Annotated in this window: 34 protein-coding genes and 1 pseudogene (1 of these 35 running past the window's edge); 13 read left to right on the top strand and 22 right to left on the bottom strand. The window is 65.6% G+C overall.

Annotated features, from left to right (window positions below; all coding sequences use genetic code 11):
* The 4 genes from ABZ453_RS07965 to ABZ453_RS07950 form a co-directional block, all read left to right on the top strand.
* Positions 1-261: the final stretch of a serine/threonine-protein kinase gene (locus tag ABZ453_RS07965; protein ID WP_359012699.1), read on the top strand. The gene continues 1,428 nt to the left of window position 1, outside the view; only the last 261 of its 1,689 coding nucleotides appear in the window; its start codon lies beyond the left edge, outside the window; it ends in the stop codon at positions 259-261.
* A gap of 120 nt (positions 262-381) precedes the next feature.
* Positions 382-1,677 (top strand): hypothetical protein, encoded by a 1,296-nt coding sequence (locus ABZ453_RS07960; protein WP_359012697.1) that lies wholly within the window; start codon positions 382-384, stop codon positions 1,675-1,677.
* Positions 1,674-2,846 carry a hypothetical protein gene (locus ABZ453_RS07955; RefSeq protein WP_359012695.1) on the top strand — a complete coding sequence of 391 codons (1,173 nt, stop codon included), beginning with the start codon at positions 1,674-1,676 and terminating at the stop codon, positions 2,844-2,846. Before ABZ453_RS07960 ends, ABZ453_RS07955 begins: the two co-directional genes overlap by 4 nt.
* On the top strand, positions 2,834-3,775 hold the full coding sequence (locus ABZ453_RS07950; protein ID WP_359012693.1) for a hypothetical protein: 942 nt from the start codon (positions 2,834-2,836) through the stop codon (positions 3,773-3,775). Before ABZ453_RS07955 ends, ABZ453_RS07950 begins: the two co-directional genes overlap by 13 nt.
* A gap of 258 nt (positions 3,776-4,033) precedes the next feature.
* Here the strand turns inward: ABZ453_RS07950 and ABZ453_RS07945 are convergent.
* From ABZ453_RS07945 to ABZ453_RS07925, 5 genes and pseudogenes are all read right to left on the bottom strand, one after another.
* A pseudogene (locus ABZ453_RS07945) lies at positions 4,034-4,803 on the bottom strand (transposase family protein).
* Positions 4,804-4,913: 110 nt separating this feature from the next.
* Positions 4,914-6,197 carry a condensation domain-containing protein gene (locus ABZ453_RS07940; protein ID WP_359012995.1) on the bottom strand — a complete coding sequence of 428 codons (1,284 nt, stop codon included), beginning with the start codon at positions 6,195-6,197 and terminating at the stop codon, positions 4,914-4,916.
* 74 nt (positions 6,198-6,271) lie between these two features.
* Positions 6,272-10,171, bottom strand: coding sequence for a MupA/Atu3671 family FMN-dependent luciferase-like monooxygenase (locus ABZ453_RS07935; RefSeq protein ID WP_359012691.1), 3,900 nt, complete (start codon positions 10,169-10,171; stop codon positions 6,272-6,274).
* Positions 10,161-11,984, bottom strand: a complete 1,824-nt coding sequence (locus ABZ453_RS07930) for an amino acid adenylation domain-containing protein (protein WP_359012689.1) — start codon at positions 11,982-11,984, stop codon at positions 10,161-10,163. Before ABZ453_RS07930 ends, ABZ453_RS07935 begins: the two co-directional genes overlap by 11 nt.
* 30 nt (positions 11,985-12,014) lie before the next feature.
* Entirely contained in the window at positions 12,015-12,860 is an 846-nt protein-coding gene (locus ABZ453_RS07925; protein WP_359012687.1) for a hypothetical protein, read from the bottom strand.
* 422 nt (positions 12,861-13,282) lie between these two features.
* Here ABZ453_RS07925 and ABZ453_RS07920 point away from each other — a divergent pair, with 422 nt between their 5' ends.
* From ABZ453_RS07920 to ABZ453_RS07895, 6 genes are all read left to right on the top strand, one after another.
* Entirely contained in the window at positions 13,283-14,917 is a 1,635-nt protein-coding gene (locus tag ABZ453_RS07920; protein WP_359012685.1) for a hypothetical protein, read from the top strand.
* The gene (locus tag ABZ453_RS07915; RefSeq protein ID WP_359012683.1) at positions 14,917-18,396 is read left to right on the top strand and encodes a DUF6603 domain-containing protein; all 3,480 of its coding nucleotides are present in this window, start codon (positions 14,917-14,919) and stop codon (positions 18,394-18,396) included. The genes ABZ453_RS07920 and ABZ453_RS07915 overlap by 1 nt, the downstream gene beginning before the upstream one ends.
* Positions 18,393-21,710: a hypothetical protein gene (locus ABZ453_RS07910; RefSeq protein WP_359012682.1), complete on the top strand. Its 3,318-nt coding sequence runs from the start codon at positions 18,393-18,395 to the stop codon at positions 21,708-21,710. The genes ABZ453_RS07915 and ABZ453_RS07910 overlap by 4 nt, the downstream gene beginning before the upstream one ends.
* Positions 21,707-27,286, top strand: a complete 5,580-nt coding sequence (locus tag ABZ453_RS07905) for a hypothetical protein (protein ID WP_359012680.1) — start codon at positions 21,707-21,709, stop codon at positions 27,284-27,286. The genes ABZ453_RS07910 and ABZ453_RS07905 overlap by 4 nt, the downstream gene beginning before the upstream one ends.
* 1 nt (position 27,287) lies before the next feature.
* Positions 27,288-29,174, top strand: coding sequence for a hypothetical protein (locus ABZ453_RS07900; RefSeq protein WP_359012678.1), 1,887 nt, complete (start codon positions 27,288-27,290; stop codon positions 29,172-29,174).
* Positions 29,175-29,328: 154 nt separating this feature from the next.
* Complete coding sequence (locus ABZ453_RS07895) at positions 29,329-29,616, top strand: IS3 family transposase (protein ID WP_359012676.1); 288 nt, start codon at positions 29,329-29,331, stop codon at positions 29,614-29,616.
* Positions 29,617-29,698: 82 nt separating this feature from the next.
* On the opposite strand, the gene ABZ453_RS07890 is transcribed toward ABZ453_RS07895, so the two are convergent.
* The 14 genes from ABZ453_RS07890 to ABZ453_RS07825 all read right to left on the bottom strand — a co-directional run bounded on the left by ABZ453_RS07890 (position 29,699) and on the right by ABZ453_RS07825 (position 50,571).
* Entirely contained in the window at positions 29,699-32,548 is a 2,850-nt protein-coding gene (locus ABZ453_RS07890) for a hypothetical protein (RefSeq protein ID WP_359012674.1), read from the bottom strand.
* A 697-nt stretch (positions 32,549-33,245) separates the two neighbouring features.
* On the bottom strand, positions 33,246-33,743 hold the full coding sequence (locus tag ABZ453_RS07885) for a hypothetical protein (protein ID WP_359012672.1): 498 nt from the start codon (positions 33,741-33,743) through the stop codon (positions 33,246-33,248).
* 582 nt (positions 33,744-34,325) lie between these two features.
* Positions 34,326-35,693, bottom strand: a complete 1,368-nt coding sequence (locus tag ABZ453_RS07880) for a CHAT domain-containing protein (RefSeq protein WP_359012670.1) — start codon at positions 35,691-35,693, stop codon at positions 34,326-34,328.
* Between the two features lie 198 nt (positions 35,694-35,891).
* Positions 35,892-36,251, bottom strand: a complete 360-nt coding sequence (locus ABZ453_RS07875; protein WP_359012668.1) for a hypothetical protein — start codon at positions 36,249-36,251, stop codon at positions 35,892-35,894.
* Positions 36,252-36,321: 70 nt separating this feature from the next.
* Complete coding sequence (locus ABZ453_RS07870) at positions 36,322-39,060, bottom strand: hypothetical protein (RefSeq protein WP_359012666.1); 2,739 nt, start codon at positions 39,058-39,060, stop codon at positions 36,322-36,324.
* 179 nt (positions 39,061-39,239) lie between these two features.
* Complete coding sequence (locus ABZ453_RS07865) at positions 39,240-40,877, bottom strand: ATP-dependent helicase (RefSeq protein ID WP_359012664.1); 1,638 nt, start codon at positions 40,875-40,877, stop codon at positions 39,240-39,242.
* On the bottom strand, positions 40,865-42,868 hold the full coding sequence (locus tag ABZ453_RS07860) for an AAA family ATPase (protein ID WP_359012662.1): 2,004 nt from the start codon (positions 42,866-42,868) through the stop codon (positions 40,865-40,867). The genes ABZ453_RS07865 and ABZ453_RS07860 overlap by 13 nt, the downstream gene beginning before the upstream one ends.
* A 452-nt stretch (positions 42,869-43,320) precedes the next feature.
* Positions 43,321-44,760, bottom strand: a complete 1,440-nt coding sequence (locus tag ABZ453_RS07855) for a hypothetical protein (RefSeq protein ID WP_359012660.1) — start codon at positions 44,758-44,760, stop codon at positions 43,321-43,323.
* Between the two features lie 8 nt (positions 44,761-44,768).
* On the bottom strand, positions 44,769-46,082 hold the full coding sequence (locus ABZ453_RS07850; protein ID WP_359012993.1) for a DUF4365 domain-containing protein: 1,314 nt from the start codon (positions 46,080-46,082) through the stop codon (positions 44,769-44,771).
* A gap of 254 nt (positions 46,083-46,336) precedes the next feature.
* Positions 46,337-46,648 (bottom strand): hypothetical protein, encoded by a 312-nt coding sequence (locus ABZ453_RS07845; protein WP_359012658.1) that lies wholly within the window; start codon positions 46,646-46,648, stop codon positions 46,337-46,339.
* A 125-nt stretch (positions 46,649-46,773) separates the two neighbouring features.
* Complete coding sequence (locus tag ABZ453_RS07840; RefSeq protein ID WP_359012656.1) at positions 46,774-47,649, bottom strand: hypothetical protein; 876 nt, start codon at positions 47,647-47,649, stop codon at positions 46,774-46,776.
* Positions 47,646-48,362 (bottom strand): ParA family protein, encoded by a 717-nt coding sequence (locus ABZ453_RS07835; RefSeq protein WP_359012654.1) that lies wholly within the window; start codon positions 48,360-48,362, stop codon positions 47,646-47,648. The genes ABZ453_RS07840 and ABZ453_RS07835 overlap by 4 nt, the downstream gene beginning before the upstream one ends.
* A gap of 164 nt (positions 48,363-48,526) precedes the next feature.
* Positions 48,527-49,099 (bottom strand): helix-turn-helix domain containing protein, encoded by a 573-nt coding sequence (locus tag ABZ453_RS07830; RefSeq protein ID WP_359012652.1) that lies wholly within the window; start codon positions 49,097-49,099, stop codon positions 48,527-48,529.
* Positions 49,096-50,571: a MarR family winged helix-turn-helix transcriptional regulator gene (locus tag ABZ453_RS07825; protein WP_359012650.1), complete on the bottom strand. Its 1,476-nt coding sequence runs from the start codon at positions 50,569-50,571 to the stop codon at positions 49,096-49,098. Before ABZ453_RS07825 ends, ABZ453_RS07830 begins: the two co-directional genes overlap by 4 nt.
* A 753-nt stretch (positions 50,572-51,324) precedes the next feature.
* On the opposite strand from ABZ453_RS07825, the gene ABZ453_RS07820 reads away from it, so the two are divergent.
* Complete coding sequence (locus tag ABZ453_RS07820; protein ID WP_359012648.1) at positions 51,325-52,200, top strand: alpha/beta hydrolase; 876 nt, start codon at positions 51,325-51,327, stop codon at positions 52,198-52,200.
* Positions 52,201-52,701: 501 nt separating this feature from the next.
* Here the strand turns inward: ABZ453_RS07820 and ABZ453_RS07815 are convergent.
* The 3 genes from ABZ453_RS07815 to ABZ453_RS07805 form a co-directional block, all read right to left on the bottom strand.
* Complete coding sequence (locus ABZ453_RS07815; RefSeq protein ID WP_359012646.1) at positions 52,702-53,445, bottom strand: LacI family DNA-binding transcriptional regulator; 744 nt, start codon at positions 53,443-53,445, stop codon at positions 52,702-52,704.
* Between the two features lie 147 nt (positions 53,446-53,592).
* Complete coding sequence (locus ABZ453_RS07810; protein WP_359012644.1) at positions 53,593-54,549, bottom strand: hypothetical protein; 957 nt, start codon at positions 54,547-54,549, stop codon at positions 53,593-53,595.
* A 190-nt stretch (positions 54,550-54,739) separates the two neighbouring features.
* A complete protein-coding gene (locus ABZ453_RS07805) occupies positions 54,740-56,194 on the bottom strand; it encodes an amino acid permease (RefSeq protein WP_359012642.1) in 1,455 nt (484 codons plus the stop codon).
* Between the two features lie 161 nt (positions 56,195-56,355).
* On the opposite strand from ABZ453_RS07805, the gene ABZ453_RS07800 reads away from it, so the two are divergent.
* Positions 56,356-56,514 (top strand): hypothetical protein, encoded by a 159-nt coding sequence (locus ABZ453_RS07800; RefSeq protein ID WP_359012640.1) that lies wholly within the window; start codon positions 56,356-56,358, stop codon positions 56,512-56,514.
* A gap of 322 nt (positions 56,515-56,836) precedes the next feature.
* Positions 56,837-57,671: IS110 family transposase (locus tag ABZ453_RS07795; protein ID WP_359012638.1), on the top strand; the 835-nt coding region annotated here is incomplete at its 3' end.

The raw sequence follows: 57,671 nt of genomic DNA, 5'->3' as shown, positions 1-57,671 counted from the left end.
GGCTTTCCCGGCAACAACAACCACATGCCAGGCGGACCCGACATCGAACCGATCACCCTCGTCCTGACCAACGGTGCCCGCTGCTCGTTCGCCGGTGGCGGTACCGCGACGCTGGCGGGACAGCGCCTGAACTACGGCTGCGACAACGGCGGCTACCTGTACGGTTACCCGAACAAGACCGCCCCCGTGTGGACCATCTCCTACGCCGCCCCCGGCAGGGGAGCCAGCGTCTCCACGCCGATCACCACCGTCTACCAGTAGCGCGCGTGCCTAGCCGGGCAGCGGTCACGGTCATGGAAGAGCGACTGCGGCTTCGGGTTGCAGTGGTCGAGTGGGCGCGATACTTTTCGCGGCTGGCTTGATCTGGAGAGGGGGTAGACGATGCCGGACAGGAACGTGGCGGCGGCTGACGTACGGTCCGTGCTTCGAGCTGCGGGCTACACGCTTCTGCAGGTGCAGCCGCGCCTTGAGAAGCTGTCGAGCTTGCGGCCCGATGTGCTGGCCTGGGCCGCTAACGCCGATGGGGACTTGGTGCCGTGGGCAGTTGTCGAGGTAAAGAGCGGACGGCTGAAGCGGCCCGAGCTGGCTCTGCCCGGCCTTGCCCGTAGCCGGGACGTCATGGGCACGGTCGACCACTACGCAGTCGTCAACGGCGAGTGGTTCAAGGCCGACCGTGGTGTCCGGTCCCTGGAACCTGTCGATGGTCCGACGCCTCCCGAGTACGGTGCACGGGGTCTGCTCACCGATGAAGAACTCGCGACGTCCCTGCTGGTGCAGCGCCTTTGGTTCGAGGCCGATCGTCTTCGCGATTCCGGGGCGCGTGCCAGCGACGCTTTTCCGTCCCGGACGGTCCTGGCCGAGACTGAGCAGCCCGGTATCGAGTTGCCGGACGGCGGGCTTCTTCCCGTGCGACCGGATGTGCTGTGGCGTGCCAAACGTTCGGCACTGATCGAGTTTGCCTCCCGCGGCAGTTCTGAATCCAGTTCCCACCCGGTGATCGCTTCCGCGGTCGCCGCGCTGGTCGAACAGCGTGTGACGGGGACCGTCCTGGACCCGTTCTGCGGGACCGGCTCGTTCCTGTGGGCCGTTCTCGACCGTGCCATCCGTGTGGATGTCCCGGCCCGGTTCGTCGGCTACGAGATCAATCCGCGACTCGCAGGCCTCGCCGCCAGTATCGGCAGCGGCGCCCCGCTACCCGTGACGATCGATGAGGCCGATGCTTTCAGCACGGAATTCGTGGGGGCTGACGTCATCGTCACCGCGCCGCCTCTTCGTGTCCGCTCATCTGATCACCAGACGCTGATGGACGGATCGAGGACCACCGACGGTGACGTCGCAGCAGTCGACAAGAGCCTGCGGGCGCTGAACGCGGGCGGGCGCGCCGTGTTCCATGTGGCGAGCTGGTTCACATGGTCGGAGCGATATGCGTCGTATCGGACGTTTCTGGCCAATGAGTTTCACGTGGCGGCCTTGATCGGTCTGCCCAGGGGAGCCATGGTCGGCGCGGCAGGCACTTCCGTACTGATGGCGATTGACAAGAAGGAACCGGCGGCGACATTCGTCGCGCAGCTCGGTGACGACTGGGAAAACCAATTGGAGCCGGAGGGCGCGGCTCTGAGCGCGGCACTCGCGTTCATCAATCCTGCAGCCACTCCGCGCGGCCTGGGGCAGTCATGAGTAGGTCCCTGGTCGTTGACCTGCGCAGGGCCGGACCTGGATGGGATCCGGTCAGGCTGGCTTCTTCCGCATTCCAGTGGCCGACGCGGGCACCGCTGGCTTCCCTGCGCGAGCTTGCTTCGAGTCTGCCGCCGGGCACGGTGACACGGGCTGGTTCGCCCGTCATCACGCCCGCCAATGTGGCGGCGTCAACGGGCGTCATCCGGCGGCGCAGCACCAAGTACCAGGGGAGCGTCTTCGCCGTCGGCCTGCGCGGGCTGCGAAGCGGTGACGTCCTGGTGCCGCCCTCGGCATCCGGTCCGGCACTCCTTATCGACGACCGGCTGAACGGGGCGCTGTTTTCTTCCCGGTTCACGGCATTGCGCCCCCTCGCCTCGGTCGATTCCCTGTGGATCTGGGCCGTACTCAACAGCCGGAGTGGGTGTGCCCGGCGAGCGCTCCTGGCGGCAGGGTCGACCACGGGAGTCGTCAAGACAACGGATCTGCTCGACATGACGCTGCCGGTGCCGCCTCTGGCGCACGCGGAGGAGCTGCGCCAAGCACTCGCCCGGATCGAGGAGCGAACCCATCAGGCGGAGGCGCCTGCGGAGTCGACCTGGTGGACCACGGCGGATCTTCGTGTCCGGAACGACTGGGCGATCACGCTCGCCACACCCCGCCCTGGTCTCCTGGACGACGGCGAGCCTCTCAGCTCCTTCATCCGGGAGCTCGCGCGGTCTCGATCGACTCGGAATGCCGAAGTGCCTGAGGAGGTGCCGGGAACCCTGCCGGTGGTGGACGTCAGTTCCCTCGCTGGAAAGCCGCCCCGCCGATGGGTTGAACCGGAGACGTCTGGGGCGCCCGTCATTGCTCCCGGAGATCTCCTCATCGCGGGCCTGGGCGACTATTCCTATGCGACCGTTGCCCAGCGCCCGGGCGTGGCAGATCAGCATGTCTTCGTCCTGCGCCTGCTCGACCACGCGCAGGCGCCGGCCCTGGCGCACTACCTCAACGGGCGCGAAGGGCAGGCCACCAGGCGGATCCTCCTTCGTGGATCGACCGTGCCGTCCCTGAAACGCGCGGACATCGAACGCTTCCCGATCCCCAGAGAAGCCCTCGACTACGACGGCGACACCGAGCCGGAGGTACCGCTGGCCGAACAGCTGGAACAGGTCCTATGGACGAGCTGAGGTGCGAGCTTTCACCGCTTGTGTACGCCGAGCTGTACCGGCTGCTCGCCGCCGATGAGGCACGCCGCGACGTTCTGGAGGAGCGTCTTGCCGTGATCGGCTACGACCACGTGTGGCTCGGCACTGCGGCCGATGCGTACAACGAGTACTGGGCAGCGCTGCTGGAGTCGACCGATGCCGACAGCGTCAGCAGCCTCGCGTTGCCGAGGAACGAGCATGCTCTGCTGGCCACCTGGATCCTGGCTGGGCTGCGCATCACAGGAGAAGACCGAGAGCTGGGTGCCGCGCTGGCAGAGAACGTACTGCAGCGTGCGCTCGCCGAAGTGCCGGGTCTCACCACACCGCTGCCCCCGGACCTGAGCCCAGTCATCGTCGGATGGACGCTTGCCAGCATCATCGGCACCTCCTCCTACGAGTGGCCCGTCGCTCCAGCACTGTTGCCGGACGACGCGAACATCAGATCGGCCTTCATCGGGCTCGCGCATCATGTCCTTGTACTGGAGGCCATGGCAGAGCCGTGGCCCGAGATGATGCAGACGTCCACGTACTGGCGCGGCTACGGGATAGCCGAGGCACTCAAGCCGGCCATGGGGGAAGGCAGCCCGGCCATAAACGAGTTGCTCAAGGAAGCACGTCCTCTGCTCCCGCAGTACCTCAGCACCCAGATCAACAGTCATTTCAGCCGGTTCGGCCAACGGCGTAACGCGCTGTCGCACGTTACGGACGACCCGCGTCGGGAACGGTTCGTGGACGTTGTGACCATCACCCGCGGCTGGGAGCATCTACGCCTGACGGTGCTGGGTCTGACACAGTTCGTCTGCCAGGAGGCTTCCCGGTGCCTCTACGACGCGGAGGAGCTGCCAGCAGCCCTGCGCAACGACCCGTGGGGGTATCTCGAACGGGAAATCTCGACGGAGTGGCTGACATAGACCCGAATACACCTCCGTCCCCGGGCGCCTGCCAGCGCTTCGAGCGGGGATGAGATGGTGTTTCGAACCGGCGCAGCTCCGGTCCACCGGCGAGCAGCCAGTCCCGTTCCCCCCTTTTTTTGGGCCCTGACACGGGAGGATGCGCTCATCACGGCTTCTGAACAGGGTGTCGTCGCCTTGCAGATGATGGTGTCCCGCTAAAGCGTGTTGCAGAAGGCCGTGATCACGCAGCCTGAACTGGGCGGTTGGCGTGTCTGGTCATGCGGCGAGTGTGAGTTTGTGCATGCGGGCGACGGCCTGGACGGCGTGGTGGAGGCCGTCGCCGCGCTGCCGGCAGTCACGGAGGATCTTGTAGTTCTTCATCCGGGCGAAGACATGTTCCACGCGGGCACGGACCTTGCGGTGTGCGGCGTTGTCGTCTTCCTCGCCCTTCAACAGGGGCTGTCCGGGCCGTTTACGGTGCGGGACGATCAGGCCGGTGTTGATGTAGCCGCCGTCACCGAGCACGGTCACCCCCAGGCAATGCTCTGCCAGGCCGGAATCTCGCCACGCTCTGGCGTCCGCGGTGGTACCCGGCACCGGCCGGGCCGTCGCCACCACGAGACGGGTCTCCGTGTCCATGATGACCTGCACGTTCGCCGAGAACCGGTAGTTGCGGGAGGAGGCGCCCACGGTGCGCTCGCGGACCGGGAGGAGGGTGCCGTCCACGATCCATAAGCGCTCGACCGCGTTCTGCGGGGCCTGGGCCGGCTCGATGGTCAGCAGCGGGCCGAGCCTTTGGATCACTCGGCATACCGTCGCAGGCAAGATACCGAACAGTGGGGCGAGCTGCCGCATCGTGAGATTCGTGCGGTAGTAGACGGCCACCAGCAGCACCCGCTCGGCCAGCGGAAGCCGCCACGGCCGCCCCCACCCGCACCCGTCACCACCACTTCGCGGACCGCCTTCAGCAACCGCCCGAACTGCTCGACCCGCAGCCCGGTAAACGTCTCAACCCAGACCTGCTCTGCCCTCAACACCCCGGCCATACAAGGAAGATGCCCTGATCACGGCCTTCTGCAACACGCTTTAGGAATCAGTGATCGGATGCCGAAGCCCAGCGTTCAGGCCCTTGTACTCACATTCGTCGGCAAATGAATTAGTAACCAATCCGGAAGAGCTCGACAACTGACATATCAGGAATTTTCGCAACCCTGGCGAGCAAGGTTGGCAGGATCTCTGTGTACCGCTCGACCGTCGGCCGACAGTAATGGTCCGAGTTGTACTTCAACTCTCCAATGAGCCCTCGGGACGATCTGGCCAGCCATAGAGATAAATCGAATGCTCCATGTTGTTGCCCCAGTCCTACCGGCTCAAACGTGAGCCCCTTACGCTCAAAACCCCGCTCACCCGACGAGGCCAAGAAGAACTGTGGCATCTCAGGTATCGGTGCACGCTGTAATGCAAAGCTGACCTGAACCACCGGTGAGCGCCCAGCGCCCCGGGGGAACGCAAGATTCTCAATTAAAGCTGCGAAGGGATAATCTTGATTGACCAAAGCAGACCGAACAATAGCATCAGTCCGGTGAACGAGATCACGGAAGCTTGGCTCGCCGCGCAAGTCTCCACGCAACGCAAGGAGGTTGGCGAAATGACCGATGGTATCCGCGAAGCCCGGCTGACTCCGTCCAGCCACCGGCGCACCGATCAGGACCTGATCGGAGGCAGCAAGACAGCCAATCGTCGCGTGACACACCGAGAGAAGCACACGGAAGAGGCTCGAATTGGATTCCCGTGCAAGGTGTACTAGTCGGCTAGTCGTGTCTCGCTCAACCGAGAACGTCACAGAATCGCCCCGCAGCGCCTGCAAAGATGGTCGCGGTCTGTCGACGGGCAGGTCAAGTACCGATGGAACGCCATCAAGCTCGGACTCCCAGTAACCGAGCTGGCGGCGAGCTTCGCTGCTCCGCATAAATCGTTCTTGCCAGCGGACGAAGTCGAGGTATTCGGCAACTGGTCGATCGGGTACCTCACCTGCGTATGCACAGCATATACGATCAACAAGTAGGCTCAGTCCCCAGCCATCTATGAACGCATGATGTACTGTGAGTAGAAGTACGTGGTCATCAGATCCTCGACAATAAACACTCGCCCGAAACCCGGGATGAGCGGCAAGATCGAATGGTTGCTCATAATCGTCTCGAACCCGCTCCAGAAGTTCCTCTTCAGACAGTGTGCTTGAATCGTAGATCATCAGGCTTGGACGCCAGCTCGCATGGACTGTCTGAAGCGGAACCCCCGTCTCGCAATTGATGGTGGTTCGCAGCATCGGTGACTGTGCGACCACGGTCGCCAAAGCCCTTTCCAGTCGATCCAAGCTAAGCACGGATGTAATCCGTGAGCAGAATTGTAGATGATATGCAGGGCTCTCCGGGGCGAGCATGTACACGTACCACACCGCGAGTTGATTGAGGGACAACCCGAATGTTGATGACGCGTTCTCATCCTCACTCGTATTCAATTGGAACTCGTCATCGCTCGAAGCACCGCCTGCACTCGCAACAAGTTCGGCAAATGCTCAAGAATGGTGCGCCGCTCAAGACCAAAATCGAGCAGACAGGCAATCTCCGTCACGCCGAGACGAGCTAGTTTTCTCACAAACTCAGCACACTTTTCCGGCGCGCCTATCAGTGAAGCTCTTTCATAATACCTCCGAAAGGCAAACTCCACGAGGGCAGCCTCGTCTGCCTGTCCCAAACGGTCGAAGTCCAGACTGAGCTTCGCCGCCTGATTTCGAATGAGTTCAACGTGAGAGGCGAGATAACGACAGAAAGGATCACGAACAATGCTCTCCAGATCATTAACCTCGCTCTCTTCAACGACAAACGTGTGAAGCATGAGCGATATCTCCCCTGCCTCAGGATCCAGCCCCTGACGACGACGGGCCTCCTTGTATACCGCAATCCGCTGGCTCAACTCGTCCAATGTAAGGCCCAGTAGTCCAGTCAGCACATTGGCGCCGCATGCGCCAGCCGCCTCAAACGTGGAAGCACTCTCACTGGCTGTGATCCACGTTGGAAGGTTCGGCTGGAGTGGGCGAGGGTAAAGTTCAGCACTGAAAGGATTCCCCTCGCCATCGATGAAATCAACTCGGTCACCACGCCAAAGCCCTCGGACCGCGTCGAGCGTCTCGTACATGAGATGCCTTCTATCAGCATACGACTCCGGACTTTGCGTGAAATCGCGGGCGTGGAATCCGGAAGCAAAAGACACGCCCACCCGGCCCTTCGACAAATTGTCGACGACCGCCCAGTCCTCCGCCAAGCGCAAGGGGGAATGCAAGGGCGCAATAATGCTTCCTGCCCGCAGTTGAACGGACCTTGTGGCCACCGCCAGAGCAGCACTCAGGACAGCGGGATTCGGGTAGAGCCCGCCAAAACGATGAAAATGGCGTTCCGGTGTCCACACAGCCCACAGCCCGTTTTCGTCTGCCCATCGAGCTCCTTCCAATACCAATCCGTATTGATCCTCGGTAAGCTCCGCTGAATCGTCCGAGAAGAAGAACAGACTGAACTTCACTTCCTTATACGTCGCGTCGCCAAGGTTCTCTGCATCGCTTACGCGTCGATCCATACCGGTCTTGAGTCCTCGCAGCGGATCAACCTGCGAGAGTGAGCTCTTCACGTGGCCGCCGCGTTGAGCAATCAGATCCACGACGCCGGCCACTGAAGGCGATGCGAGGAAATCTTCGAGCGTCACATCCAAACCCACATCTTCGAGTCGCGCAATGAGATTAATGGCACTCAAAGAATCACCGCCAAGGTCCATAAAATCGGAGGAATCATCGACCTCGGAGCCGAGAATTTCCGCAAACAATGATCGGACGACATCAGACACGCCACCTTCGCCGATCACTGACTCTGCAACGACCGCCGGTGCCACATCAACTGCTTCATGGAAGGATCCTTCCGGATGAAGATTCGTGTAGGTATCTTTGATAGTTCTCCAATGACGCTTGCGCTCAAATCGGTAGGTTGGTAGCGATACGCGCCTCGCACTCTCATCGCTATCAAGGGCATCCCAGCGAACACGCCACCCAGCCGTCCACATCGAGGTCACAACACGCAAGAATTCACGATATGCAGACCCCTGACTTGCATCCATGACGTGCCAGCTGTGCAGCGTAGCTCCTCGGCTGCGGAGCATCGGGTCAAGTGACGTGATAAGCGTGTCATCCACCCCACCGACGACAACGACGGCCTCAGCCCCAACCTCAAGAGCAGTAACGAGCGCTGTGTCGAGCTGGAGGGCTTCATTCCATCTCATAGACCAATACGTGGGACTCTGAGCGTCCTGACGGGAAACCCACCTCCCTGTGATGGTAGAGACGAAGGGAAGGGTCGGTTCTCCAAGCAGGAATTCGCCAAATCCCTCCATGATAAGGTTCCGCTGCACTGCCGAAGCCTCACGGTCGAACTGTTCATATGCTGCGACCAGCCGTAGGGCATCCCGCGGTGACATGACACCAGCCACGCACGCAGCGACGCACTCGCCAACTCCACCACCCACCAACGCGACAGGGGCGATGCCCACGTCGATGTACATCAGCGCGACGCTGTACTCGTAAGCAAAGATCAGGGGAAGAGGCGGTCTGGTCGACTCAGAACGATCTGCGAATATCAGATTTCTCCTCAGGTCCACCCCGTCCATCACTTGAAAAGTATTCGCGCACTCATCGAAATATCCTCTAAAAGTCGCGCTAGAATCGTATGCATCTTTTATCATTTCGATGTTTACTGACTCGTCGTCGAATGCAAAGAGCACACGAGGGTCACGCCGTGCATGAACAATAGACGCGCTATCTATCTGGGACAGCGCGAGAGCGGCGGCATCTATGGTAGGTGCGATGAAGGCATACCGGTAGTCCAGCTCCCGTCGGCCCTCATGCAAGCTGAACGCAAAGTCTGAGAGCGACGGCACGGCGCCGGATTCATCTATATAATTGGCGAGGTCAAGCGCCAGATATCTGAGCGACTCGGCTGTTCGCGCCGATATGCAAATCGCCCGCGCATTCGGATCAGAGCCGTCCTCACGTGCCGATGCAGCACGATACTCCTGCAGAACGGCGTGAACATTTGTTCCCCCTATGCCGAACGAACTCAGGCCAGCGGTGACGGGTGCATCCGACGCTTCGAAGCGCGCGACCGAGCTGTCAACAAAGAACGGGCCGGCAGCGAGGCCGAGGAGAGGGTTCTCGTGCTCGAAATTTATTGCCGGCGGAAGTGTGCGGTGCTGCAATGAAAGCGCGACTTTGATGAGGCCTGCCATACCGGAGGCCACATCGAGGTGGCCGATGTTCGCTTTGATGGATCCGATGCGGCACGTCCGTGGCTCCGGTTTCGCAGCACCGAACACCTGCATCAACGCCTCGACCTCGATCGGATCCCCGACGAGAGTTCCGGTACCGTGAGCCTCGATGAAAGAAATAGACCCAGGATCCACGCCAGACGTTGCCAGAGCGGCGGCGATCACGGCTGCCTGGCCTTGGATGCTGGGAGCCGTGAAACCAGCCTTGAATGCTCCATCGTTGTTTACCGCAGTTCCCTTGAGGACCGCGTAGATATGGTCATGGTCTTCAATCGCGTCTTCCAAGCGTCGCAGAATCACTACTCCTGTACCACTTGACGGAACAGTGCCTCGAGCTTGTGCGTCAAAAGGCCTACAGTGTCCGTCCGGCGAATTGATTCCTCCGTCTTGATATATATAGCCCTTGTGCTGAGGCACTCTCAGGGACGAGGCGCCAACTATTGCGATCTCGCAGTCTCTGGCCAACAGCGCTTGCCGCGCGATATGGAGGGCAACCAGTGAGGTCGAGCACGCGGTTTGGACCGTGACGCTTGGGCCAGTGAGGCCGAGCTTGTAAGACGTCCTTGTCGCCAAATAGTCTTTTCCGCTCGCAAGTCTCAATATATAGGGGTCGACCGAGTCCACGAAGGACTGGTCGGGAAGGAGGTTTGTGAGGTAGTAGGCGTTCTCACTCGAACCGCAGTAGACGCCGATGGGGCCGTCAAACGTCGCCGGGTTATGCGCACTGTCTTCAAGCGCGCTCCATGCGCATTCCAGGAATACTCGATGTTGAGGGTCGAGCAGCCTGGCTTCCCTGTCCGTAAATCGAAACAACTCTGCATCGAACATCTCTGCGTCCGATATAACACCAGCTGCCCTCACGTATCCTGGATGCCCGACGAGATCCAGGCCCACACCTGATCGCAGAAGTTCCGCCTCAGTGAACTGAGAGATTGACTCACGTCCGGCGCAGAGATTCTCCCAGAGCGATTTTGGGTCCTGCGCGCCTGGAAACCGACATGACATTCCGATGATAGCAATGTCGGCAGGACGGTGATTGTCAGTTATCATGTGGTCTGCCCTCCTCCCTTCCTTCCGTATAGCCAGCCACCATGGACAGATATTGCGCCAGAGAAGCTATGCTGGGGTACTTGTATAGGTCAATGAGTCGCACTTCGTCGACAATCAACTTGAGTCGCGCATGCACCTGAATGAGCTTCAAGGAAGTGCCACCCAGATCGAAGAAGCTGGAATCGGGATCTATATCCGCTATTCCTAGGACCGAGCCCCATACGTTTCCGACGAGTCTCTCCAAGTTTCGAGTCGCTTCGCGTTGCTGCATCACCGTCAGCGGGCCTGCGATTTGTTTCAATCGCGCGACATCCAGCTTCCCGGATGCCGTCATTGGGTATTCGGTAACCCAGCTTATCTTGGTGGGTACCATGTATTCAGGCAGACGTTGGATCAAGTACTTCCGCATCTCCTGGAGCGAAGGCTTCGTCGGCGTGCAAACAATGTATGCCTCAAGGGATCCCATACCGTATGGATCTTCACCAGCCAGAACTGTGGCCTGCTGCACGTTGGGGTGCTCCAAGAGCGCACGCACGACTTCGGCGGGCTCGACGCGGTACCCGCGAATCTTGACCTGCTGATCTATCCTTCCAATATACTCCAATTCTCCACCTGGGGTACGTCGAGCCAAGTCGCCCGTCCGATACATTCGCGCGCTTGGGCGGGAGATATCCGTCAGAAATCTCCGCGCCGTCTGAGCGACGTCACAATAGCCAAGGCAAACACCGTCTCCTCCAATGTATATCTCACCGACGCAGCCCTCAGAAACCTGGTTCAGTGAGTCGTCTAGAAGGTATATCGATGTGCCTTCCAGAGGAAATCCGATGACGCTGGTATTCACGTTCAACGTGTCAGCGCCACTGACACTCTTGAAAGTTGAATGCACTGTCGCCTCGGTAGTGCCGTACATGTTTACCATGACGGGACTTGTCCGGTCGTGGTGCGCGAACCACGGGCGTAGATCCGACGGAGTCAGCATCTCCCCTCCGAATACGACATATCGGAGTGCCAGCCCGCGATCGTTCAAGATATTGCTGTTGCTAAGAAGGTTTCGAAACGCTGTCGGCGTCTGGCTGAGAATTGTCACGCTTTCTGCATGGAGAAGGTCGCAGAAGCTCTGCGGGTCGCGGCTTGTCGTATAAGGGACCACGATCAATGTGCCCCCATGTAGTAGTGCGCCCCAAATCTCCCATACTGAAAAGTCAAACGCCACTGAGTGAAACTGCGTCCAGACGTCCTCGGCGCTCCAGGCCATCTGCTGCGCGATAGCGGCGAAGAGGCAAACAACGTTGCGATGGCTAACGCGAACGCCTTTAGGATCCCCCGTGGAACCTGATGTATACATGATGTATGCAAGGTTCTCGAGATCGCCGTCGAAAGGCCATGTGCGCACACTGACCTTGTTACCGGAAGCCGCTCGCCCGGATGGACTGAAGACGGCCACTGGAATTCTCGCGAAGATATAGTATAGATCTTCCTGTGTGATAACAGTATTCACCCGAGCGTCGGCAACATTCCGATTGATCCTTCGAGCTGGATGTGAAGGATCGATCGGCACATAGGCGGCGCCTGCCTTAAGTACTGCCAAGATGCTTACAATCAGATCAATGGAGCGATCGAGACATACCGCTACCCGATCTCCATTCCTCACACCCGAGTCTCTGAGTTGTTTTGCCAGGAGAGTGGCGCGCGATTCCAGCGCACCATAAGAGATTTGCTCTTCCCCGCATCTCACTGCAGTCTTCCGTGGTCTGCGGGACGCCTGGAGCGCGAATATCTCATGAATCCGCATTCGGCTCTGAAGTACGTCCATCAGGCCACCTATCCATGCCGTATGTGTCGACTATGATCGGGTGTTTGAAGGGCGGTCAGAGAAGTGTGCGATAGCCTTACGGACTTTGAAATAGTCCGTCACGCCACTGCTTTGAAGCCTCGCGAGGAACGCATGACGGACAGCGAGATCTCGACGGACCACCGAGGGGGCGATGCCACACCATTGAGACATCTCGGCCAAGACGCTGTCTTCATCGTGATCGTGGGTGAATCGATCCGTTGCCGGGTCCCACGACACCAGCTCCCTGACTCTAATATCCTGGCTGCCCACCCCCGGAAGCAGCAGACTTATGGACGCGCACCGATGCACTTTGTGCGTTGAATTATTTTCGTGATGAAGGATGACGACGATGTCTATTGAACGAAGGCCGGCTCCTTGCGCATGGTTCGGCGCCGAGCTCAACGTCTCGATCACCTCCTCAACCGAATCACAGTGAATGCTGCCGGCAAGCAGGTATCCTTGTGGGAGAAGTGCGAAGAGTCGCGCTATCTGTGAGCCCCACATATACGGCGGCCAGGACCCCGAAAATTCATTCACAAGTAGGTAAGTGTCATGTGGATCCTTCGCCTCTGCGGTGGCGAAGCTGAAGTCCTCGTCGCTCCCGCGAAGATAATACTTCTTCGCTCGGGCGGGCAAGAAGTCAAGTAGTGCGGTGAGGGTTGTGGTCTTTCCAGCCTCGTGAGGCAAGGCAGCCACGAGAATCGAGGCCGGTTTCTGGAGCAGAAACCACAGGAGTGCGATTGATTCGGTATCGAAAGTTCCCGCGTCAACCAGCTCCACGACAGAAAGCGGCACAGGTTCTGTGGTTCGAAGACCCCACCAGTGGTAGGGCTGTTCGTAGCGGATGTCAGGCATTCTGTGACCTCCTGGAACGATGGAGCCCTCGGCCTTGAAAGCGTCCGCATTAAACTCGTCCTTCTGTCACACTCGCGGAACCTTCCGTGTCCGTCAACCTGGGACGCGCGCCGCGCGCGACCGGATGGGCTCACGAGACCCACAGTGGCCGAGGATTCGGGAGTTTCCCGCCGCATGACCTGGGGGCCTGAACCGGCCGGATGGTCAGGCACGTGGGGTACGGGCTCGGCATCGCCGTGGTGCTCCCCGGTCGTCGCGGGGAGCCGAATCTGCCGTCGGGCGAGGTTGGCTGGGAGGGATCGGCGGGAGGATGTGGATTGTGATCGTCCGGAGTGAGGGGTGCGGGGACATGCTCTTTAACTCGGCCGTAGCGTGCGGCGCTTTCGCTTGCCGTGGCTCGTTGTGGCTGCCAAGCTGGTTCGATGGACGCCGTAGCCAAGAGAGCACTGGTTAAGAAGCTTGCGGTGGCGGTGAATTTCCACAAGAACTATGCCGCCAGAGGCCGCGAATGGTTCATTGATCGGCTGATCCGAGAAATGGAGGCCGAAATTCCGACCCCGAGTGACGCCGTGATCACAAGCAAAGTGACCGAGGTCGTCACGAAGAGCAAAGCCGTGGTGAAGGGCAAGGAGAACTATTCCCTCGGCATCAAGCTCGGCTCCTCGTTGGCGAAGATCCAGGCGGGGCGACGGATCGAGATTCTGTACGGAATCATCGCGTCCCACTCGGCGCTGGTCGAACCAGCCAACGGCGACATGCTCGACTGGATCGCTCGCCGTCGGCTGCGCGGCGTCACCCGCATGGACTTCTACGTCAACCCCAATACCCAGGGCTACTTCCGCTATCCCGACCGCTGCCCGGCTGCGAAGGGCGTCTGGCGGCTGAACGTGGACGCCCAGCCCTTCTGGGGCTCGCTCGCCGGATCGGACACCCCGGCGCCCGGCATTTACTACTTCCCGCTCAAGCGCCCGGCCGGCGGCGACCCCGACTATCTGAAGGCCATCTCGAAGGTCTTCACCGCCAAGGAGAACGCATGTGACGGCAACCTCGTCGACTGCGGCCTGGCGTGTGGTGCGGTGCTGCTTGACACGCTCGTCGAGGCGAAGGATGCGCCGAAGCTGCTGAAGAAGGTCGACTCGCGTGGGCCGAAGAGCCTCGGCATCCACTCCACCACCCGGGAGACGCCGGAGAGCATGATCCTGGACACCGGGACCGAGGGCCTGTTCGAGCGGGGGCCGGTACTCGTCGATGACCTCCAGGTGGGCGATCACGCCTATATCTTCAACCACCCGCTCTACAAGGTCTTCAAGCCGACCGGATCGTGGACCGGTGAGCACAGCCTCGTGTACGGCTGCGGGGATCGTGGGGTCCGTTCCCGTAAGGGGATCTATTTCGGCGGCCACGGGAAGGAAGGCACGGTCTACGACTTCTACGACGACTTCCTCGCGGAGCTGCAGACCCATCTGCACCGCTCGTACCGAATCGCGGCGATCTTCCTGAACTTCAAGAAGAACGGGAGCCCGGCGCCGTCGATCTCGGACGCGACGACGTGGACGTCGCCGGACGGCAGCACGGTCCCCCTGGATCTTCATCAGTTCGACGTCGGCTTCCGCTATCGGGACTTCCAGAAGACCCCGACGAAGGCGAAATCGCAGCCGGAGATCAGCGAGACGGGGTTCGCCATCGGTCACTTCCCCACCCTGAACGTGTTTCTCATCGCGAAGCCGCGCAAGATTATCGAGATCGTTGCGGCGAACGACTTTCCCGAGGCCATTCCGTTCGAGCGCCCCGGGCCGAATCCGGGCGGCCCCGCCCAGTTCGAACCGACGGACTGGAAGATCGTCTACAAGGACCGGTCCACGAACGCGGACAAGCACTACGACCTGTTCACGAGGGCGAAGGGCAAGCTCACGTTCCAACCGCTCACGATCGACGAGCTGTTCGATTCGCCGTTCGCCAAGCCGGACCCGAAGAAGGAGGAGATCTTGGCGACGCGCCCGAGGGTCGACACGTCCGCCGCCTACCTGTCCTTCCTGCGGACCAACGGTGCGATGTAGTGGACGACGACGCCTTCACCCCCTACCTGGACCTGCTCTTGAGGTTCGCCGTACCGCTGGTCGAGGCGGCCGACAGCCCCGAGCAGGCAGCGGCGTTCCTGGAAGAGCTCGGCTACATCGCCCCGAGCGAGGTCACCGCCTTCACATCGTTCGGTGACGGGATCGGCCGGCTCACCGACGGGATCGAGCACCTGGTCGATGCGTTGGAGGACGGCGACGAAGCCCTGACCGTCGCCGCGCTCGGTGAGATCCTCGTGGCCGCCGCCCAGATCGCGAAGGCGGCCAACACGTTCAGCACCGAGATCCAGGCGAACTTCGCCGGCACGCCACTCCTGACGGACACCGACATCCTGGCGCAGATCGGCATCAGGATCGCCGACCACCTCGTTGTCCGGTTCGTCGAAGGAAGCTTCCCGACCCTCTACGCGGCCCTGCTCGTCGTCGGCATCGTCGAGATCGAGGACATCGAACCGGCGAATGCGAGCGAGAGCGCGCATCGCCGTCGGACCGTGCACTGGGACAGTCTGGGCCTTCTTTTCTCCGATCCGGTCGGGGCCCTCAAGGAGACGATCTCCGAACCGGATGAGTTCTTCTACGAGCGGTTCGTGTTCTTCATGCGCGCGCTCGCCGTCGGTCTGGGCCTGCCCGCCACATATGTTGCGCCCGACCCTGACGTGCTGGAGAAGCTCAACGACGGTCAGGACCTCACCACGCAGGACTTCTTCGACGACCTCACGGCCCTGCGGTTCCCGCTCGTCCGGGACCCGAACGTCGATCTCGGCCTGGAGCTGTACCCCAGGATCGACCCGGCCACGCAGAAGCGGACAGGGCTGGGTGTCGCGCTGCGTTTCGGCGGCGCGCTGGACATCCGGCTCGGGGACTCGTGGGTGTTGTCCGCCACCATCGCGGCGTCACTCGGCGACAACCTCGGAGTGACTCTCGACGTCGGCGGGTCACCGCATTTCGTCGGGGACGTCGTCGGGACCGGCGGCTCGTCGCCGCTCGACGCTGTGCAGTTCGGTGTGAAGCTGACCCTCAAGCCGAGCGATCAGGCCAGTCCAGGTCCGGTCTTCGTGCTCGGGCTGCCCCTCGGCGCCCTGTTCCAACTCGGCTCGGGCGAGCTGACCGTCGGGCTCGAGAAGCTCGCGAGCGTCCGTGTTTTCGTGGAAACCGATCTCAAGGACGGGCTGTTCGCGTTCGGCACGGCCTCGTCGGACGGCTTCGTGTCGAAGGTGGTCGGCGGCGAGGGTGTCCAGGCCCAGTTCTCCTTGGGGCTGGGGCTCTCCAACATCGGAGGAATCTACTTCAAGGGCGCGTCCGGGCTGGTCATCCGCCTGCCCTTGCACCTCGCGCTCGGCCCGATCGATCTCAACCACCTCAGCCTCGGGGCCGAGTTCAAGGGGAACGGCCTGAACGTCACAGCGGTGACCGGACTCGCCGCCCGGCTCGGGCCGCTGGCCGCCGCGATCGAAGACCTCGGCGTGCGTGTCTTGTTCGCCTTCCCGCCCGCCCGGGACGGCAACCTCGGTCCGGTCGACGTCGCGTTCGCCTTCCAGCCGCCGAAGGGAGTCGGGTTGTCGCTCGACGTCGGCGTGGTCAGGGGCGGCGGCTACCTCTTCATCGATCCCGACCGCGGCGAGTACGCCGGCGCCCTGGAACTCGCGCTCCTCGACGTGGTGACGATCAAGGCGATCGGCATCATCACCACCAAACTGCCCGACGGCAGCAAGGGCTTCTCTCTGCTGATCATCATGTCCGTCGAGTTCGGCAGCGGGGTCCAGCTCGGACTCGGCTTCACGCTGTCGGCCGTCGGTGGCCTGATCGGCCTGAACCGGACGATGAACCTCCAGGCGCTGGCCGACGGCGTCCGCACCGGTGCCATCGAGTCGGTGATGTTCCCCCACGACATCGTCGCCAACGCCCCGAAAATCATCAGCGATCTGCGCACGTTCTTCCCGCAGCGGGAAGGGACGTTCCTGATCGGCCCGATGGTTAGGATCGGATGGGGTACGCCGACGCTCGCCAGCATCTCGCTCGGGATCATCATGGAAATCCCGGGCAACATCGCCCTCGTCGGGATGGTCAGGATCGCCATCCCCGCCGACGACGTCGCTGTGATCGAGCTGCAGGTCAACTTTGTCGGAGCTCTCGAATTCGACAAGAAGCGCCTGTGGTTCTTCGCCACGCTGTTCGAGTCACGCATCGCGTTTCTGACGATCGACGGTGAGATGGGCCTGTTGGTCGCATTCGGCGCCGATGCCAACTTCGTAGTCAGCGTCGGCGGCTTCCACCCCCGGTTCGCGCCACCCCCGCTGCCCTTCCCCAGCCCCCAGCGCATTGCCGTGAGCCTGGTGAACACGCCGGTGTCACGGGTGCGCATCGAGGGCTACTTCGCCGTCACCTCGAACACGGTGCAGTTCGGTGCGAGCGCGGAGGTCTTCTTCGGCGTCAGCGCCCTCCACGTGCAGGGGCACCTGGCCTTCGACGCGCTTTTTCAGTTCTCACCCTTCTACTTCGTCATCGAGATCTCGGCTTCGTTCTCGGTGAAGGTCTTCGGCGTCGGCCTGTTCTCGGTGGGCGTCAGGGGATCTCTCGACGGCCCGACTCCCTGGCACGTGAAGGGTCATGGCTCGATCTCGCTTTTGTTCTGGGACATCGACGTCGACTTCGAGACCACCTGGGGTGAGTCCCGGCACACGGAGATGCCGCCCATCCCGATCAAGCCGATCATCACAGGAGAGCTCGGCAAGATCGAGAACTGGCGGGTGATCCCGCCGGCGGGGGTCAACCTGCTCGTGTCGCTGCGGACCATCCCTGAAACGGAGGCAGCGCTCGTGCTCCACCCCATCGGGGTGCTGCGAGTGTCCCAGCGGGCGCTGCCGCTGGGGTTGACGCTCCACAAGGTGGGCGCGCAGAAGCCGACCGACTTCAACCGCCTGTCGATGGAGGTTGTGGGGGGAGCGCTGGAGAAGAAGGCAGACGCCTTCGAACAGTTCGCTCCGGCGCAGTTCCAGAACTTCTCCGACGCCGACAAGCTCTCCAAACCGGCGTTCGCACCCGAGCAGTCGGGTATCGAGCTGTCCACTGCCGGCAGGGATGTCCGCTCGGCGGTCATGGTGCGCCGCGTCGTGCGGTACGAGGAGATCGTCATCGACTCAAACTACAAGCGGTTCGCCAGGCGCTTCCGCGGGTTCCTCGGGGTGCTCTTCGCGTTTTTCCTGAACGGCGCCGCGGTGTCGAAGTGCGAGTTGTCGCAGGCGGTGAAGGTCAAGCTGCAGCCCTTCGCGGAGAAGATCGACGTCCGGGGCGAGACATACACCGTCGCCCACCAGTCCGACAACACGGTGTTCCACGCCGACGCCGCGGTGTTCCACAGCGAGGCCGGTGCCCGTGAGTACCTGAACGACCAGGTGGCGGCCAATCCGTCACTGGCCGGCACGATCCATGTGATCCCGACCTTCGAGGTGGTGTCGGCGTGACGTCGCCGCTCGGAACGTACTCGTTCCTTCCCTGGTTGCGCCGGGGCCTGGCCAACGAAATCCAGACAGCCGACTTCGACCCTGCCGTCAAGGTCCGGGCCAGCGTCAACGTGCAGCTGGAAGTGAAGGGCGACAAAGTCACCGGTGGTGCGGAGACCGTCGCCACGCTCGACCAGCCGGTGGCGCTGTTCGGTCCCGGCGACATCGTGGGCATCGACCGGCGTGCCATCGTCAGGGTCGAGCCGCGCGACTGGGTCACCAACTTCGAGCCGAACTATCTCGCGGCCATGGAGTTCTACGACGAGGACCTGCCCTGGCGTTACACGCCTGCGGCACCGGACGCCGCCACCGGGCGGCTGCGCCCGTGGTTGGCGCTGGTCGTGCTGGAGGAAGACGAGTTCGTCGACGGCCCCGACGTCGAGGGTCGTCCGCTGCCCTACGTCAACGTGTCGACCCTGGAGCCGTTTCCCAAGGCCGACGAGCTGTGGGCGTGGGCTCATGTGCACGTCAACCGCAGCCTGGCGGCCGACGACACCGAGTACGTGTCGAAGGACATGGCGGCGGTCATGCCCAAGTTCCTCGCCGTGCTGAACGAGAACCCGGACCTGGCCTACTCGCGCATCGTGTGCCCACGGCACCTCGACGCCAACAGGGCCTACCACGCCTTCCTGATGCCCACCTTCGAGGCAGGTCGCCGCGCCGGGCTCGACCTCGACCTCGCTGACGTCGAGGCGACGAAATCGGCGTGGGACCCCGTCGGGCGCCCCGAGGGCCAGTCGTTTCCCTATTACCACCGCTGGTTCTTCCGGACCGGTGCCACCGGCGACTTCGAGGCGCTCGTACGGCTGCTGGTGCCCAAGCCCGTCGATCCGCGCGTCGGCTTCCGCGAGATGGACCTGCTCGACCCCGGTTCGCGTGTGCCCGGGCTCGACAAGCCGGAGTTGGGAGGGATCCTCATGCTCGGCGGGGCCCTGCAACCACCCGACACCGTGCCGCCCACGCCCCCCGACCAGTACGAGACGTGGGACACACCGTTCCCACGCCCGCTCCAGATCGAGCTCGCCCGGCTGATCAACCTGCCCGACCACTACCGGGTCAGTGGCGAGCCCGATCCCATCATCACCCCGCCGTTGTATGGCACGTGGCACGCCATGACCAAGCGGGTGCTCGACCATCGTGACGGCACACCGATCACACCGGCCGACAGCTGGGTGCAGCGCCTCAACCTCGATCCCCGGTTCCGCGCCGCCGCCGGCATCGGCACGCGAGTGATCCAGGACCAGCAAGAGAAATTGATGGACGCCGCATGGGAGCAGATCGGGAAGGTGCTCGAGGCACAGCGGCGCATCTGGCTCGGTCAGTTCGGTCTGCTGGTCTCCGGTGTGTGGTACGAACGCCACCTCGTGCCCGCCGTCGGTGTCAGTCGCCAACAGGGGCTGCTGCTCATGGCGCCGCTCAACAAGCGGATCGTCCACGACGGTGCCACCTTGCACCATTCCTACGGCCAGAGTCTCGTCCAGCCGACCATGACGTCATCCGCCTTGCGACGCATCGTACGCCCGCGAGGACGCCTGGTCCGCTCACTGCCGTTCGACGCGGCCACGCCGCCGGGCCGGCTCATCGACCGGGTGAACGCCGGGGAGGTGACGGCGGCACCGCCCAGGACTGCACCACCGGGTGTCGTCACGGCCGGCGAGCTCGCCGAGCACGCTCTGCCCCAAGGCGTGCCTCCGTTCGTCGCCGGGTGGTTGAAGCGGTTCGCGGTTCTGCCGCTCTTTGTGCTTGTGGCCGCTTGCGTCCTGGCGCTCGTACTGATGTTGCTGCTGTTCCCTGTGGGCGTCGTGCCGGCCGTGGCGATGGTGGCCGTCGGCCTGTTCCTCTACCGCTTGCTGCGCCGGTGGCGGCGGGCCGTAACGGCGTCGCAGCTGCTGGGCGAGGACCAGACGCCCGAGTCCGTCGATCGGCTCCCCGGCGTCCCCGACTTCGTGATCACGGAGCCGGGCTCCGGGTTCGTACCGAACACCGGTGGTGCCGACAGCGTGGAGGCGGCCCGCTTCAAGGAGGCGATCCGGAACACGTTCGAGGGCCGCCGGATCAGTGACGCCGCCGGCAGGCCGCCCGTGCGCGGCTCGCTCGACCTTGGCGCCAAGGCCGTCGCCGGGCTGGAAACGATCCGCCCATCGCACACCATCCCGCGGCGCGTCTCGGCCGGTGTCTTCGTCCCGCCCCGCATCCAGGACGACCTGGTGACCCCTCCCTCGCCGACGTTCGTGGAGCCTATGGCCTATCCCGTCATCGACGTGCCCATGTACGAGCCTCTGAAGAACCTCTCGTCCGAGTTGTTCCTTCCAAACATCAACCTGATCGAACCGAACAGCGTCACCCTGCTGCAGACGAACCAGCGCTTCATCGAGTCGTACATGGCCGGCCTCAACCACGAGTTCGCACGAGAGCTGCTGTGGCGGGAGTACCCGACCGACCAGCGCGGATCGACCTTCCGGCAGTTCTGGGACGTCCGCAGCTTCTTCAACGCCGGCAACCTCGACGACGAGGCGCTCAAGGAGAAACTGCGCGATATCCCGCCGCTGCACAAGTGGGCGCCCGACAGTGAGCTCGGCGACCACGACAACCGCGAGGCGCCCGGCGAGAAGGAGGACGAGCTGGTGCTCGTCCTGCGCGGCGAGCTGCTCAAGCGCTATCCCAATGCCGTCATCTACGCCCATCGGGCCTGCTGGCAGCGGAAAGCGGTGACGGCGGCGGACGAGGACCTCGAGCCGTGCCGGCGATCGGGTCCCATCGACAACACCGTCGAGCGCCGCCTCGTCTCGTTGACGCCCGAGGACGAGCTCAACCCGCCGACGAACAAGGTGCTGACGCCCTTCTACGAGGCCAAGGTCGATCCCGACATCTACTTCTTCGGCTTCGACCTCACGGTCGATGACGCCAAGGGCGGGGACGGCTCGCACCCCGAGGACGATCCCGGATGGTTCTTCGTCATCAAGGAACGTCCCGGCGAGCCACGATTCGGCTTGGACGAAGACTTGCAGGAACCGATCCAGGTGTGGAACGACCTGTCGTGGCCGAAGATCGACGTCGCTGCCGGGAAGTGCATCGACATCGCGGTGGGACCGGCCACGCTGACGGTGGCCAGTCCCGGTTCCGACAACGAGAAGTTCCCGCAGTTCGAGGAGGACACGAACGTTCAGTGGAGCCGGGCCGGCATGACATCGGCCGAGGTGGCCTACGTGCTGTTCCAGTCGCCGGTGCTGGTCGCCTTCCACGCTGCCGAGATGCTCCCTGGAGGGACGGCATGAGCACATTCGACGCCCTCCGCGAGCAACTGCGTCGGGCCCGGCAGGCGCGCGACGGCGCCGATGCCGCCCTCGCCGCGACCTGCGAGCAGTTGAAGCGGCTGGCCCTCCGGGAGGCGCAGCTGCAGCGCGTCTTCGACGCCGACGATGAGCAGCACGTCGTATCCCGGGAAGCGCTGATCGAGGAGCGGGCGCGCCTCGGCGCCACGTTGGAGCGCCTGCGCGGGCAGCGGGCTGCGGCCCTCTCCGCCGAGGCAGGGCTGGCCGACGAGTTCGCCGTGTTCACCGACCCGGTGACCGGCATCGGACAGCTCGACGACTCGACACCGATCCTGATGATGCCGGTGCGTCTGGAGACGAGGTTCAAGAAGTCGGCGCCCGAGCCCGGGGCCGTCGGCCGTGACGAGCTGTGGGTGCGCATCTACCCGGACGACTGCTGGATCGACACCTTCGATCCGGCCCTCACCACATCGGAGTTCGAGGACGCCAGACGCTATTGGATCTCGATCTGGCAGGCGGGCGGCGTCGAGGACCAGGACCGGGGCGCGTGGCGGGCGCTGGCCTCGGCCCACGGATCGGGCCGGTCGGCCTGGATCGTGCAGGAGTACCAACCGGGCAATCTCGCGGACAAGCCGACCAAGGCGCTGCCGCAGGACGTGATCCTCACCATCGTCGTGGAGTCGGCGCTGCCCGCGGTCGAGTCGGCCGCGGTGGTGGCGTACTGGACGGCGGTATGGCGGGCCGACGGCGATGCCGGTGCCACGGCCGTTGCCCGCACCGCTCTGGACGCGGCTGTCGGTACCGCTCGTGCCGGGCAGCTCGCGGCGACGACGACGCCCGCGAACCTCGGCGCGCCGCCGGCCTCCGGCTTCGCCAAAGCCGACGTCGCCGTCTCGGTCGCCTATGCGGAGCTGCCTGCCGCCGACACGAAGCAGACGGCATGGGCACGGCCCCCACGCGCGAACGCCCTGCCCGATCGCTTCGTCTTCGTCGGCTACGAGACCGTCGGCCACGCCTCGCCCGTGGTGGTCGTGGGCCGTCCTGTCCCCTCCCAGTTGATCCTCGGCCCCGATCCCGGCGCCGCCGAGGCCGACCAGCTCCGGCACGACGAGGACGGCAACCTCGTCATTCCCGACGAGCTTCGATGGATGTCCGACTTCGAGCGGGCCGTGTCCGTCGGCATGGGCATCGTCGTCGGCCTCACCCCCGCCCAGGCGCGGAAGGGTTTCGACCGCGTGCTCGTGGTCGGGTTGCGTCTCAACGCCGACGAGCACGTGGCCAAGACCGAGCTCGAAGAGCTCCTGCGGCACCACTCGTACCGGCGCACGGGCTTGGCCGTCGTTCCCCAGGGCACGCCGACGAACAACACCGAGGACGTCGGCTCCGGACGCCTGCTCGACGATCCCGATGCCAGCTTCGACGACCTGAAGCAGCCGCTGTTCCAGCCGGCCACGGACTGGCTGGACAAGAGTGACGGGCAGTGGCTGGCCGAGCATCTCGGCATCGATCCGGCTGTGTTCGCCCATACGCATGCGGCGGGTGGGAGCGACCAGGTGGCGGCGCGAGCCATGAACGTCGCGCTGTGGCCGGCAACGCTCGGCTACTGGATGGAGACGATGCTGTCACCCGTCTTCAGCGAAGGTGCCGTCGAGCAGACCCGCGACTTCTTCACCCGCTATGTCATCGCCGGCGGTGCCTGCCCGGCGATCCGGATCGGCGAGCAGCCCTACGGCATTCTGCCGACGACCGCGATCTCCCGCATGGCCTGGTTCGACCGCCCCGGCGGCATGGGCGTCGCGGCGGCCGGCGTGAGCGGACCGACGCTCGGCTACCTGCGGCGCCTGTACCCGATCCTGCTCGGCATCGACCAGGACCTTCGGACGAAGGCAGCCGACGTGGCCCACGTCGGTGCCACCGGCGACCCCCATGCGATCCTGCTCGACATTCTCGGTCTGCACTCGGGCTCGGTCGAGTGGGCGCAGCGGTACGCCGAGAGCCTGACGACACTGTTCAACCGGCTCAACCTGCTCGGTCTGGGGGACATGGCGCTCGCCTTCCTCACCCTCATCGAGCGCGTGGCGGCCCGGCAGAAGCTCAACTCGCTCGGCTACACCGGTGAGCAGGACCCGGCGATCCTCGGCCTCTCGTTCTCCGGGCGGCACAACGTCCTCAAGGGCGGCGTGGTCGATGACCGACCCCTGTCCGAGACGGCACCGATCCGTTCCTACACCGACGGCGGCGACAACTACGTGCGCTGGTTGATCGACGCCGCCCACACATCGCTCGACGCGCTGTACAAGGAGCAGGGCTTCACCGGAAACGAACGGCCCACGGCGATCCTCTACCTCCTGCTCCGCCACGCACTGCAACTCGGCTACTCCGACGTCAGCATCCGGTTGTTCGAAGCGGCCGGGATCTATACGCCCGAGAAGGTGCGGGCGGCCCGGAGCGACGACCCCTTCCTGCACATCCGGGACAACCGGCTGGACAGCGAGAGCCGGTACTTCCCCTTGTACACCGCAGCGGCCGGCATCACCGGGAGTGCCGTCCAACCGGTACACGAATACATCGCCGCCAACCTCCACACCGTTCTGTCCCCTTTCCACCTGAACGGGCAGCTGAAGGCCCTGGAACGTCTTGAGGATCGGCCGACGGCCCAGCTCGAGCGGGCGTTCGCCGACCACGTCGACTGCTGCGGCTACCGGCTCGACGCCTGGTTGCTCGGCATCGTCAACGTGCAGCTGGCCGCCATGCGCACCGTCAAGGACGGCTCGGAGGCGCCTGCGCGCCAGGGCATCCACCTCGGTGGCTACGCCTGGCTCGAACCGCTGCGGCCCGAAGGGAGAGTGCTGGAGCCGGTGCAGCTGACCGACGACGATCTGAGCAAGGCCTTCGCCGGCGCCCCAGCCCTCGTCCACGACACCACCAACCAGGGCTACGTCCATGCCCCGTCGCTCAACCATGCCGTCGCCGCCGCGGTGCTGCGCAACGGCTACGTCTCCAACACCAGTGCCGCCAACCGCCAGACGATGGCCGTGAACCTCACGTCCGAACGGGTACGCACGGCGCTGGAGTTGATCGAGGGCATTCGCGCAGGGCAGAACCTGTCCAATCTGCTCGGCTACCAGTTCGAGCGCGGCCTGCACGACCGGCACGGCCTCGCCGAGGTGGACAAGTTCATCTACAAGCTGCGCAAAGCGTTCCCGATCCGCGCTGACCGGATCAAGTCGACCAGGACCGACGGCGACGTGTCCATCGAGGCCGTCGAGGCCCGCAACGTCGTCGACGGCCTCGCCCTGGTCGAGCACATGATCGCAACGGATACCTTCAGCTATCCGTTCGGGAAGGGCGACATCCTCCCGGCCGCATCGCAGGCCGAGCGGACGGCCATCGATGCCGAGGCCGGCCGCCTGCGCGAGGCCCACGATGCCATCGCCGACCTCGCGCTGTCGGAGGGGGTGTACCAGGCGGTGCTCGGCAACTACGACCGCGTGGCATCCACGTACGACGCCTACGCGCGCGGCAACTTCCCTCCCGAGCCCGACGTCGTCCACACGCCCCGTAACGGGGTCGGCATCACCCATCGGGTCGCCCTGCAGCTGGAACCGGATGTCAGTGCGACGAGCTCGCCCGTACCGGGACTGTCGATGACACCACGCGCGCAGGCCGAACCGGGGCTCAACAGCTGGTTGGCGGGCACCCTGCCGCCGCCCACCGACGTGAGTTGCGCGGTGACGTTCCGATCCGCCTCCCTCGGCACCACGGTGACTGAAGAGGTGACCCTCGATCAGGTCGGCCTGCAGCCTGCCGATCTCGTCGTCGTCATCCGCGACGACAGCGAGCAGGCGATGGCCGAGCTCGACGATCGCATCGTGCAGGTCGTGGAGGCAGCCTTCGACCCCCGTCCCGACGTGCCCGTGTCGATCGCATACATGAAGCGACCGTCGGCGCCCTTCAGCGTCTTCGAGGTGATGCCCCTGGTCAGAAACCTCCGCCGACTGACCACGAGATCGCGGGCCCTCCGGCCGTCCGACCTGACCCTCATGAACGAGGCCGAGGAGTCTGCCGACAGCGCATCGGTCGGCGACAAGTCGCGCCTCGAACGCGTCCGCGATGCCATGCAGGTGCTCCGCGACGACATCGCTTCGTTCCTGCCTGGTCTCGAAGGCCCCTTGTCCGATCCGGCGAACCGCCGGGCCGAGATCCTGACCAACGTGGACACCTACCTCGCCGACCTCGCCGCGTTGCTGTCGCGCGCCGCCCGCTTCGCCGTCCCCCAGGCCGGGTGGGGCTTCGCCTACGACTTCCGGCGGCGCACGTTCGCCGCTCTCCTCGAGCAATGTGCCAGATGGGTGAAGCGCTGGGACGACCGTATCGCCGAGTTCGACGCCAACGTCGCCGCCTCGCACACAGCCGCCACCGATGAGGAGAAACTCGCGCTTCTCGCCCAGGCGGAACGGTCGATCTCCACGACGACCACCTCGCCGCCTCCGGCGCCCGCCGCGTACGAGAGCCACTTGGTGAACGTCAAGCGCCCTGCCTTCGATGCCCGGCGGCATCAGTTCGCCGCCATCGCGACGACGAACCGCCGGAGCATCGCCCAGCTCCTCGCCGATGTACGAGGTCTCCTGCCGGTCTCGGACTTCGACTTCGCCGCTTTCGACCTCGCCGAGCACGAGGGCGAGATGGTGCGATTCACCCAGGACGCCGTGCGGGTGGCCACCGTGGTACAGACGGAACTGGACCGGCGCCTGAAGCTGTCGCAGGACCGCTTCGACGACCACGACGGCTCGTCGATGGCGGTCACTCGCCTCGCCGCGTTGGAGGATGCCGCCCGGGCGCTCCTCGGCGAGGACTTCCGGATCTACCCCGGGTTCACCCTGGCGTCTGCGCAGGGCGACGAGCTGGCCAAGGCAGTGGCGGCGTCGACGTCGGGGGAGCTGTTCGAGTACCTGACGAGCCCCACCGACCCAGAGCGACAGCCCGTCGACTTCCCCGTCGACGACTGGCTCTACGGGATCGCCCGGGTGCGCGAGAAGCTGCACGCCTGGGAGCAGGTGGTGATGTTCGCCGGTGCCCTCCAACGCCCCGAGCCCGAACTCCTCCCGGTGCAGCTTCCGTTCACCGCCGACGACCGGTGGATCGGCCTCGACTTCCCCGCGTCACTCGCCCTCGATGGCGACCGTCTCCTCTACACGGCCCACCATGCCGCGAACTTCGACAAGACAGCCCGGCAATGCGGTCTGCTCCTGGACGAGTGGACCGAGACGATCCCTGTCCAGAGCGTCGATACCGGCATCGTGTTCCATCACGACCGGCCGAACTCCGAGGCGCCCCAGACCATGCTGCTCGTCACGCCGACGGATTTCCGAGGCCGATGGCGCTGGGACGACCTGATCGGCGCCCTGAACGAAACGCTCGATCTGGCCAAACGGCGGGCCGTCGAGCCGGCCGATCTCGACGACTCACCCTATGCCCCCTTCCTCCCGGCGACCGTGCTGGCCACCCAGCTGCAGCAGCTGACGATCGCCGCCGACCTGGCGTTCAACAACAAGATCGCCATCCCGGAGAACGACTGACGTGCCCATCTCCTTTCACACCGACAACCTGGCCGCCGTCATCCTCAACAAGTCGAAGCCGGGGATCACGATCTGGAACCGGCTGGAGGGACGGCCGCGCACGGAGGCGTTCGATCGCGCACTGCGCGCGGAGGTACGCGACCCGTTGTGGTTCCTGACGCGCCAGTGGCAGATGGGGGAGTTCCGGGGTGACGACGCCGGCTCGCCGATCTCGGTGAAGGTCCGGCTGGAGACGACGAAGCTGCAGAAGTACCAGGCGGTGAACGGGCCGGTGGAACCCTTCACCGACTCGATCCCGTTGGAGGCGCACGTGGAGCGGATGCCGCTGCGATTTTCCCAGCGCACTCGCCCGGATGCCGAACCCCACGGCATGGCCCTCGACATCCGCCTGCTCATGGGTCGGCAATGGTTGAAGATGATCCGCGGGGTCGCTCCCGCCGCGGCGGAGCAGGAGTTCCTCACGAAGTATCCCGTGCACGAACCCGACCCCACCGAACCACTGGACTCACCCACCTGCGCCCATCCCGAGGCATGGTCGAACTTCGCGGCCGCAGCGGGCCGCCGGATGGATGGCGCCCTCCTCTACTTCCACCTGGTGGCCGGGCCGGCGAACCACGCCTCCGACGGCATCGCCTCGCTTGCCGGAATGGATGCGCTGATCGATCCGATCGCGACGCGCTTCGTGGCCTGGTTCGAGCGGCTCCTGTACCAGCCCAAGGGCGCGGGCGCATGGGAGAGCGATCGCCTGGAGTACCAGTTCGCGACGTCGGCGCCAGAGGCCGGCGGCGAAAAGGTGCTCGTGGCCGAGCAGTACTTCCACGGGCACCTCGACTGGTACAACTTCGACGTCGACCCGCACCGCAGGACCCTCGGTGAACCGGATCCGGCGGCCGAGCCTCCCACGCGGACCACACTGACGATGCTGCCGACGCAAGCGACGTTCAACGGCATGCCCAACACCCGCTGGTGGCGGTTCGAGGACAGCCGCACCAACTTCGGCGACATCAAGCCAGACACAACCGACCTGGCCAAGCTGCTCCTCATCGAATTCGGACTGGTCTACGCCAACGACTGGTTCCTCGTGCCGTTCACGGTGCCGACAGCCGGCACGGCCACCGTGCGCGGCATCGCCGTGACGAACGTGTTCAACGAGCGGACGTGGATCACGGCGGCAGGCGCGGGGGGCGACGACAACTGGCAGCGATGGGCGATGTTCCTGGCGTCCATCAAGGGGAAGGGGCACGAGCCCGCCGATCTCAGCCTGTTCCTCCCGCCGGCGGCGCAACAGGTGCTCGAGGGCACCCCGCTCGAAGAGGTCCACCTCGCGCGAGACGAGATGGCGAACATGGTCTGGGGTATCGAGCACACCGTGCCGATGCCGTCGGGCGAGCCGAGGAACGGCCGCAAGGCCGCTTACGAGACACGTGACTTCTACGAGCGGGAACTGGAGCGCGTCCTCGGCGCTCCGCCGCAGCCATCGCCGTTCGCGGAAGGCGCCAAGATCCGCTACAAGGTGATGAGCTCGGTCCCCGAAAACTGGATCCCGATGGTCCCTGTCCACATCGAAGGAGGCAACCGCGAGGTGCAGCTCCAGCGGGCGGCGATGCTTCGGTTCACGGAGGGCGACACCAACCCCACGCCAGAACCGGTCCGACCGCGCACCTCCCTCCTGCGCGAAGGGCTGGAAGACGTCCCGCAGGTCGGCTACAGGCTTCACGAGGAAGAGGTGCCACGGGCCGGTGTCCGAGTGACGCAGAGCTTCCAACGGACCCGATGGAGCGACGGGCGAGCATGGGTGTGGATCGGGGTGCGCAAGCAGACCGGACGAGGCGAGGGTTCCAGCGGCTTGACGTTCGATCAAATCGTCGACGCGCCGCTGCGGCCCTGACTTGCCGGCTCGCCGTGAGCTTCGTGCGCGATGGGCGTGTTAGCAGTCAGTAATTCGGCTCTGTCGGGGATCTTGTGGCGTCATGTGCCTGACGTGGGCATCTACTGGGCGCGGTTCAGGGGGTTTGGGGCGGTTGCCGCCGCATTTGGCCGGTGTGGGTGGTCGAGTCGATCGAACGTGCGGCCGGAACGGTCACGTTCCCGCGTCCTCACTCCAGCGCGGCCGCGAGCCGCGCACCCACATCCGCGGCCGCACCTTCACCACGAGTGCCGAGGCCAACCTCGCGCTCTTCGAATACATCGACGGCTTCTATAACTCCCGCCGCAACCAGGAACGGCTCGGCTTCCTCAGCCCGATCGAGTTCGAGGAGAAGCACTACGCCGAGCAGGCGACGGCCGAACCAACGAATCTGAACACCCATCAACCCCTGCTGACCAGCTGATCAGCACCTCCCGCATGACGGGGGAACCTCAGCTGTGACCACTGACCGTATTCGGACAGCCTCGTCTAGCACAGTGTCAGCGTTACGTTCCGGCAGCTGTACCTTCGGCACCCGCCACAGCGGGTGGCACGTTAAGCCCGTCTGCGGGGAGGGCGACGGGTTGGTTGAGCTGTGCGCCTTCCTCCAGAGCTCTGATGGCCACGCTGAGCTCACGCAGCCGTGTTGCTAGATCGGGCCGTGCGCGGGCCAGTTCGGCCGCATCGTGGTGCAGGTTCAGCAGTTGTTGCCAAAGGATCGATCGGCCTGCGTCGAGCAACTCGGCCGCACGGCCCTCCTGTCCAGCCTCGATTGCCGCAGCGCAAGCGTTCCCGGCAATGCCGTTCCATTCCATGAGCAGACGTTCGCGGTCCGCTCGTGGCACGCCGAGCCAGCTGACCCGGGGCAACAAGTCGACCGCCAGCGCCGCCGCGTCAACCGCTGAGCCGAGCTCGCCTGTCTCCAGCCCCAAGCGGGCCCAGCTCTCGGCCGCGGCAAGCCGTACCATCACGGCAGCTCGCCCGGTTGCCGCGGCCTCGCGCCAGGCGTCGGCGGCGCCGTGGAGGTCGTCGGCCGCCGCTTCAGCGTTTCCGCCTTCCGTCCGCTGCTTGGCTCTCTCGGCCAACGCCCCGCCGAAGTGATGGAGGTCGACCGCCCGGTCGGGAGAGTCCTGTGGGCAGGTGTCCGCCGCTTGGCGGAACGCGGCCACGGCACAGTCCAGATCGGTGGGATCCCCCACCAGGTGGCTCCTCAACTCCAGCGCTGCGCCAAGGTGCCTGAGCCGGGCCTCCAGGGCGGGGTCTTCGGCCGTGGACAGGCCCACGGCCTTCACGAGGGCGTCCCTCGCTTCGTTGCAGTGGTGGGGCGCACCGGTCTCGGAGGCAAGCTGCGTGAGTGCAACACCGAGCATGTCCAGGCGGTATGGCAAGTCGGCGTGGCCGTCCGGAACCAAGCGCACCGCAGCTCTCATCTGCTGCACGGCTTCTCGCACGTCGGAGGCGCTCCCGTCCTGTCCGTAGCGGTTCAACAGCGCCGAGGCGAGGTTCCCCATGCGACGGGAGCGGTCGGGGTGGCTGTCAGGCAGGACGGCGATCGACTCCCGGTGCAGATCAACGGCTTCCAGCAGGTCACCCGATCGCCCACGCAGCCAGTAGCGCACGTTCAGCGCTGTGGCCAGCGCGCTCACATGGTGGCTGCGCAGCGCTTCCTCGGGAGCCCGCGAACACGCCTGCCGGTGTGTCGCGATCGCTTCGTCCAACGCCGATAGCTCGCCCCAGCGCTCGAAGAACTGTTCCAGAGCCAGGGCGAGATTGCCCAAACGGCGGGAGAGATCCAGATGACCCGGCCGGGTCAACTCCGCTGCGGACCGTGTGACTACGACGGCTTCCTTGAGATGCTCGTCCCCGCCCAGTCGGACCGCCCTGGTGAACAGCATGGCCCCAAGGTTCGACAGCAAGGTCGCCTTTCGTACCGAGCCGAGGACGGGAGCGGCCAGCGCCAGCCGGATGTGGTCGATTCCGGTGTCCAGCAGTTCGGGTCGATCGGTGTGCTCGTACCAGGCGGCGAGGGCGCTGCCGAGATTGCTGTGCACCTCCGGCCGCACGGCCTCGTCGGTCGGCGCGAGCATCAGGGCCAGCCGTGCCGCCGCGAGCCCCCTACGCAGGTCCCGCGGTCGACTTGCGTGCCGGTGGCGCGTCACCAGCAGGCTGCTGAGATTCGTCAACACGGCCGGCCTGGCTGCATCGGCGGGGTCCAGTCGCCGCAGCGCGGCTTCGCACAGTTCCACGGGACGGTCGAGACTGGTGGCATCGCCGGCGGACAGTACGGACGCGAGCACAGCTAGGCGCCTCGGCAGCTCGGGATCGCCCTCGGGGGTGTGCCGCACCACCTCCTCCATCAGTCCGGCGGCCTCGTCCAGGTCTGTCTGACCGCCCTGCGCTTCGTAGCGTTCGCGGAGCATTTCCACGAGGTTGGTGATGTAGACCGATTGCTGCTCGGCGCCCTTCTCGGCGGTGACAGCTGCACGGCAGCGGTCGACGGCGAGGCTCAGCTGCGCGGTGTCTCTCGTCGCCTTGTACAGGGCGAACGTCGCCGTTGCGTAGGCGGACAGGGTCCTGGCGCGCAGCGGTGGGTCGATGCTCCCGAGTCGGCCGTCGGCGCGCAGACCGTCGAACAGGCAGAGTGCCTCACGCAGCACCGGCGGGTCCCCGCGGATGTGGTACAAGGCTTCCAGTCCGATCGCCAGATTCACCAGGTGGGGCACGACGTACGCTCCGCCCCAGGCCGCTGCCACCGCTGCCCTGCAGGCCTGTACCGCATTGGCCAGATGTTGGGTTTCCTTGGACCACCGGTGGGCGGTGTGCCAGGCGGCGGCGAGGTTGGACAGGTAGTCAGCCCTGCCGGGGTCGTCCTGCGGAGTGAGTACGAGCGCGGCTTCCGTCAGCACGACGAGCAACCGCATCGCCACGGGGTCGAATCCGTCGGCGAGGACGTCCAACAGACTTCGCGCCTCGTCGATGAGGACCGTGTTTGCCTCGGGCAAGATCTTCTTCTTGATAAGTCGGCGGAGCCGCTTGGGAAGGTGCTTGGCCGATCCCAGGCCGTCCGGATCGACTATGACGACGAGTGAGAAGAGCCGGATCGAGGTCTCCAGGCTTTCGCGACCCGGTCCTTCCGGCAGGATCTCCCAACGGCACCAGAAGAACCACGATGCGAGGTAGAGCAGATCGGTCTCCACCGCCAGTTGCTCTTCGGTGACATGGAGGGCGTCGCACACAAGCGACCATGCCCAGCACCGGGCCTCGTCGGTCCCGAGCTTCTCGCCCTCCGGCTGCTCTTTGCCGTAGGCCGTCACGAGCCGCCGGACCGGGTCCTCCCATGGTGACGGAACCGTCATCCGTGTCCTCCCCTTGTGGTACTCGAAAACGGGACTCGAGGGCCGCACCGCACCGTGTAGATCAGCCAGGCCGCCAGCACGCGTGAACCGCGCGCAACGCGAAGCCGAGGTTGGTTGCGATCCTGCCGAAACTCGGATGCTCCGGCAGGACTTCGATCGCATGGCGGAGCAGGGCAATGGCGTAGTCGGCTCCGCCTGAAGTCCGCGGGGCACGGCCACGACAGCCTGCCGCACCCATTCCAGCGGACATGACGGTTCGATGATGCCGGTCATCAGTGCCTCATGCACTTTCTCGGGTACGCGGTGCTGGGCGCGGGGACCACGAGCGAGGCGAACACCGGGACCGTCAGTTGCAAGTCCTCGCCGTCTTGATGGCCTTGTCGCGCCAGGTACCCGGCACCAACGCAGCCAGCCCCCACATCCATGACGTCGTAGGGAAGCCGACCGTCGGACCCGGTGGCTCGCCGCAGCAGCTGATCCGCCTCCGCCAAGGCCGCCGGCTCGAGTGTCGGCAAGGCGTCCGCGTGTTCGGTGCGGGCACGCGTCCGCGGCCGCCAGGCGTCGATCAATGGATCCCGGCGCCTCCCGAAGGTTGACCGGCACATAGGGGACCCCGCATCCTCAGCACCCAGCAGAGATTCCTCGGCCTTCGAGGCTGTCCGGCCAGCGGCCCAGGAGGAGCCATGGGACGTCACTCCTACGGGGCGCAGGATTCCACGGCCCGCATGCCGTCGGCGCGTTCCAGATCCACGGTTATCTCTCCCGTCGAAGTCTTCAGCGTCAGCCTGCCCGCTGCGATCCGCACCACCGACCCGCAGCGTGGACCTGCCGGAGTGACGACTTCAATGGATGGCTTGGTCCTGGTTGGCCCGTACCACGTCATCCCCACGGCCGTGACGAGCAGGGCCGTGCACGTCAACGCGAGAGTCAGTCCCCAGGCCAGAGCACGAGCCGCTAGAAGTGTCTCGGTGTGGTCGGCGTCGGTCGGCGAGCCGGAACCGTGCCCCGTCCGCGGATCCCGCAGGTCCGCGGCGAGAGGGCGGCCGTGCGCGGCACGCAGCAGCAGTAGGGCCGCTACTGTTCCTGCGATCAGCGCGGTGAGCAGCACACATCCGACGAACGCGTCGTATGGTGAGGCGAGTTCGCCGATGTCGGAACGCCCCTTGACGAGCCCGAACCCGATGAGCCCGGCCAACAGTACTCCAACGCCGTTGCGCCAGGCGAGGGCTTTTTCACGCACTCGGGGCAGCGCGTGCTTGACCGTTTGGTATCGGAGCCGGGCTGTTGCCCAGTCCCGCAGTTCGGCACGCGGGCCGGGATCGATGCTCGGGGTCACCGCTCAGCGGATCCCAGCGTGATGTTCCAGTATGCACCGCAGCCGTCCTCGCCCTCGGGCTGTCCGGGGTGATCGCCCGTACAGGTGCAGATCATCGGGACCACTGTCCGGTCATTGCGAGGAGGATTTGTGTTTCCGTCTGGCTCCGCCCGCCTCCAGCGGATGGCCCTGAAGGTCTTGTCGACGTGGGGGAACTCCATATCGTCCCGGCAGCGCGGACACGGGCCTCGTAGGATGATGCCAGCCCTGGTCGGCAGGGCCTCGAACCCAGTAGTTCCGGTGAGTTCTGTGGCTGTTAGCTGGTAGGGCAGCGGTTCGTCATGAGCCGCGCTTGGGGTATCGGGATGCGCTGAATCTCCCGACCCGGTGTTTCCGGCCGGGTCCGGCCTGGCGGGGGTCTGTGCCACTCGTGGATCCTTCCTGCTGGATGGTGGCCCGGCGCTACGGTCCGGTGTGAGTGAACGGGATCCACAGCCTGGGCTCGTCCGGGGCCGCGTCCCGCAGCGCGCGGACGGCATGGTGCAGGGCCACCGCCGCGCCGTCCGGTCGCAGTCGGCCGTCAGCTGTGATGTCGCTGTATACGGCTGTGAAAACGCTCGCGGATGTCTCATCGTCCACCGACCACAGAGCCGACACGACATGCCGGTAGCCGGTGTAGTGCAGCGCCGCTGCCAGGGTGATCATCTCGTCGAGCAGGTTGATGCCACCGACGGCGGTCTTGCAGGCGGAGAGGCCCGCGAAGTCGCCTCGGAACCGGCGCGCCGCGATGTCGGCAACGCTGAGCATGCCGCCGTCGTGCAGCAGCAAACCACCGTGTGACGGCTCGTTCAGGTTCTGGTCGCCGTGGCAGCTGAAGTGGACCCAGCGGTGCCGTGCCAGTTCCTTGTCCACGTTCTCGCGGTTGGCGTCACGTCCCTGAAGCAGGGTACGCCGCTCGGGTGGGAAGAGCCTCGTGAGCAGCTCTCGTTCCCGGGCGACGTTGTGCAGTACGGGCTGCCCCGGGGCGTCCTCTACGGCGACGATGAGGAGGCGGTCGGTCTCTTCCCCTACCCGGTCGCCCTCGACCCTCGCCGTGCAGGTCGTGCCTAAGGCGTCGGCTTCGTACTCGCTGTTGTCCCGGCGGGTGCCGAGGGCGGGCAACGGGGCGGCTCTGCGGGCCTCCAGAAGGGCCCGGAGTGTGGGGGTATAGGAGGAGACGGCGCGGTCGATCACCGTACGGGGCACCTGGTTGCCGGCCGTGGATCGACCCGTGGCGTGGTATCCGGCGGCGTGCAGAGGCAGAAGGGTGAGCGGCCCGGTTGGGCACCACCAGATACGTGGCCACGCCTCGTCGCGCGCTGGTGCCCGTTCTAACTCCAGCTCTCCGACCACCGGCGCGGCGATGGCGTCCCACAGCCACTCCTGGAGCAAGCGCAGCATGTGGTCCGTACGGCTCTCGGCCTCCATGAGGGCCTCCGCAGCCCGAAGCTGCGCGCGGATGGCGACGGGAACAGGATTATCGTCCACGGCCTTCTGCGCCGACTCGTGGGCAGCTGCGGCAAGTTCTGCGTCGCGCAGCGTCTCCAAGTAGATCTGGGCCCGCTCCGCTGCTTGGTCTAGTGTCAGGTCAGGCAGGGGGCGTTGCGCGACACCGTCCTCGGTGACGATCAGTGCGTCGCAGCGCCAGCGGCTGACGTTGACGATGACGATGGGACCGCCTGACGCTGCGGGACGCAGGGTTTCCAGAGTCGGTGGGCGTAGGAAATCCTTGAAACCATTCAATTCCCTTACTTGGTCGACCAGTTCGTCCCACTCGCGGGCGAGGCTCATCCTTCGGTCCACCGAGCCGCCTCGCCAGTAAGCCGGTTCCGGCATCGCTCATCGCCTCCCCCTCTAGGACGCAATCGCATCCTGCCCGAAGCGAGCGCTGTCATGCTTGGTCATGTTTTTCGGTGGGTTCCCGCCCTCTTTGTGATAGAGGGGCAAGTGTCATAATTACCACAGCTCTTCCAGCTTGCTGCGGACCGCTCAGTTCATAGTCAAGTCGGGTCTGAAGGCGCGCAGCGCGTCGAGTTCGCCATGGCCGTTCAGGCTCCAGGTAATCAGGATCGCGCGTCCCTCGCCGAGCAGGCACAGAAGTCCATACGTCGACTTCTTCTCCCTCAGCGTGCGGGCCACCGCGATCAGCCGCAGCATCGGGGCCTGCCCGCAGTCGCGATAGTGGGCCGGACCGTGACCCTGGCGTTGGCAAGGGAGCGGCCACCATCCCACCGTGCCGGCGAGCCTGGAGGCGTCGATGAACCTACTGCCCAGGTTGGCGTCACCACGTAATGCCGCGAAGGCCTTCAACTGTGTGGGCGAGGCATACCGCGCGATGGGCCGGTTCACACCGCTCTGGGGCCACGAAGATCTTGGCCATCCTGGGCACGCCCACCGGACGCGATCCAGGAGTGCCGGATCAACGGTGCTGTGTTGACGTGCCATTTGGTGTATCACGCTCGAGAGTGGTGCGGACCTCGCCGAGCCGTGAGGCCAGCGGCGCGTTGACGCGCGCGAGGGCCGCGAGGTCGGTTCGAGCGTTCAGCACCTCTCCCCACATCACCCCGCGGCCGTGTTCGAGTAGTTCGATCGCGAAATCGACCCGGGCGGCCTGCAGGGCTGACGCACAGGCATCGCTGGCGAGACCGACGTATAGCCCCATCAGGTGCTCGTGATCAGTGCGGTCCAGCCCGCGCCAGACCAGCACGGGCAGAAGTTCGATAGCGCGCGTGTACCCATCGAGGGCGGCAGCTAGATCGGCCGCAGCCGCGAGGTCCGCCCATGCATGAGCGGCGTTGAGCCTCGTCGTGGCCGCGGCCGTAATCATCTCGGTGACCGTGCTCCAGCATCGGATCGCCTCGTCGGCGTCCGTGTCGTGGCCGGGCACCTGTGACCGCGCCCGCAGCGCGGCGCCGAGGTTACTCAGAATCGCCGCTCGATCGGGGTGGCCGGGGTGGCTCCCCGCGAGTGCATCCCGAGCAGCCCGCACCGCGCCGTTCGCATCGGCCAGGTCGAGGCTGCTGAAGTACTTGGCCATCAGGCTGACGCTGAGGTTGGACAGGTACGTCGTGCGGCCAGGATGGTCCGCAGGGGTATGCGCGATCGACGCATTGAAGGAGGCGATGGCTCGGTCGAGGTCGCTGACGGCAGGCGCGTGCTCGTACCGGGCGTGCAGCGCCGCACCGAGGTTAGATAGGTACCGGCACCGTTCGGAGGTGCCCTCGCCGACCGCGTCGGCGGCCGAGGACGCGGCGTCAATCGCGGCGTCGAGGTCGGCGGCATCTGCAGTACGGTCGAACCGCATGCGCAGTCCGAGTCCTAGATTCGACCGGTATTTTGCCCGATCCCGCGAGGTCAGTCCGGCCGGCGCCGCGGCCTGTGTGAACAGGGCTATGGCCTCGCTGAGGTCGGCGAGGTTGCCGACGAGCTGGTAACGGTCCTGCAAGCACAGCCCCAGATTCGATCGGTACGCGCACAGGTCGGATACCCCTAGATCATTACGGGCGACCGATAGCCGCCCATAGCGGATAGCGAGGTCGAGGTCGTTGCGATCACCGAAGGCCTCGAATCGGGTGTGCACGGTCATGCTGAGGTTCGATAGATACCCGGGCCGCTCGGGATTGTCGGTACCCGTATCGGCCACGGCCGCATCGAGTGCGGCGATCGCACCGTCGAGATCCGCCCGTATTCCGTGCCGTTCGAATCGGTCCGTCAGGACATTCGCGAGATTCGATTGCGCCGCCGCGCGGCGCGGGTCGTGCGGCACGAGTGCCTCCACGGCCGCGCCGGTCGCCGTGCGGGCACGTTCGAGGTCGGCAACGTCGCCGGAGAGGGCATAGCGGGACCTATATGCGCGGCCGAGGTTGGATAGGTACATGTGCCGGTGCGGATCGTTGGGTTCGGCAGTATCGACGAGCTGCGATCCGATGTCGATGGTCGTCTGCAGGTCCTCGGCCGCCCCGTCGACGTCAAACAACCGCCAGCGGGCCGAACTGACATTCGACAGCAGTTCCTTGAAAAGCGGATGCTCCTGCGGGGCGGCGGCCAGCGCCGATTCGAACGCGGCCGCGGCATCGGCCAGGGCCTCACGGTCACCGTAGTGGTCATATCTGGCGTTCAGTACACCGCCGAGGTTGGACTGCAGCAGCGGGTACCGTCGGTCGTCCTCGGCGCAGGCAGCGACGGCCTGTTCGGCGGCGACCGTGGCTTCGTCCAGATCCGATGTACTGCCGGTGAGCTGGAACCGCACGTTAAGTGCCAGCGACAGGTTCGACAGGCGGGTGGCGTGGGCGGGGCTGTGTGGCGGCGTACATTCGCGCGCTGCGCGCATCAATGCGACGCTCTCATCGATGTCCTCGCGCCCGGAGGTGCGACGTGCCAGTGCACGGGAGCGCAGGGCGAGACCGAGGTTGGATAGCGAGGCGGCGTATCCGGTGACATTGGGTAGCGTCGCGGCGACGGCCTGCCGACCGACGTTGATCGACTCGTCGATGTCATCGTCTGCCCGGGTGTGCTCGTGCCGCAGGCGGAGGACGAGGCACAGGGTTGCCAAGTACGCCGCCCGCTTCTGCTCTCCCGCGGGTACCGCCTCGACCGCGCGGCGGACCGCGTCGACGGCAGCATGCAGGTCGGCCAGCTCGCCGAGGACCTCATATCGTAGTTGCAGGGCATTGGCGTAGTTGTTGGTCAGGCTGGGGTACTGGCTGTCGTCCTCAGGTAGGTCGGCGAGTAGCTGGGCGTGCACGTCGACTGCTCGCGACAAATCCGCAGGGTTGCGTGAGCGGTGCGCCTGGACCAGCGACGACTCCGCGTCGTGCCAGGCCCGAAACCGGTCCGTGACGTCGTCCTGGCGTTCGGCCAGGTCTCGTGCCGTCTCTGGGATCCGGTCCGGGGCGATCGCCGCCAGCACTGCGAACAGTCCTACCGCGAGGGATCTGTCGGCCGAGCCCTGGGATCCCAGTACACCGGACCGGCACCAGTGCAGGTCCGCCACCGCCGATATTGCGGACACGTACTCATCGCCGTAGTCCGTCTGGATCGCGGCGATCAATGCCTGCGTCTCGGCCAGGGCGGCCGGATCCAGCAGCGGACCGGTGTCGCCGTGCCGCTCGTATGCGGCCACCCGGGCGCGCAGGGCGTCAATCAGCTTCTGGACCATGCCACACCGTCACCCTTCGTCACCGCCGATTATGGGACGGAGTCGTTCTATTTGCAGTCCCGTCCCGGACTGTGTGATGCCGCCGCGAGAAGGAGAGTGGGCTCGAAGAGCGCAATGTGTGAGTCTTTGCTATACGCCCCGGTGTATGGGGTATACAACGTGTCTCTCTAGGGCTCATCTCAAGGATGGATGGTCCCTGAAGCGAACCAGTCGCGAAGTGTGGACTCTGCCCCTTCCGGGAGATCGTTGACGAATACCACGGCCAGGCCGCGCTGGGCTCGCGAGCAGCACACGTAGAATAGGTTGCGTGAGCGCTCGGTACGGTCGGGTTTGTCGGTGCCTGCGAGCATCTTGCCGATGCTGTACCTGTTCCAGGCGCTGTCGTCGACCACCACCACGACGTTCTCGAATTCGTCGCCCTTGACTCCGTGCTGGGTCGAGAATGGGGTGAGTTCGTCGATGAAGTGAGTGACGCTGATGACTTCCCGGTAGGACACGTTGCGGAGGTTGTTCGAGAAGTCCGCACGTCGCTGGTCGCGCTCATCGAGACCCGTTGCGGTTCTGCGGCGTTCGAGGTCTTTGAGCTTTCCTGGCGTGGCGAGGAGGTGGCCGTCGCCCATCAGGTCGAGCACGTCGCCGATGGTGCCGGTGCTGCGTACGGCGTCGAGTGCTCGGATTGCGTCACTGATGGCGCGTTTGTGTGCGTGACGGGTGATCCGTGTCCGTCCCTCGTCCAGCAGGTCGGTCAGCTCGGCGAAGTCGTTGTTGCGGAAGGCGGTGCTGACGGCTTCGACGCGGGTGAGGTACTGGATGTATGGCTCGTCGCGGGCCATGAGGTCGTCGGGACCGTAGCGGCCTAGCTTTCGGTACTGCTCCAGGAGGTTGGCGTACTCCAGGGTGCCGGCTATCCCTCGGTGGGTGAGCAGCAGGTACTTGCAGTTCTCCCGTGTCCAGCCACTCCGGGCGAGGACTGCTTCGGCGGCGGTGAGCCGCTCAGGGCCAGCCGGGATGCTGCTGTTGAGGAACAGGTGGACCTCGCCGGTCTGCTGCTGGCCGACGGCGTCCTGGGTGAGCTCGGGACGCATCCGGTTGAGCACCTCGACAACGGGAGGCGAGCACCGGTAGTTCTCGTGCTTGGTGATCTCGGTGAGAAGACCAGGCCGTTTGACCGCTCCGACTCCGGACTCGTAGATCTTCTGCATGGAGTCGCCGAAGAGACCGACCACGCATTTCTCGCGGCCTGCCCCCGCCAGGTGGTCCAGCAGCAGCTGGATTGTCTTGGGCGAGGTGTCCTGGTACTCGTCGACAAAGATGACCGGGTACTTGCTGGTGATGATGCGTATGAGCTTCGGGTGAGCGGTGACCAGACGGAGCGACAGCGCGATGACGTCGTCGTGGGAGATGCGCCCCTCGTGCAGCCTGCGCCCGCGGTCGGAATAGTCGATGGCGGGAGGATCGGTGACATCATCAAGGTCTTCGGGTTTGGACAGCTCCTTGTTGTAGTCGAGGATCTGCTGCCAGAGCTCATGCTGGTACTGCTTGATGACGCTCCACAGGAATTCGTGGATGGTGTCGACATCGACGAGCGGATCTGCGGCGATACGTTCGACGATCTTTTTCTTGGCGACGTTGGTGTAGGTGATGCAGGCGATCCGCCGGGCGTGTGCCTCCAGGTCTGCGCGGTGGTGGGTCAGGAGGTGCTGCAGGGCGTGTACCAGGGTGGTCGTCTTGCCGGCGCCGGCCCCTGCTTCGACGAGGAAGCTGTGCTGGGCCTCCAGTTCGGTGGCGACGGCTTCGAGGGTGTCTAGGCGAGCCACTGCAGTCCTTCGGAGATGTAGCGGGGCACGGCCCAGTCCTCCAAGAGCATGACGTCGAAGGCGAAGTCGGTCTTGTGGTCGCTGAGTTGCTGTGCGATGTCGTAGGCCTTGGCTGCGATGTCGTCGGCAGTGGGGTCAGCCCCGACCTCCTTGACGAAGGCCGCCTTCAGAGCGAGCTGGCGGAAGCCACGTACGAGGGGCTCTGCGTTGGCGATGATGAAGGCGTCCTCGAAGCTCCGCGCGCAGGCTCCCGAATCTGTCTCCGGGATCTGGTAGGCGACACGGACATGACCCTGTTCCTTGTCGGCCGGGTCGGTGGCGAGCAGCTCGGCGATGCTGGACTTTGCGGGCAGCCAGTTCTTTAGCGTCGTATTCGAGGTGACCGTCTGCCCCTGGCCGGGTGGGCAGGCCTTGCGGTGCTTGGGGCACACGGAGTCGATGTCGGTGATGACGAGGGTTTTGACGTTCAGGAAGGCGAGAAGTTCCCGGAAGCGGACGGCGTAGGCGTCGCCGACCTCGATGACCGATACGTACTGGTGCAGAAGATCCTTGGCGCACCTCCGGACCATTTCCGGCAGGATCAGCCGTTCCGCGGTGCCCTCGATCAGGATCACCTTGTCGGCGAAGAACATGTCACACCGGTGCAAGACCATGTACTGGCGCAGGAACCGCAGGGTCTCGTCACCCTGCGGTGTGGCCTTCACGTTGGCCTCGAAGGTCGAGAGGTCCTTGACCGTGAGCTGCGGCTCGGAACGGTCGAAGTAGCGCACCGTGTGGAAGCCGCTGCTGGCGACGATGTGGGAGGAGTGCGTGGTGATGACCACCTGCACCTTCCAGCCCGACTTGCGGTCGATGAAGTCCTGGATGTTCTTGATGAACGTCTCCTGCATCTGGGGATGCAGATGGGCTTCGGGCTCCTCGATGAACAGCACCTGCAGCGCTGGCTTGGGTGTGGTGCGCTCGTAGGTCTGGTGAAAGCTGATGACCTGCAAGATCGTAAAGATCAGCTTGCTGTAGCCCAGCCCATTGTGGCCTTCGGGAAGATGGAAGTCGTCGTCCCCGGACGGGTACTGGATGCGGGTACTGCCGCGGAGGATCCCTGAGGCCTCGATGAGAGAGACGATGCGGGGCTTCTGGACCGGGGTGATCGTGCCCACCCCGAAGGTGTGCAGGTCCTCGAAGATCGGGTCGAACAGCGTGGCGTAGTTGTCGTCGAGCTGCTGTGAGGCGGACGCCAGAGCGGTCTCGATCTGCTCGATGCTCTGGTGACGGTCCTCCTGCCCACTGTTGACCTTGTAGTAGGCCTCGAACGTCTTCGACAACGTGCGGGCCTTGTCGCTCGGTGTGTCATCCATCTTGGTCTGCGCGTAGACGAACTTGACCGACAGGATGGATTCGGCGGCGCCGCGCTTGATCTCCTTGCGGACGTTCTCGTCCAGCGGGCTGAGCGCGCGATAGGCCGGGGCGAAGTAGTCAGAGAAGTTCTTGCGCAGCCACTTGATGCGGTCAAACTGCTCCCGTTGGCTGGCCGCCCAGAAGTCCTTGAGGAAGTCGTGCGGGCGGGCCACCTCCAGCGCCGCTTCGATCTTGACCTCGAAGCAGGTGTCGTCCAGGTCGAGGATCACACCCGTGAGCGGCGCGAGGTCGTCGTCCTCCGTGTACTGGATGGTGAGGACCAGTCGGATAGTGGGGACGAGGTCGTAGGCCTTGGCCAGCAGATCCTCGCTCGTCTCGGTGTCGCCCCGGGTAGCGTGCGTCTGTGCCTCGCCGAAAATCTGCCGCGCTTGCTCGATGTCGGCGATACGGCAGGTGGAGAAGTCCTCCAGGACGAACCTCGTGTCTTCCTCACCGAAGAACTTCTCGAAGAGGTTGACGAAAGACGTCTTGCCGCTGTTGTTGCGCCCGACGATGAGGGTGGCCTTGGGATCAACCCGGACGTCCACTCTCTCCAGGGCGCGAAAGTTGATTACTTCGGCGTGGGTCAGCTGCATCTCACTCCCGACATCGTCCCCAACCCAGCTCCCGGGGCGACATATGCCTGCGACTACCGAGAGTCAGAGCAGTATCTGATACGGAAGGGACGGAGATCCTCACTTGGCTCAAAGTGGTCAGTGATGCGAAAAATTACGTCCAGTTCGATCCTGGCAGGTCAATGTCGGTCGTTGATCCCGCCCAAGTGTCTTCACGTGGGTGAAGGCGGCGGGCACGGGACGGCGCTGCCGGTCCGTTGCAGGCGTCCGGGCTCACCGACCACTGCGGGGCAGGCGGTTCCCGTGACAGCTGTCGGGTTGCCCGGAAGTGCTCGTGTGGTTGCAGTACGAGTGTCAGGCGCTGCAGGGCACGACGAACGTGCCTCGGGCTGCGTCCCCACGCTTCCGGGCTGGCGGCCCTGAGGCGCCGTGCCTGTGCGGTTTCCGGGAAACTATCGAGGGCGTCCTGAGCTCTACATGTAGTAGGCGTAGCGGGTGGCGATTCGTGCCTGGGTCGGGACGTGTTTGAGGATGGAACCGACTCGGTAGGCGGTGCGCAGGGTTAGGGGGTCGCGTTCGTCGAGCTGGGCGTTGTTCCAGTTCATCTTGGTCAGGGCGAGGATGTCCGTGCTGGCGGTCAGTAGATCGGTGCCGTGTGTCGCGGGCCGGATCAGCAGCGGCTGGGGGACGTACAGGCCGGGGTAGGTCCGGAAGTACGGCACGGAGCCGCGGGTGTACAGGAGCATGGAGCGGGCGTCCAGTTGGACGCTGGTGCCGCGCAGCGGTGGGAGTTGCCCGGTGCGGTAGAGGTGCGGGGCGCCGCGCCGCTGGATCCACAGCAGGTCGGCATGATCGATGTCGCGCAGGTCGGCGGCTTCGTGGAAGCCGTCGACCTCCCCGGTGGTGAAGTTCGAGGTCTTGTGCACGACGATGCGTGCGGGCTGGTGTCCGTGGGTCGTGCGGTACTCGGCCAGGGCGTCCAGCAGCAGTTGCCGGGCGTCGGGGAGCGTCAGGTGGGGCTGGCGGTCGGTCTTGGAGATCTGCGCGGTGCCGCCGCGGACGACGACGCCGTCGCCGCGTTCGTTGAACACCTGGGCGACGGCGGTGTGCAGCTCCTTTCCGTTCGCACTGCGGTAGAAGCTGACCCCGATGTAGCAGGTGGCCAGGTCGGAGCTGTGGCGCTGCATGCGCCAGGGGGTTCCGCCGGCCTTGTAGTACAGGGCGGTGTGCAGGTTCCAGGCCCTGGTGGCCTCGTCCTGCAGGGGGCGGAGTGTTTGCCCGTTGGTCCTGGCCGGGATCCCGGTCCAGGTCTCCTTGCGCATCAGCTGCAGGGGTGTCGGCAGCGTGAGCGCGGTGGCTTTGAGCAGGTCGTGGAAGTCGCCTCCGGTCTCTCGCTCGTCCTGGTCCTCTTGACGGTCGGCTGTGGTCTCCTCCGACGGTGGTGGTTCTTCGCGGTCCTGGAGTTCTTCCGGGCGGGCGCAGATTACGACGCGGCAGCGTCCGGTCTCGGCCAGGGACCGGGCGGCGTCGGCGTAGAGATCGACTGCGTCCGTGGTGGCGGAGGCTGTGTCGGCGCGGGCCAGGCGGCGCAGTTGGCGTTCGGGGATCTCGCGGACGAGGGCGTCGTCGAAGACGAGTTCGGCGCCGAACGGGGAGTCGGTGCCGAAGCCGGGGAACGGCTGGTGAAGGTTCTCCTGCCCGGGTTTGGTGTCCTTGGCCTCGATGTGGTTCTGGCAGCGCTGGAGCCAGTTTCGGATGCCGTCGACCGCATGGGCGGGGCCGACCAGAGCGATGGGGATCCGGTGTGGTCCGGTAGGGGAGTCGGCGTCGGCGGGGCCGAACACGCTGATGCCGTAGCGGGGGTCGATGTGGCGGTTTCCGGCGCGGAACTCCAGTTCCGGCTCATGCAGCACTGGTGCTTTCACTGTGGCAGCTCCCACAGCCCCTCGGCCAGCCCGTTCACGCTCGGTTTCGGCGCTGGTTCTTGCGGAATCCAGACGCTTTCGTCGATGGCGGCGTCGCAGTCGAGCTTGAGGAGCTGGCCGAATCGGATGCGCTCATCGCGGCTTCTGAACAGGGTGTCGTCGCCTTGCAGGTAGTCGGCCCAGGCGCGTACGAGCTGGTAGACGGCGTTGTTGCGTTCCAGCCGCTTGATTTTCTGGATGTACTCGGCGTCGTACAGGGAGTCGCGTCGGCCGTCGATGGTGAAGTGGTAGGTGGGGTTGATCTCCAGGAACCACTGTTCGCTCCAGCGCCGGAAATACAGGCTGGCAGCGTAGTGACGGCAGAAGCTGATCTTGGTTTGGTCGTCCTTGCCGAAGTACGGGGTGAAGAAGGTGCGTCCGCGGCTGCCGCGGTAGCGGCCTTTGATCTTCCGGCTGGATCGGTCCGGCGGGGCCTGCATGTAGACGACCTTCTTGGTGGGATGCCAGACCAATTCGGGATGGTGGGCGGAGCGCAGGGTGAAGTTCAGCAGGGAAATGAAGCGCCGTTGCAGGTCTGGGTCCTCGGTGGTCGCCCAGTTCTGCGTCGGGATAGAGGTGACCGGCCCGTCGCACAGCACGGCCAGCGGGCCCTCGTCCAGTCGGCATAGCGAGAAGATCCTTCCGGCGGCCAGGACGAAGCCGCTCTCGAACTGGTTGCCGTTCGACCGCATCCGCTCCCAGGCCTCACCGCGGTCACGACACGGGGTGGACGCCTCGTAGATGAGCGGGGCGAAGCCCTCAATCGTGAGGAGGTTTGAGACCAGCTGTTCGCTTCCCTCAAGCCGTGGCAACGGCTCTCCGGTGGGCACGCCCAGGGCCGACAGCCGGCTGAAGGCATCGAGGTCGAAGCGGTCCACGGCCTTGTCGAACTGAACGACGCGCCGTGCCTTGCGTTCAGGGTCGGCGAACCAGGTGTCGACGCGTTTCCACCACGCCTGCTGGAAACGCAGGTCCACGCAGATGAGCACGACCGGACGGCCCAGCCGAAGCCAGTAGGCGATGTGGTCGGCCTTGCACGTGAACTTGAATTCGGTCTCGGTCGCGCCCCGAAACCCGACTTCTGTGCCCTTCACCTGGGCAAGGACGGCGACACCGGTGACTTCCCGATCGGCGTCCACGAACTCGATCTGACCGTCGATGGCGAAGTCACGCTTGGTGTCGTTCCACACATGGCCGGCGTCGGAGACGGCCTTGTCGACGAATGCCTCGCCCCGGAACCCAGCCCGCTGCTGGACGCTGCGCTTCGGCATCCGATCAGTGCTCCGAGAAGGACACCGGAGTGCCCGCCATAGCCCGCCCGGATCTGCGAGGCCGAGGCCGCGCGTTGTTGTCCCACCCCATGGAGTGATCCTCCATCCTTCATGCGTGGTCCACGTCAACTCAGGATAGGAGTGACCACCGACAACGACCGGGCCACGCATGCGGGAGGAGACTCGGAGGCTGGGCACTGGGACATTGCGACGGCTTGGCCCAAAGTGCAGGGCACCGCGGGCCGGCCGAGTGATTACTGTTCTTCGGCCTTGGGTGAGGTGAAGTCGGGAGGGTAGCCCTTGGCGCGAAGGAATGCGTCGAGCGCTATGGCGACGATATCGCCGTGCTGGACACCGTGGTCCGCGTGGTACCGGCGGATGCGCCGCTGCAGTTGGAGAGCGTCAGGGACGGCGTAGTTGATCTGCCCACGACTGGTATGGCGGCCATTGATGACCTCCAGTGTGTCCGGATGAGGCGCCAACGGGTCGTCGGTCAGGTCGGATTGCGCGTCGAGAGCGTCAGCCAGGGCACGTAGCTGACGGGCATGGCGCGAGAGATCGGGCATGGGCTGCTCCAGTCCGGCCCACTAGTCGACTAGCTAGCCGCCTAGTCGACTAGTGGAATAGTCGGGGGACGGGTGTCCGCGAACGAGCTGAGCGTTCGCGGACACCCCGTGTGCCTTACGGCGTGTCAGAAGCCGCGGGCGGTGAGCCACTCGTCCAGCGCGACGGAGACGATGTCGCCGATGGGCAGGTGGTCGAGTTCGTTGTCCAGAGCGAAGCGCTTGATCCGCTTCTTGAGCTTCAGCGCGGCGGGGACCGACGAGTCGAGGCTCTCGCGCGTGATGATGCGCTGGTTGAGGATCACGGCCGTCTCGGGAATGTCCTTGGGGCGCCCGGGACCGTGCGCCCACGGCGTTCCCTCGCTGGGTGCTGCCTCCGGTTGCACGTACTGCTCCTGGTGAGCCCCTGGGCCCTCGGTCCTCACCGGGAACGCGGTACCGCCCCCGACCGGAGAAGCTGCCGGACGAACCGCCACCTCGGCGGCCGGGGCCACATCAGGAGCCGCGGACATGATGGGGGAGAGGCCGTGTCCCGCAGCGGGTTCGGCCGACGGCGCGGGCCGCACCGCAGGAGCTGCAGGTTCGGCAGCCGGGGGCTCATGCTGCAGTTGTCGCTCTGCCCGTTCCCCAGCCGATTCCACCCCCACCGCGGGGGCGTCGAAGGCGGGGCGCACCGGGTGACTGGTGACCGACTCCTGCACCGGGCCGCTCGGTACCGCCTCAACGGTTGGCTGGGTGGACGTCTGCGCCGCTTCGGGTACCACCTTGGTCAGGCCCTGCTCGGAGGCCTCGACGGGGACGGTGGAAGGAGCGGGCTCACCCTTCGGCGGTTCGGCGGTGGGACGGCCCGGGCCCCGGGGCGTGGCTTGTTCGGCGGCGTACTGCTCGGGGGTGAGCTCGGCGGCCGGGGGAGGGGGCGGCGAGGCCGCCTTCTTGGCCACGCCGCCGAGGGTGCGACCGGCGCGGCGGGCGGGGGGCTTCAGCTTCTCGTTCTTTTCGGTCATGCCGCGGTCAGCTCCTTCATGAGCTCGGCGTACTCGCTCAGTTCGGTTGGGATCTCGCCGAAGGCCTCCATGTAGTGCACCCAGGAGTGGATGGTGGTCTCGGCGAGCGGGAATGCCTCGTCGCGGTCGGGGCCGATGCCTTCGCCCTCGGCGGGGTCGAGCAGTTGGTCCTTTGCCCGGCTGGGCAGGCTGGTGCGGTCGTCGGCCTTGACCATGACGACGTGGGCGGTGACGCCGTGTTCGTTGCGGTTGGCGGCGCGTTCGGCCTCGTCGAAGGTGGCTACGAGCTTGCGGCGCTCGATCTTGGTGGGGGCGACCGGGACGAGCAGCAGGTTCGCCTCGGTGACGGCCTCGTGGAAGATGCGAGCGCTGCCGCCGCCGGCGTCGACCACGATCGCGCCGAACTCGGCGCGCTTGACCCGGATGTACTCGGCGATGTCGTCGAACGGGTACCGCTCGACAACCAGGTTGGCCGGGATCTCGAAGCCGGCGGCCTGGGCGACCTTGAACCAGTCGTAGGCGGACTGGCTGGTCGCGTCGGCGTCCAGCAGCAGGGTCGGGAGGCCGAGGACGACGGCGTAGTAGAGGGCGATGAACCAGGCCGAGGTGGTCTTGCCGGTGCCGCCCTTGAGCATGCCGACGACAATCACGAACGCGTCCCAGACGTGTTCCGTGGCCGCGGCCAGGGTCTTGTGACGGGTGTTCTCGTTCACGTGTGCTTGATCTCCTGAAATGGGAAGGGGTGTTGTTTGGCGCGCGCATCGGCGAGCGGCCGACGACGGGGGCGCCCGTGCTGCCCTGTGGCAGCCGGAATGGCACACGACCGCCTTCTCGATCTGCCAGGCGGGGTGGGCAACTCCCGAGAGGAGGTGGGGTCTCATGGCCGCTCCCTCGTCTCGCGGGACGGCCCATGGTGGTGCTGGGGCCGCATGCGGGTGCCCGCTTGGTGCAGGAGCCGGTACACGGTGGCGACGGAGTAGCTGTGCTCCCTGGCGAGTTCCGGCACTGTTGCTCCGGCCTCGTACCGGGCCCGCAGGGACAGCGCGACCTTGTACCGTTCGGCGGCCCGCGCTGCCGCGCGAACCCGCAGGGTCTGCTGGGTGGTGCGCACGGTGCCGCCGGCCTCGATCAGCAGGCGCCGGGCACCGCGCCGCGTCTCTCCCGCCGCCGTGGCGAGTTCGGTGAGGGTCGCGCCTCGCTGCTCGTAGAGGGCGCGCAGGTGGGCCGCGAGTCGCCTGCGGGCTTGTGGGTTCTGGCGCATCCGGCGGGTCTGCCAGGAGGTGCGCATGACGGTTCCGGCGTCGTGCAGTCGGTTGAGGACGGTGCCATAGGAAAGGCCGCTGGCGGTGACGAGTTCGTCGACCGTGGCGCCGGACTCGTACTGCTGGCGCAGGGCTTGGGGCGTTACCGCCTTGCTGGTGTCGGAGGTGGCGGGGGGTTCTGGGTTCATGCGACGGACTCCCATTCGCTGAGGGCTTCGGCATGGGCGGCGGCCAGCTCGTCGTAACTGCGCTGGTCGGATGGGGTGATGAGGATCAGGCGGCCGTCGGTGGCGACCCGCCAGCCGTCAGCCGGACGGCCCGTGGTCGGATCGAGGACGTGCCCGTCCGGGGCGCGCCACGTCGGCGGGATCTCGTCGGGGCGCGGCGCTGGGACCAGAACCTGACGACCGTCGCGGACGATCACCACGGCCCTGCTGCGGTGCTCCGCAAGCCGGTCCAGAGCCGCCTGGTAGGCCGCGCGCTCGGCCGTGTGCAGAGCTTTGCGCTGGGCCCCAACGCCGCTGGTGCCGTGTTGCTCGGCGACCCTGTCCCAGCCCTGCGCTGGCGCTGCGGTGTGGCCGGTCTCGGCGTCTGAGAGGCGGATACCGAAGCCCTCCAGAGCGCGTGGCGCGAGGGCCCAGGTCCCCCCGGTGCGCTGGACGAGGCCGTGGTCGGCGAGGCGTTTCAGGGTCCGGTAGGTAGTGGCGCGGGAGACCGAGGCGGTTCCGACGAGCTCGCCGGCCGTCTGGTCCTGGCGTACGTGCAGAGCGCTGATGATCACGAGGGCAGCGCTGCCGAGGGCGTTGTGGGCGAAGGCGTCGTGGTCCATCAGACGTGCGAGGACGGTGGAGTCGATATCGGCCGTGCTGGCCGTCTCAGGGGTGGTCCACTCCTCAAGTGCCGGGTCGGGGGGGTACTGAGTGGTCCGGAAACGAGACGGCGGTGTGTTGACGTACCAGGTCGAGCCCTCCCGGCCATGACCCACCCGCAGACGCCGCAACCACCCTCCCGGCTTCAGGACGGTCTCGTAGACGGCCCGCAGAGTCGTGCGGGAGATGCCCGCCTCTTCGGCGGTCTGGCGCTCGCTGGCGTGGTGCAAGGGGCCGCCCGCGATCTCGGCGAAGTTCAGGTGCGCGCGCAGCACCCGCAGCGCGGTCCGTCCCCGCTCCCCGCGCCAGGGCGTGGTCTCGATGCGGTCCCGCAGCGCGGCGAGCAGCTCGTACGCCTCGTGCCGGGATCCCAGCGCGAAGGTGGTGCCGACTGCGGTCGAGGCGCTGGTCCAGACCCGGCGGATGTAGTCCAGGGCGCCGGTCTGCCCGGAGCGCAGCGCGATGCCGCGGGTGTGCCGTCCGCCTTCGTGCTCGGGGTGCAGCAGGAGCTGCGTGAGCTGGTCGACGGTGCCGCCGGCGCGGGCGACGTGGCAGGCGATGGCCGCGGTGATCCGGTGACCGTGCTCGGCAGCGCCCTGGCGGTCCCCGCGCAGGATCAGGCTTCGCCCGTCGGAGGCGAGTCGGCTGTAACTGCCGGTGGCGTAGCGGCCGGTGAGGTCTCCGAGCAGAATGAGATCGGTCGCGGCCGACGGTAGTTGGGCGCGGCCGACAATGCCGCGGAATTCGGTGGAGTTTCGTAGAGAGAGGGCGTGATGAGTGCTGTCTGTCACGGTGGGGTCGTCTCGCAAAGACGTGGACGCCACCCAGGCCCGCTAAAACCACGGGCGGCATCCGGAACCGACCTCCATCGGTGCCAGCGAGATCCCCAGGATGGCCGTCCTGGAGGCCCTCGTACGACCGGCCCCGAGCGGAGGCAGGCGTCCCCATCGCAGCTCGACCGAGATCGAAACAGAGCACCACCAGAGTCGTCCACCCGTGATCCACGCCGGCCAACTCAGGTCCCTCAAAGGCCAGTTTCAGGGGCTGATGCCTCTGACTGCCTCCGAGCGACCCGGGTCGAACCGGGGTCGAATCAGAGCGGTTTCCTCTGACTGCCTCCGATCGCCTCTGCAACCCGTCCTAGCAGGTCACAGCCTCATCGCCTCGCATAAGCGCTGGTCAGAAAGATGCGCTAGCTGTACCACTGGTTCCTGGCGAAAGCGGTGATGTGCGGCATGGCAGTTCCCGTCCCTGTCGGCGGGGCGCCCTCGCCCCGCGTGCCGTGGTTGGAATCAGGGTCGTGAGGGTTGCATCGGCTCGGCAAGACGGCTTCTGCCAGGCGGAAGGACATCTGCAAAGAGGCTGGTCAGAGCCTCGTTCTGTCACCCCCCAGTCGCCAGAGTCGAGTGCCGCGTGGTGCGGCCATTCGGTTCGCGCTCGGGGGAGCCGGAGGCGGCGACGGCGGGGTACGACGACTCACAACGTGGCGTTAATCACCCAACAATGTCTATTTAGTTTCAATTGTGGTACTCCTCTGCCGGCGGATGCTCGGTACACCGGCCAGAATCAGCATCACTGCAGGTCAACTATTGGTCGTTTGGGAGTCTGGGGCCCTCGGGTCGAATCCGGGTCGAATCCGCACCGGGCTGCACGGTCGCGTGTGGGATCCTGTGGCGACCCACCTGCGCGGCTGGAGTTGCCGGGCTGTCGATCTCCGGGGGCATGGGTATTCGCTCCTGCCTGCGGGCGCCGACCTGGCGTGGGAGGGCTTCGGCAGGGACGCGGGCCGCGCCGCCGACCACGCCGGACCAGGCATGGTGGGAGTCGGCCACTCGCTGGGCGCGGTCGCCCTGCTGATGGCGTCGGCCGAGGATCCGGAGCGTTTCTCGCTGCTCGTCCTTCACGAGCCGGCGATGCGCCCCCAGCCGGGTCCGGTGCCGGCGGAACTCCTCGCCTACCAGCGTGCGATGGTGACCATGACCCGAGCACGTCGCGCGATCTTCCCCTCCCGCGCCGAGGCGATGGCGGCTTATGCCGGCAAACCCCCCTTCGCGGCCGTGCAGGCGGCATCGTTGAGCGCCTACGTGGAGCACGGCTTCAGGGACACCGACGATGGGCAGGTCACGCTCAGGTGCACTCCCGAGACCGAGGCGGAGACGTTCGCCCGGACGCACGACCACGACCTGCTGAGCAGGCTCGACGCCGTCACCTGTCCGGTTTTCGTCGTCCGAGGTGATGAGACGGCACCAGAGCTGCAGCAGAGCAGTGACGACCTCGCGCGGATCTTCGGACGGGAGGCACTGGTGCTCGACGGAACCGACCATTTCGGGCCCTTGGGGCAACCTGCCCGGTTCGCCCGCATCGTGCAGGAAGCCGCGACGTCCGCCGGCGTGGTGACGACCGTCGCATCGCTCACATGACGAGTGCCGAGACGTCGCCCGGATTCGACGTTACTGACTCCGGCTCTTTGGGGTGATGGATCTGCACGAGTGGCCACACTGATCGGCCGGAAAGTTCCATGTGTCCCGGCGTCTTGGGCGCCACCCGGCTGAGAGGCCACCGTGCGCCGCATCCTCCAGCGCATCGACGGCGACGCCCTCGACGCTGCCGTCGGCACCTGGCTTGCCCACCGTGACCGCACCACCGCCCATCACACGCATAGCGACCGGCCCCGGCCCGCGCTGGCACAGGCCGTGCAGATCGTGCGCCGCCGCCGGATCACCACCACCGGCAAAGCGACCCTCGAACGCATCTACGCAGTCACCGACCTGATGGCCGAACAGGCCGCCCCGGCCGAGATAGCCCGGCGGATCCGGGAGAACTGGGGGATCGACAACATTCGGGACACCACCTACGCCGAGGACGCCTCCCACGTGCGCACCGGCATCGCGCCACGGGCCATGGCCGCCCTGCGCAACTGGCTATCGGCGCCCTCCGACTCGCCGGCCACACCAACATCGCCGCCGGGCTTCGCCACCACGCCCACGACGTTCTCCGCCCCCTACCACCCTCCACTTCACATGATCAAACCGGACACAATGTCTGAATGGCGCCGCCCCGGGCCGCCCGGAGGGCAGCTCCAAGAGCTCGTGTGCCTTTTCCTGGATCGCCAATGCCTTGTGGGACCTGGCCAGTTCCACGGCCAGACGCTGGTTCTCGGCCTGCACCTTCTCGTTCTCGTTCTCGGCGGCCGACTTGCCCGGCCGCCGTGGCGCCCGGTCGGCCCGCGCCGGGCAGGACGCGCCGACGCCGCGTACGTGCTCCACGGCGTCGTGCGGGCGGCAGAGCGGGCCGCACTGCCACTTGCCTATCAGGGCCTCCGGCCGTCTGTGGGAGGGCGGTGCCCCGGAGGCGTACACCATGCCGTCGATGAACCGGCTGCGGATCATGCCGAGATAGCGGTCCTCGCGGTCGGCGTCGAACCCGGTGTTGCACAGGATCAGTCCGTAGCCCAGGTCGGGGGCGGTGTCCTCGGCACCCTTGGCGAGCTCGGCGAAGAACGTGTTGCTGATATCGGGGGTGAGCAGGCCGATGACGGAAGTGGGGCCGGCCTGCAGGTTGCGGGCCGGCGAGGCCGGGACGTAGCCGAGCCGGTTGACCACGCTGCGGACACGGGCCGCGGCGTCTTCGTTGACCCACCTGCAGCGCCTGTTCGTCCACGACACAGGGGGGACAGGACCGCGATCTCATCCCCGTCGGTGACAACAACGATGGGGCAGTCGTCCACGGCCGGCGTCGCTTGTCGCCATGGGGCACCAGGAATGGGGCGAGTATCAGGAGGAACCTGCAGCGTCAAAGATCTCCGGATGGTGTCACCGGCCGGCTTCGGCACGACCCTGCGCCCGTTGGAACGCGGTCAGCGGGTCTCCTTCGAACCGCCAGGGCCAGGTGGTGACCGCACCGCCGATGGCCCGGAAGACGGGAAGGGCCTCGCGGTGACGATCGGCGGACATCAGCGCGTAGGCGAGCGTATTGAGGTCGGCAAGCGCAGCTGCATGGCTGAGGAACGAGGGCTGTGTCCAGTGCTGCGAGGCACGGTCGAGCGCCGCTGTGACATATACATCGGTCCAGTAGGCGCGTGCCATGAGCCCCTCCACTCCACCCCGGGTCCGGATCGATTGATAGTGCAGCACTTGGGAGGTGAGTTCCGTCGCCGCGCAGGGCGCATTGACGGGCATGCGTGACCGGAGGGAGTCGACGAACTCCAGTACCTGCAGTCGCGAACCGGCCTCGTCCGGAGTCAGGTAGCGCATCATGCTCAGGTAGGCATCGCGGTTCCAGCGGTCGCGGAGCAGTAGCTCGTTCCAGACGTAGAAGGTTTCAGCTGCGCGGTGGCGCTCCAGGCGCGCTATCTCCAGCAGGACGATCCACGGGGTGGGGTCCAGCGGGGCGAGATCCGCAGCGCGCAGGCAGTTCGTGCTAGCTCGCGAGGCACCTTCCGCATTCCCCGTTGCACGCGCCCGGAAGACCTCGGACCAGGCGTGCAGGGCAAGGGCAGTGGCGCTGTCCGGCTCCCGCTCAGCCCACCTCGAGGGCACCGGCGTTTCCGCCAGGAAATGCGCCAGGACTGCGAGACGGAACGTGTGGCGGTCCCAGTCCTGGGAGGGGTGCTTCAGGAAGTCGGCGATCTGCACCACGCGCAGATCCGTGCTCGCGATCGCGCCCGATCGCGTCGTGGTGCGCAGCGACTTGAGAAGCTTCCCAAGGTGCACGTCGTCAAGCTCCAGGACGATGCGGGAGGCCTTGCGGCGAGTCGACAGGAATGACATGCAGGGCAACCTAGGAGAGTTGGGACGCGGGCGGGCCTGCTCGCTGATCGTCACGTGATGCGCAGGGAGCAAAGCGTCCCGGGCGCGGTTCTGCATCAGCGGTCCGGGCCATATGGGGCAGCGGCGGTGCGGGGGGAGCGCACCACCGCCGCCGGTCGAGGGCAGGCTGTCGCCCTACAGAGCCCGGTCCCTAGGACGGGGTGACGTCATGCGTACTGTTCCGCCCCAGCCGTTGGCGGACGAGTGCGACGGCTACGACGCCGATGGCCACCAGGGTGGACAGGACCACCTGGTCGCGTCCGCCGCCATCGGCGGTGTCGGTCAGCATGTAGCCCAGGACGAAGGTGATCAGCGCGATGGTGGCCCAGGTCAGGTAGGGGTAGAGCCACATGCGGACGACGAGCTTCTCCGGCGTCTCCCGCTCGATGATCCTGCGCATCCGCAGCTGCGAGAAGCAGATCACCAGCCACACGAACAGGGCGATCGCACCGGAGGAGTTGAGCAGGAACTGGAAGACCGTGTCCGGCCACAGGTAGTTGAAGGCGACCGCGACAAAGCCGAAAACCACCGAGGCCAGGATGGCCGCCTGCGGCACACCGCGCTGCGTGGTGCGGCCGAAGGAGGCGGGAGCGTCACTGCGCCGGGCCAGCGAGAACGCCATGCGCGAGGCCGTGTACAGGCCCGAGTTGAGACAGGACAGCACGGACGTCAGCACGATGGCGTTCATGATCTGGCTCGCGTGCGGGATGCCGATGGAGCTCAGGGCGGCGACGTAGGAGCCGTCCTTGAGGATGGCCGGGTCGTCCCAGCGCAGCAGCGACACCACGATCAGGATCGAGCCCAGGTAGAACACCGCGATCCGCCAGATCACGCTGTTGGTGGCCTTGGTGACGGCGCCCTGCGGGTCGGCGGTCTCGCCGGCCGCGAGCGTGACGATCTCGCTGCCCATGAAGGAGAAGACCACCATCAGCACGCCGGTGAGGATCGCTCCCGGCCCGTGCGGCAGGAAGCCGCCGTGGCCGGTCAGGTTGGAGAAGCCGGACGCGGGGTGGTCCGAGCCGGGCAGCAGACCGAAGATCGCGAGACCGCCCACCACGATGAACGCGGCGATGGCGACCACCTTGATGCCCGCGAACCAGAACTCGAACTCGCCGTAGGAGCTGACCGAGGCCAGGTTGGAAGCGGTCAGCACGACCATGACGATCAGCGCCCAGCCCCACTGCGGGACCGCCGGTATCCAGCCGGCCAGGATCTTCGCGCCGGCGGTCGCCTCGACCGCGAGCACCACGACCCAGAAGAACCAGTACAGCCAGCCGATGGTGAACCCGGCCCAGCGGCCCAGCGCCCGGTCGGCGTAGGCGGAGAACGAGCCCGAGGTGGGGTTGGCCGCGGCCATCTCGCCCAGCATCCGCATCACGAGGACGACGAGGATGCCGACGAGGGCGTAGGAGATGAGGATGCCGGGGCCGGCGGCGGCGATGCCGGAGCCGGAGCCGACGAACAGGCCGGCGCCGATGACACCGCCGATGGCGATCATCGACAGATGGCGGTTCTTCAGGCCGGCCTGGAGGCCGGATTCTGCCGAGGTGCTCTCGGACGTGGTGGTGAGCGGGTCTGCCGTGGAGGCAGGGGGACGTGTGGTCATCTCGACATCCAGGGAGGGAGTTCGGACGAGGGCATGCGTCGGTGGGGCGTGGACGGAGGTGACCGCACAGGTTCCACCGGCGGGCCGGGTGCCGAGACCGGAAATTAGTTCACCACGATCTAAAAAAACAAGAACCCGCTCGCCTTGTTTAAGTGTTCAGCATGCTCTATTTTCTGCGCATCGTGGCCCTGGTCGCCGTCGAACACGGCGGCACCTACTTCGCCCAGCGTGACCCCGAACGCGCCACCCGCCACGCGATCAACACGCTCAACCAACTCGGCTACACCGTCACCCTCAACCCGCTGGAAGGCGCGGCCTGACCGACCCGAGCCAGGACACCCGGCGACCACCACGTCCACCGGGCACCCACCCCTGCCCACACCAACACTGACCTGCTGGTATTTACGCGTCAGTAATCCAGGCCGCTGCGCTGGCCGCCGTGGTGGCGGGAAAATAGGGCCGGTGTCCGTCCGGGACGCCGACGAATCTGTGATGCCTTGTGAGCTCGCGTGTCAGTATGGCGTCGGGGGCTGCTGACAGGGACTGTTGATTGTTGCGGCAGCACGCGGACCAGACTCTTTTAGCCCTGTGGCTCCTCCGGACGGCGCTTGTGCACAACTGCCGTTCCAGGAGGTGGGGTTTATGGACGTACTGCATGAGCGATGCGCCGCACTCGACATCGGCAAGAAAGATCTCAAGGCGTGCGTCCGCACCCCGAATCCGAGCCGGCGGCGCTCGAGGCGGCAGGAGATCCGTACCTTCGCGACCATGACCAACGCGCTGCTTCAGCTGCGGGACTGGCTGCTCGCCGAGAAGGTCACCCTGGTGGTGATGGAAGCCACGGGCGACTACTGGCGGCCGGCGTTCTACCTGCTGGAGGACTGTCTGAACGTGATCCTGGTCAACGCCGCGCACGCCAAGGGGCTGCCCGGCCGCAAGACCGACGTCGCCGATGCGGCCTGGCTGTGCCAGCTGGGTGAATGCGGGCTGTTGAAGGCCTCGTTCGTGCCGCCGGAGCCAGTCCGGCACCTGCGCGACCTCACCCGCTACCGCACCAGCCTCACCGGAGAGCGGACCCGCGAAGTCCAGCGGCTGGAGAAGGAGTTGGAGGACGCGGGCATCAAGCTCTCCAGCGTGGCCACCGACATCATGGGGGTTTCTGGACGGGCCATGCTCGCCGCCCTGATCGAGGGTGAACGCGACGTCCACCAACTGGCGGGGATGGCCAAGGCCCGCATGCGGCCGAAGATCCCCGCACTGGTCGAGGCGCTGACCGGGAACTTCGGCGAACACCACGCGTTCCTCTGCCGACTGCACCTGGAACGCATCGACCACCTCACCGAGGCCATCGGGGAGCTGTCCGCGCGGATCGAGGAGGAGATGCTCCCTTTCTCCCGCCAGCTTGAGCTGCTGCAGACCATCCCCGGCGTCGGCCAGGGCGTCGCCGAAGCCCTCATCGCGGAGACCGGCGGCGACA

Origin of the sequence: Streptomyces sp. NPDC005799, from assembly GCF_040630525.1 — a bacterium.
In the GTDB taxonomy this organism is placed as follows: Bacteria; Actinomycetota; Actinomycetes; order Streptomycetales; family Streptomycetaceae; genus Streptomyces; species Streptomyces griseorubiginosus_B.
This window is presented reverse-complemented; position numbering and strand designations above follow the sequence as displayed.

Coding starts and splice junctions, on each gene's coding strand:
- ABZ453_RS07805 (WP_359012642.1), bottom strand. CDS start 56,194: ATGACCACACGTCCCCCTGCCTCCACGGCAGACCCGCTCACCACCACG.
- ABZ453_RS07920 (WP_359012685.1), top strand. CDS start 13,283: ATGGACGCCGTAGCCAAGAGAGCACTGGTTAAGAAGCTTGCGGTGGCG.
- ABZ453_RS07810 (WP_359012644.1), bottom strand. CDS start 54,549: ATGTCATTCCTGTCGACTCGCCGCAAGGCCTCCCGCATCGTCCTGGAG.
- ABZ453_RS07925 (WP_359012687.1), bottom strand. CDS start 12,860: ATGCCTGACATCCGCTACGAACAGCCCTACCACTGGTGGGGTCTTCGA.
- ABZ453_RS07800 (WP_359012640.1), top strand. CDS start 56,356: ATGCTCTATTTTCTGCGCATCGTGGCCCTGGTCGCCGTCGAACACGGC.
- ABZ453_RS07820 (WP_359012648.1), top strand. CDS start 51,325: ATGCTCGGTACACCGGCCAGAATCAGCATCACTGCAGGTCAACTATTG.
- ABZ453_RS07930 (WP_359012689.1), bottom strand. CDS start 11,984: ATGGACGTACTTCAGAGCCGAATGCGGATTCATGAGATATTCGCGCTC.
- ABZ453_RS07830 (WP_359012652.1), bottom strand. CDS start 49,099: ATGAACCCAGAACCCCCCGCCACCTCCGACACCAGCAAGGCGGTAACG.
- ABZ453_RS07960 (WP_359012697.1), top strand. CDS start 382: ATGCCGGACAGGAACGTGGCGGCGGCTGACGTACGGTCCGTGCTTCGA.
- ABZ453_RS07860 (WP_359012662.1), bottom strand. CDS start 42,868: ATGCAGCTGACCCACGCCGAAGTAATCAACTTTCGCGCCCTGGAGAGA.
- ABZ453_RS07905 (WP_359012680.1), top strand. CDS start 21,707: ATGAGCACATTCGACGCCCTCCGCGAGCAACTGCGTCGGGCCCGGCAG.
- ABZ453_RS07935 (WP_359012691.1), bottom strand. CDS start 10,171: ATGATAACTGACAATCACCGTCCTGCCGACATTGCTATCATCGGAATG.
- ABZ453_RS07845 (WP_359012658.1), bottom strand. CDS start 46,648: ATGCCCGATCTCTCGCGCCATGCCCGTCAGCTACGTGCCCTGGCTGAC.
- ABZ453_RS07955 (WP_359012695.1), top strand. CDS start 1,674: ATGAGTAGGTCCCTGGTCGTTGACCTGCGCAGGGCCGGACCTGGATGG.
- ABZ453_RS07870 (WP_359012666.1), bottom strand. CDS start 39,060: ATGGTCCAGAAGCTGATTGACGCCCTGCGCGCCCGGGTGGCCGCATAC.
- ABZ453_RS07940 (WP_359012995.1), bottom strand. CDS start 6,197: ATGCTCGCCCCGGAGAGCCCTGCATATCATCTACAATTCTGCTCACGG.
- ABZ453_RS07890 (WP_359012674.1), bottom strand. CDS start 32,548: ATGACGGTTCCGTCACCATGGGAGGACCCGGTCCGGCGGCTCGTGACG.
- ABZ453_RS07850 (WP_359012993.1), bottom strand. CDS start 46,082: ATGCCGAAGCGCAGCGTCCAGCAGCGGGCTGGGTTCCGGGGCGAGGCA.
- ABZ453_RS07950 (WP_359012693.1), top strand. CDS start 2,834: ATGGACGAGCTGAGGTGCGAGCTTTCACCGCTTGTGTACGCCGAGCTG.
- ABZ453_RS07840 (WP_359012656.1), bottom strand. CDS start 47,649: ATGACCGAAAAGAACGAGAAGCTGAAGCCCCCCGCCCGCCGCGCCGGT.
- ABZ453_RS07880 (WP_359012670.1), bottom strand. CDS start 35,693: ATGAGCCTCGCCCGCGAGTGGGACGAACTGGTCGACCAAGTAAGGGAA.